Below are 57,671 nucleotides of genomic sequence, written 5' to 3'. Positions count from 1 at the left end.
GAGTGGAGGGACCGTGACTCCACCGGGAACAGCAAAATTTATTTTGCGACGAGTAATCGCAGGAGCACCGCGCGGAAGATCCACTAAATTGTGCCTGCCGTTGTAGGCACAATTTAGTTAGCTAGAGCCGTGCCCGGGGAAAGCATCGGTCCCGGAATGGAAATCAACGGTTCAGTGTTAAGGTGATTTTTAAACAAACATTTTTTAAGAATTTGTTTACAGTCTGAAACTATGAATTTATATTTGTGGTTTTTTATTATTTCGTCTAATTTCCTATATATACTGTACTTTGTAAATAAAACGGCTAATTGCTCTTAAAATACTAATTTCAATATATTCGCTGTTCAAAGATGCTTTATTTTTAAATCGTGTGTTTGATTTTCATTATTAGCAATTATATAATGATGTAGTGAAAGAAATGATTCTCATTTTCATTGAGAATTAGTGAATACGTGTTAGTGTATTCCATCAGAGTTATTAGTTCACTCAAAAATTCAACAGCGTTTGGCTATTGGAATTAAAATAAAATATATAAAGAATAGTGGGAAAATGAAATGAGACTTTGGATGCTCGTTGCAGCAACCATCGTTCTGTCCTTTATATCATTATTTATTGGGGCAATCGACATTAAACCATCTGATTTATTGGATTGGGATTCAGATAAAACACAAATTTTCCTGATGAGTCGAGTGCCACGATTAATGGCGATTATACTTGCTGGGGCAGGGATGGGTATTTCAGGCTTAATTATGCAAAGCTTAAGCCGTAATAAATTCGTATCACCGACAACATCGGGTACGTTGGATGCGGCTAAACTAGGTATTGTAGTATCAATGGTATTTTTCACAAGTGTAGGTTATATGGAGAAAATTCTCTTTAGTTTCACCTTTGCACTTATTGGTATGATGATTTTCATGCGTCTTCTGGAAAGTATTAAATTTAAAGATGTAATTTTCGTGCCTCTAATCGGGATTATGTACGGGAATATCATAGGTGCTATATCCACATTTATTGCCTATGAAGCAGATGTAATGCAAAGTGTGGATACATTCTTTTTAGGTAGTTTTACACTAGTTGTTTCAGGACGTTATGAGTTGCTTTATGTAGCTGTACCTGCGATTATTCTTGCTTACTTATATGCAAATAAGTTTACAGTGGCAGGAATGGGTGAAGATTTTGCGAAAAATCTAGGGTTGAGCTATCGTACTGTATTAAATCTCGGTTTAGTGCTTGTCGCGATTATTTCAACTACAGTCGTATTAACAGTAGGGATTATTCCTTTCTTAGGGTTAATCGTGCCAAACATAGTTTCATTATATATGGGAGACAATTTACGTAAAACGATTCCGCATACAATTTTCCTAGGGGCAGCATTCCTATTGATGTGTGATATCCTGAGTCGTCTTATTGTGTATCCGTTTGAAATTCCGGTAAACACAACGGTTGCGGTAATCGGCAGTGCAATCTTCTTAGTAATGTTGTTTAGGGGGAAAGCATATGCGAAAAAATAGAACGAAGCTTATTGTTTTAGCCGTAATCGCGATTATTAGTATACTGTTATTTTGTCTATATAATATTCAAGGTGGATTTAGTTACGCCTTTCCAAAACGTGTAGAACGTGTATTGGCAATGATTATTACCGGTACTGCCATTGCGTATGCGACGGTAACATTCCAGACAGTTACACATAATCGATTATTAACTCCTTCAATGATGGGTGTTGACTCGATGTATGAAGTCGTCCAGACGGTCATATTCTTCTTTGCGGGGTCCGCCTCTATTTTTGTAGTAAGCCGTTATTTGAATTTTGGATTATCAATTGTTGCGATGGTTATCTTCGCACTTATTTTATACAGATTTCTATTCAGGGCCGATAAGCATCCAATCTTCCTACTGCTGCTAGCAGGGATGATTATAGGGACACTGCTCGGTAGCTTAGTAACATTTTTACAAGTAATTATTGACCCGGTAGAATATGAAAGCTTACAATCTCGTTTATTTGCGAGCTTTATGAATGTTAAAACTGAGCTTTTACTTATTGCTATCGTTATATTAGTGGCTTCGTTTATATACGGTTATCGTTTATTAAGGGATTTAGATGTAATGTCATTAGGACGTGAAAATGCAATAAACTTAGGTGTAAACTACGATAAAATTGTATTGAAGGTACTAATTTTATCTTCCGTTCTTATTGCAACATCTACTGCGCTTGTAGGTCCAATTACGTTTTTAGGATTAATCGTTTCAAACTTAGCGTATCAATTTTTTGCTACGTATAAGCACTCTGTTTTAATTGTGGGTGCGAGCCTAATTAGTATTATTGCACTTGTCGGTGGGCAGTTTTTAGTACTGCATGTGTTCCAATTAAGTACCACGATAAGTGTTATTATAAACTTCATCGGTGGATTGTACTTTATCTATCTAATACTGAAGGAAAGTAGGAAAGCAGGATGATTGAAATTAAAGGGCTTTCTAAAAGCTTTGGAAAGAAACCAGTTGTTGAAAACGTATCATTAACTATCCAGCCAAAAGCAATCACTTCATTTATTGGACCAAACGGTGCCGGTAAGTCAACATTATTATCCATGGTAAGCCGATTGCTTGATTCAGATACAGGGGAAGTATTTTTAGATCAAAGTGATGTTAAAAAAATGAAATCTAATGATTTTGCTAAACGTGTGGCTATTTTACGTCAATCAAATCATCTAAATGTACGATTAACTGTACGTGAACTCGTGGCATTTGGTCGTTATCCTTATTCAAAAGGGCGTTTAACAGCAGAGGACGAAGCACATATTGATCGTGCAATTGAATACATGACATTGGGCGATATGGAACATAAATTTTTAGATGAATTATCCGGTGGTCAAAAGCAACGTGCTTTTATCTCGATGGTAATAGCACAAGATACTGAGTATATTTTATTGGATGAACCATTAAACAACCTGGATATGAAGCACTCGGTTCAAATCATGAAAATTTTACGCAAGCTTGTAGATGAATTAGGCAAAACAGTTGTCATTGTGTTGCATGATATTAACTTTGCTTCGGTGTATTCAGACCGTATTGTCGCTTTAAAAGATGGACGCCTTGTAAAAGATGGTCCAACTCATGACATTATTAATTCAGAAGCACTTCGGGAAGTATATGACATGCATATTCCGGTTCAAGAACAAGATGGTTGTAGAATCTGTGTATACTTTAATTCCCAAAGCTAAAGATAAGTAAATGTATAGGTTATTCTCGCTTATACATTTATTTTATAAATTTAAATGAGAATGAATATTAATTTCATAAAAACAATTGACAACTTTAAACAGTTGATTTAGACTTACACTAGTTAATTGAAAACGATTATCACTCTCGGTTGAGAGAAAAGTAGGAGGAAATTTTAACATGAAAAAGTGGAAATTTTTAACGGCAGCAGCATTAACATTAATGCTAGCAGCATGTGGTTCAGATGAAGAAAAGGCAACTGAAACAAATGAACCTGCTGCAACTGAAAACAGTGAAACATCTGCATCAACAGAAACAGCAGCATTCCCAATGTCAGTTTCTCCATTATCAGCAGGAAGTGAAACAGAGGATGGGAAATCAGTTTCCTTTGAAGATGTAACATTTGAAGAAATGCCAAAAAACATCGTAGTACTTGACTACGGTTTCTTAGATACACTTGATGCATTAGGCGTTGAAGGAATTGTTGGTATCGCTGCAAACGGAGGTAAAGGGAATATCCCGGCGCATCTTAAAGAGAAATACGTAACAGATTCAGTAGCAGACGTTGGTACTTTAAAGCAAATCGACTTTGAGAAAGTAGCAGCTGCTAACCCAGATGCAATTTTCATTTCTGGTCGTCAAGCTCCATTCTATGAAGAGTTAAAAGAAATCACTCCAAACGTAGTATTCATCGGTTCTGATAACTCGAACTACGTTGACGGTGTATTTGAAACTGTAGACTTGGCAGCAAAAATCTTCGGTAAAGAAGAAAAAGCTGAAGAGTTAAAATCAAGCTTACAAGCTAAAGTTGATGAAGTGAAAGAAAAGGCGGCTGGCTATGAAAATGCATTAGTAGCAATGTACAACGACAAAAAAATCTCTGGTTTCGATAACGGTGAAGATTCTCGTTTTGCATATGTATACAATGACTTTGGCTTTAAACCTTCAACTACAGATATTAAAGCATCTTCACACGGTTCAGACTTCTCTTATGAATCAATCCTTTCTGTAGATCCAGAAGTATTATTAATCATTGACCGTACAGCTTCTGATGTAGATACTATTAAAGCTGACATCGAAAATGATATCATCAAAAAGACTCGTGCTTACAAAGAAGGTAAAATCGTTTATCTTGATGGTGTAAACTGGTACTTCTCTTCTAACGGTGTAACAACTGAAGCAGAAAAATTAGATGAAATTTTAAACGAATTAAAATAATATTATAAATAGGGCATGTCTCATTTTGAGGCATGCTTTTTTTAAAAAAAGGAGCGATAGATTATGTTTGTACAAATACGTAAATGGGTTGTAACCGAGGGTAACTCTGAAAAAATTATCGAACGTTTTAGTAGGAAGCCGGATCAAGGTCCATCGAAATTAGAACAACGTGAAGGATTTATTGGTCGCGAACTATTGGTGAAAAATGTCCGCCGCGGTGAAGAAGAAGTGGTTATGATTATCCGTTGGGAATCAGAGGAAGCATGGAAGGCTTGGGAAAAGAGCCCTGAACATATCGCTGGCCATAAAGCGAAAATAAAAGAACATGGTGGTAAACCGCCGAAACCAGAATTCGTCATTTCGATGGAGCATGGAAATTACACTGTTGTAGAATAATGAAGACTTACGAAAATCTACTTTGCTGAAAATAATAGCAAAGTAGATTTTTATTTTTTTACGTAGTACATATAATTTTGGGTAAAAGAATAGAAGTATAAGAAAGAGGGGGATGCTAATGAAAAAAGGCGCATATTTTTTCGCACTCATCACTCTGGCTATTTTCGCCATAATTTCGCTGAATTATAATAGCGCAAGCTTGGAAGTATTGGATGCGAAAATCCAATCCTTATTACGTGGTAATGAGGTTATTATTTTATTTCATTATTTAGGTGAAACGCGTTTTATTGTAATGATTACTATCCTACTTTTGCTCTTTTTATGGATTCGGAAAAAAAGTTACCGCGGAGTGCTATTTGTTTTGTTAACAATTGGAGTGGGGAACGGTATTAATCAACTCTTAAAACATTACTTTGAAAGGCCTCGACCTGATATTGCCGATCAACTAATTACATATAGCTTTCCATCAGGGCACTCTCAAATGGGTTTGTTGTATTTGTTTACTTTAGCTTTCCTATTTTCCAATATGACTAGCAGTAGAAAAAAGGAGATGACTATTTGGGGTATAGCTATTGTACTAGCTTTCTTTATCGGTTTAGCACGTATAGCAGAAGGCCGGCATTATCCTACAGACGTCTTAGCCGGGTGGAGTATAGGCTATAGTTGGTTTATTATTTGTGTATTATGGTATGAGTCGCCTAAACATTGGAGAAAAAAGTGAATTCCTAAATATTAGGGATTCTTTTTTATAACAGAAAGTTGGTTTGTGACATAAGATGTTACCTTAACAAAAAAAGTTGCATAAAGGAAACTTCTCGCATATAATTTGATAAATGAATAAAATCCAAAGGAGAATGTTATGGATGAGAATGTATTATTAGCATTAGGATTAACGTTGTTTGCAGGGCTTGCTACAGGAATAGGTAGCTTAATTGCTTTTTTTACAACGCGTACAAATAAAAAATTCCTATCAGTGGCATTAGGATTTTCAGCAGGTGTCATGATTTATGTTTCGCTAATTGAAATTTTTGTGAAGGCAAAAGATTCATTAGTAAACGTTCATGGGGAAACGACTGGTTATTGGTATACTTTGTTTGGATTTTTCGGGGGGATGCTATTAATAGCATTAATTGATCGCTTTATTCCAAAGGGCAACAATCCTCACGAAGTAAAATCTGTTGAAGATGTACAAAAGGCACAAATAATAGGCAATGAAGAAATAGAAGCTGATCGTCTAATGAAAATGGGGCTCTTTACAGCATTGGCGATTGCAATTCATAACTTCCCGGAAGGTATTGCTACTTTCATGGCCGTTCTACAAGATCCAAATGTAGGGATTGCCATTGCCATCGCTGTAGCTATTCATAATATCCCAGAAGGTATTGCTGTAGCAATTCCTATTTTCTATGCAACAGGGAAGCGTATGAAGGCTTTTAAATGGTCGTTCGCTTCGGGTTTATCCGAACCTTTAGGTGCATTAATCGCTTATTTTGTACTCATGCAGTTTATGACAGATACGTTGTTTGGTATTATTTTTGCGGGTGTCGCTGGTATTATGGTATTCATCTCGATTGACGAACTACTTCCGGCTGCCAAGAAATACGATGAAGCCCATTCGTCTATTTATGGTTTAGTTGCAGGTATGGCCGTTATGGCGATAAGTCTAGTAATGTTAACTTAATTATGACAGTATAAAAGCCAGCATCCTATGTAGATGCTGGCTTTTATATTCGTTTTTAGGAAGCAGCTGTTACATTTTCAGATGCAACAGTAAAAGTTGTATTCGGGTATTCATTTTTTTCTATTTCATCAAGTAACGCTACGGCAAAATCAGCATAGCTAATATAACTGTTAAATTGCGAGTTTACTAAAATTTTCTCGGCACCTTTAATATAGTGACCTGTACGAGGTCCGTCAGAATCGAACATAGCTGAAGGAATAGCAAACGTCCATTGAATTGAAGAGCTTTCTAAATCCTGCAAATTTTGCAATTGTGCTCTTGCCATGTCAACAAGGTCTTCTGGATAATCTTCCAAATCCATAAGGCGCACAGTCTTTTCGCGGTTCACATATAGACAGCCTGAGCTACCAACAACGAACAGTTTTTTTGATGTCCCTTCCAATAAGGAGATTAAATATTCACCTGCAGTTACATGCAAATGTTCTTCCCCTGGTAGTGGGGCAAAGGCATTGATTAAGATATCAAAAGGTTCAATTTGTTCTTTCGTTAAATTGAACAAGTCGCTTTCAATAATTGAATTTTTATTGTCTTGTAATGTTGCCTTATTTTTCACAATAGCTGTTACATCATAATTTCTCATTAAAGCCTCACGTAAAATATGAGTCCCTGCTTTACCAGCAGCACCAATAACTGCAATTTTCATAAACATTACCCCTTTCTAACAGTAGATTTATTAATATACCCATAATTAAAGGAAATTATGCATATTTTGAGAGAAAATGAGATTGAATGTTTTGTGGCAGTATCGTCATCGAACATAGTCGAATGGGAATTCTATAGTAAAAAGGGTTGCAAATTTTAATTAAAATTTGCAACCCTTTGTATATCATTTACTATTTGAGTAAGTAGTGACTTGTATCCCTGCGGAAGCTCCCGTTGTTAAAACAACTTGATGTGTAGGGAATTGTTTTTGCATAGCCTCAATAAATTGTTCCTTTATCGATAGTGGGATAATGGAAATTAATGTTGGTCCCGCTCCACTTAAAGCAGTCCCATAGGCTCCAGCCAATTTTGCTGCTTCATGTATTTCGGTGTAATTTGGTATAAGCTCCGCGCGAAACGGCTCATGAAATAAATCTGCTTCCATGTAACGACCGATACGTACATAATCTTTTGCGATTAAAGAAGCTGCTAACATATTCGCATTTGCACTTGCTCGGACAGCATAGCCCCGCTCTAATTGGCTTGGTAAAACACCTCGTGAATCAGATGTTTTTAACTCAACATTTGGAATAAACACTACAAATGCTGCATCCATTTCCTGAATATGAAGCGTATCGACAACCCCTTGTTCATCCATGGAGGAAATCGTAAGTCCTCCTAAGACGGAAGCCGACGCATTATCAGGGTGACCTTCAATTTGGGAAGAAATATTCAACTTGTCCTGAGTCGTTAAATTTAACTCTCCTAAAATATTCGCTAATTCGATGCCCGCAACTATAGCTGCGGCACTACTGCCAAGTCCTCTTGCTAGAGGAAGCTCGCTCTTCATTTCCACTTTACATGGTCGCAATGAAGCATTGTACTGTTTAGCCACTTGCTGGGCAGTTTTATAAATTAAATGTGTTTCAACTGTTGTATCTGAAGGTACATTGTCTCCAATATGAACAAATTCCCACTCATTTTGTAAAGTTACTTCCATAGTTAAATAAAGTGATAGTCCAAGACCAATCGAGTCAAATCCAGGTCCTAAATTTGCTGTACTGCCTGGGACTTTGATTTGCCAACTGTTGCTCATAAACTAAATACGCCCTCGATATAGCTGCGGATTTCCTGCTCATCATTTTTAAGTGCAACTAAGTCAACAGTTGAAACATTCATTGCTGTATCAGGATCTTTTAAACCATTACCTGTAAATACTGATACTACTTTGCTTCCCGGAATAATCTTACCAGCTTTAACGGATTTGATGACACCTGCTAATGATGCAGCAGAGCCTGGTTCAATGAAAATTCCTTCTTTTTGGGCAATTAACTTATAGGCTGCCAAAATTTCCTCATCTGTAACGGCCTCGATTAAACCACCTGATTCATCACGTGCTGCTTCTGCATATATCCAGCTTGCAGGGTTACCAATTCGAATCGCAGTAGCAACTGTTTCAGGATTTGTAATTGGCTCTCCTTTTACGATGGCAGCCGCACCTTCTGCTTCAAAGCCATACATTTTTGGCAGACCGCTTTGTTTTGCTTCATTATATTCTTTAAAGCCTTTCCAGTATGCTGTAATATTACCGGCATTCCCAACTGGGATGCATAGATAATCCGGTGCTTGACCTAATTGATCAACTATTTCAAATGCTGCTGTTTTTTGCCCTTCAATACGGTAAGGGTTAACGGAATTTACTAACGCGATTGGAGTAGTTTCTCCAATTTTACGCACAATGTTTAATGCATCATCAAAGTTACCATCAATCTCGATAATTTTAGCGCCATACATCGTAGCTTGTGCTAATTTTCCAAGTGCTACTTTACCTTTTGGAATTACAACGATTGATTGGATGCCTGCACGTGCTGCATAGGCTGCAGCCGCAGCTGAAGTATTACCTGTAGAGGCACAAATAACTACTTTTGAACCTTCTTCAATAGCTTTTGCAACGGCAAATACCATGCCACGATCTTTAAAAGAGCCAGTTGGATTGGCACCTTCTATTTTTCCATATAATTCAATCCCTAGTTCCTTCGATAAATTCACTAAAGGAATTAAGGGAGTATTTCCTTCATTTAAAGAGAGAGCAGGTGTATTTTCAGTAATAGGTAGATACTGTTTATATTCTTCAATAAGACCTTTCCACATAGACAATTTAACTCCTTCTGTTCTCGGTAGATGAACATTTGTTTTTGTATACAAGACATTTTAAACCTATGTGCCTCTTATTTCAATAGGAATCGATAAATTGTCGGAACAATTCGTTAAGTAAAAAAAATGTTGTCACTTTTAAGAAAGAAATGTATGATAGGAATGTTGTTAAGTCAAGTGTAAAGACACATGGAGGGTGGAATAGTAAATGTCAGTGGAAGTAAATGAACAAAAGCCTTTATCACGTAATAAATTATTAGGCATTGCTGGTGTCGGTTGGATGTTTGACGCTATGGATGTCGGCATTCTCTCCTTTATCATTGCAGCACTTGCAGTGGATTGGGGTTTAAATAGTAGCCAAATGGGGTGGATTGGTAGTGTAAACTCCATCGGTATGATGGTAGGTGCGTTAGTTTTTGGACTACTCGCAGATAAAGTGGGCCGCAAGCAAATTTTTATGTGGACACTTATATTGTTTTCTGTAGCAAGTGGACTGTCTGCATTTACAACTACCTTGACACTCTTTCTAATATTGCGTTTCTTCGTTGGGATGGGGCTCGGTGGAGAATTACCGGTTGCTTCTACATTAGTATCTGAAAGTGTGAAAGCAGAAGAAAGAGGAAGAGTCGTTGTTCTATTGGAGAGCTTTTGGGCAGCAGGTTGGTTATTGGCAGCAATCATATCTTATTTTGTAATTCCTGCAGATTTTTGGCCAATTGAAGGATGGCGTGTTGCGTTACTCATTACTGCAATACCAGCATTTTATGCGATCTATATACGAATGAAATTACCTGATTCACCGCAGTTTAGGGTAAAAGAGGAGTCTAAAAAGCGATCTGTATTTCAGAACATTGCTGAAGTTTGGGCAAAAAAGTATGCTCGTTCTACCGTTATGCTATGGATACTTTGGTTTACAGTTGTGTTTTCCTATTATGGTATGTTCTTATGGTTGCCGAGTGTAATGGTTGGAAAAGGGTTCGATTTAATATCGAGCTTTAAATATGTACTTATAATGACGTTAGCTCAATTACCGGGTTATTTCACTGCTGCATGGTTTATTGAAAAATTCGGGCGGAAATTTGTTTTGGTTACATATTTATTAGGTACTGCAGCAAGTGCATTTGTTTTTGGAGGCGCGGAAACCATCACGACTTTATTGGTATCCGGAATGTTACTTTCATTCTTTAACTTAGGGGCATGGGGAGCATTATATGCTTACACACCAGAGCAATATCCAGCAATTGTACGTGGTACAGGGGCGGGAATGGCAGCGGCGGTAGGACGTATTGGAGGAATATTTGGTCCGTTATTAGTCGGTACACTTTTAACAAAAGGTTATGATATTAGCTATATATTTACTATTTTCTGTGGTGCTATTGTCATAGGGGTGTTAGCTGTAATTTTCTTAGGAAAAGAAACAAAACAAACAGAATTACAATAAATGTAAAAACAAAGGACCTGTGCAGATTGAATTTGCACAGGTCCTTTTAAACATAATTTATACATTCAATTATACCCAACTAATTTAATTTGAATAGTTAGTTTATAGTAAGTATTTTTACTAAAATACAATAAATTTACAATAATATGTCTATTTTATACATAAAACATACAGTTCTTTAGCATAATAAAGTTTTTTCAGAAAACTCATTGTATTCTATTAATATTCATGATAATGTATTTTTTATTATTAGAAATTACTGCGCGGAATTTACATCGTAATAGTTATTAATCACTATTTTAGTTGCCATAACCATGTCAACTAATTAATAGGTATATAAGATGATTTTAAGAAAGGGAGATGTGGAGTTTGAGTATATGTAATGATATTAAAAAAAGGTATATTCGATTGTCAAAAGGACAACGTAAGGTAGCCCAGTTTGTCATTGATAACCCCAATGTAGTTGCCACACAAATTGCTTCTGAAGTAGGTAGACTTGCAGATGTTAGTGAATCAACGGTTATTCGATTTTGTTATGCAATGGACCTCTCGGGTTTTAGTGACCTTCAAGACAAAGTGAAAGGTTACTTAATGGAAAGAGGGGAAACAGTAGAAGCGAAAAAAGCAATTGCGAAGAATAGAATTAGACAGCAAATTGGCGCTGATATTGTTAAGCAGGATATTGCCGGTATTTCCAAAACTTTTAATGAATTAAAAGAGCGCGATGTCGAAGAAGTTATTCAATTGCTGCATCAATCAAAAAGAATACACTTTTTAGGATTTAGACACTCGGAACCTGCTGCTTTTTGGATGTTCAGTAATCTAAAGATGCTGCGCGATCAAGTATATTTTATTGAACATGAAACGGAAAAAATTGCTCAACAATTAGCATTTATGGATGAGAACTCTTTACTATTTGTTATTTCATTGGATGATGAGTATGAAGATTTGGCAACAACAGTAGAGATTGCTAAGAGAAAAAATGTAAAAATTGTTGCGATTCGGGATAAAAAGCTGACTTCTCACAAGGAGCCTGCAAATCCAGTGCTGATTGTTCCTTCTGCAAAAGAAGGCGGGGCCACATGCACAATTGCTATATATTCTTTATTACATATTTTAGTGGAAACGATGGTAATGCAAAATCCAGAGAAATATTGTAAGGAAAGTAATAGTTCGAAAAAGCAAATTAATTTAACCGCAATTAGCTGAGAAAACGAAAAGACAAAGATTGTCGACAAAAGGTCTCGAGAGACGAACTCTCGAGACCTTTTGTCTTTTTTTATAAATTTTAACTAAATGCTTAGCAAGAACAAGTTGTTCATACTCATTGATTTTGATTACTAGTCATCGTAGAAAACATATCTCATTTTATTAAAGCGATGAATAAGTTAGCTGGAGCGTGCCCGGGAAAAGCATCGGTCCCGGAATGGAAATCAACGGTTCAGTGTTAATGAAATTTTTAAACAAACACTTCTAGCCTTTAAGTTTTTCGGCATCCTTAGTCAATGAGAAATGTTGTTTTTCACTTTCATACCGTTATGTTAAAATGAAGGGCGAACAGTATTTTATATAGGAGGCTCAATTATGAGTAAAACATTAGTTTTTGGACATAAAAACCCTGATACAGATACAATTACTTCGGCAATTGTTTATGCATACTTAAAGCAACAGTTAGGTGTCGATGCAGAGGCGGTCCGTCTTGGAGAATTAAATAACGAAACTAAATTTGCATTGGAAAAGTTCGGATTTGAAGCACCCCGCCTTATCGGAAATGTTAAAGAGGAAGCAAGCCAAGTGATTTTGGTCGATCATAACGAATTTCAACAATCGGCTGATGGTATAGAAGAAGTAAAAATTACAGAAGTAATTGACCATCACCGTATTGCCAATTTCCAAACATCAGATCCGTTATACTTCCGGGCTGAACCTGTAGGATGTACAGCAACAATCTTAAATAAATTATTTAAAGAAAATAATGTAGAAGTACCGGCAAATATTGCAGGCTTAATGCTTTCTGCTATTATCTCAGATACGTTATTATTCAAATCGCCTACATGCACAGAGCAAGATGTTAAAGCGGGTACTGAATTAGCAGCAATTGCGAATGTTGATTCAGCAGAATATGGTTTAGCGATGCTAAAAGCGGGCGCCGACCTTTCTGATAAATCATTGGAAGAGCTATTATCACTTGATGCAAAAGGCTTTGAATTCGGAGAATATAAAGCAACTGTTGCACAAGTAAACGCTGTCGATATTGAAGATGTACTTGGGCGTCAGGAAGAGCTTGAAAACTTATTAAACAAAAATATAGCAGATAATGGTTTAGATTTATTCTTCTTCGTTGTAACGGATATTTTAAATAACGACTCAACAGCGGTAGCAGCCGGACAAGTTGCGGAAAATGCAGCAAAAGCATTTGGAACAGCAATCGTCAATGGCCGCATTAATTTACCTGGTGTTGTATCACGTAAGAAACAAATTGTTCCAGTATTGACTGAAGGCTTAAAATAATAAAAAATCCGGTACTCCATTTTAATTGGAGTGACCGGATTTTTTTATATCTAGAGGATAAACGGCAGGACCTTCTATTACTTGTCCTTCTGCATTATACCGTGACCCGTGACATGGACAATCGTACGTCTGGTCTGCTTCATTCCATCTTGTTTTACAACCTAAATGGGTACAGCGCGGTGCTTTAGGGCGTTTTAAATATCCTCCAACTAACTCCTTGCCGATAACCCCACCTGTCTGAAGCATGAAATAAAGGTTCTTACCAAAACTTGACCGATGTGGAGAGAACAGATTTGCTGCATCATTTGGAACATTTTTTATAAGATCCGTAAGAAGGTTCCCTGCAACAAGTGAAGAAGATAATCCCCACTTATTAAAGCCCGTTGCCACATATAGACTATCATCGTCTGGAGAAAGTTGTCCGATATAAGGGACTTGATCAGCTGTCATAATATCCTGCGCACTCCATGCATATTCGTATGGAGGTAGTTCAAAATCCGTAGTTAATTCATGCTGCAATGCTTCGTAAAAACGATCAGTATCGCCAGTGGACCCTGCTAAATGGGACTGTCCACCGTAAATGAAGTAAGGCTGGTTATCGATAAGTGCACTTCGGATTGTACGACTTTGATCATCAATGCTCAAATATTGCCCATCTAACAGCTGCGAAGATTTTGTAGCTGTTAAATATGAACGTTTTATTTGTAGTTTAATCGAATAAAGTTGTCGAATGGATTCAATTGGGTAATGCGTACATAAAATTAGTTTATTATACTGAACCGTATAGCCATTACTCGTACGAATCTGGTTATTACGTAGTTCAATATTTGTAACACGGGTATTCAAATAAAGTTGTGCCCCGTATTTTCTTGCTAAATGAACAAAAGCATTTGTAAATTGTACGGGATTAATTTGTCCTTCATTCTTTATACCGATGGCCAACTCTACAGGTAGATTAAGTTCAGTTTCATTCGTTGCTTCAAATGGAATGCCAATTTTCTTATAAAGCTCAGCTTCATTTAATAGCTGTTCTTTTCCTTTGGAAGTGGAAGTGTATAAATAGGAAGTAGCCCTTGTAAATCCACTATTATTTTCAGAAATGCCTTTTTCAATTGCAAATTTGTTTGCTTCATAATAGATTTTCCCATCTTCTGGAGTCAATTTCGAATAAATGAGATTATGCTGCACAGTTAACTTACCTGTAGAATAAGCAGTAGTTCCATTTGCAAATTGTGGAAGTGCTTCAATCAGTACAACTTGAAATCCTTCCTTAGCAAGTGAATAAGCGGTATACACGCCGCTAATCCCACCTCCAATAATACAGATATCACATTTAATAGGTTGTTGAATGGACGGAGAGGAAAAACCTGAATCCGTTGGGAGCCATAGCGATTGTTTCAAAATATCACCTTTTTTATTTTTAGCTTAGGATATTTTTTATTTTTTTATTCAACTAACGTGAATATCGAAAATTCTATACGAATGCATAGGATCTGAATAGTTGTACTTTTTAATAGTAGCTCGTTACAATACAAGACAAGGAGAGTGATTAACATGAAAATAGAAGTTTGGTCTGATTATGTTTGTCCATTTTGCTATATCGGCAAAAAACAACTCGAAATCGCATTGGAAGAACTGGGATATGGAGATAGTATTGAAGTTGAGTATAAAAGCTATTTATTGGATCCTACTACACCAGTGGATACGAACAGCTCGGTTTATGAAGAGCTGCAACATAAATATCAAATCTCGTTGGATGAAGTAAAGAAAATGACTGCTAATGTTAAAGATCGGGCAAAAGAAGTTGGATTAGATTACAATTTTGACGAAATGAAAAGTGCCAACACCGTAAAAGCCCATCGTTTGGCAAAATGGGCTGAAACAGAGGGCAAAGGGAAAGATTTCACTGAGCGAGTTTTGAAAGCGTACTTTTTGGAAGGAAAGGCAATTGGTCAAACTGATGTCTTACTAGCGTTAGTAAAAGAAGTGAATTTACCGGTAGAAAAGGCTAAACAAGTTATTGAAAATGATGACTATATGAAAGAGGTAGAGCAAGACATCGCTGTTGCCCAAAATCTAGGTGTACGTGGTGTACCATTCTTTGTTATCGATAATAAGTATGGTATTTCAGGAGCTCAGCCACAAGAAGTATTTGAACAAACTATCGAAAAGGCAGCACAAGAATTGGGTTTACGAAAACATTTAAAAATGCAGGGCAATAATGGTGCAGCATGTACTGATGGTTCCTGCGAAATTTAATTATTCCTACCGTAAGTAACAAGTCTAAGACTCCTTAAATAAATGATGCCATGAATTTTCAGTCGAAAGTATGAGGGCATTTATGTTGATTTTCTTTGGAAGTTATTTTATTATAGTAAAGTACCTCGAATTTGAGATATCTAAAAATAGGATAAAAATTCAGAAAATAAATATACTAATTAGTAGGGAGATATAGATAAATGACAAACGTATTAGTAGTAAAAGCAAATAACCGACCAGATGGTGTATCAACAAAAATGTATGAAACGTTCATGGCTGAAGTAGCTAATGTACAAGGTGTCAACGTAACAACTTTTGATGTATTTGAAGAAAATATGCCGTATTTCGGTCAGGAACTTTTCAATGCATTCGGTAAAGCACAAGCAGGTGAAGAATTATCAGCAATCGAAGCAGGTTCTCTAGCTGCATTCAATAAATCACGTGAAGCATTAACAGCTGCAGATGTAGTTGTATTTGCATTCCCATTATGGAACTTAACAATTCCAGCTGCATTACAATCATTCATCGATTACACTTATGGTGCAGGATATTCATTTAAATACAATGAACAAGGTCAATTAGTAAGTTTAATGACTGACAAAAAATATATCGTATTAAGTGCACGTGGCGGTGTTTACTCTACACCGGAAACTGCTCCACTTGAAATGGCTGCAACTTACATTAATGCAGTTATTGGTGGCGTATACGGTATGGAGAAAATTGATGAAGTAATTATCGAAGGTCATAATTCTAATCCAGCTGGTGCTGAACAAATTATTGCTGAAGGTTTAGAGAAAGTAAAAGCTACAGCTAAAAACTTAGTAAAAGTAACAGCATAATTATTTTATATTGGAAAAGGGGCGCTCATCAATTGACGGGCGCCCCTTTTTCAGTTTTTATTTAATTGTATTTCCACAGATATTTTTACTTGTTCAGAGAGTAAAAGTCCGCCCGATTCTAATGAATCATTGTATGTTAAATTGAAATCGCTTCTATTAATTTCGGTTTGGCATGTATAGCCGTATGTATCGATACCCCATGGATTTTTAACACAACCATTGTATGTGACTTCGAAAGTAACAGGTCGTGTAACATCTTTAATAGTTAAGTCTCCGTGTAATTTGATTTGATGCTGGTCGCTTGTGATTTCTTTACTTATAAATGTGATCTTAGGGTAACGGTCCGCATTAAAGAAATCTGCAGAAATTAAATGATGATCCCTTGAACTGTCCCGTGTATTAATACTCGCTACATCTATCTCAAAACGTATGTATGAATCATTAAGCTCTTCTATTTTACTCGCCTCTATGTGGGCAGCAAAAGAATCGAATGTACCATGTACCTTTGTGATCATCATGTGTTTAATGGAAAAGTTAATTGATGAATGAAAAAAATCTACCGAATAAGTCGTCATAGTTTCACCTCCAATTTATTACAATGTGTTAATTCCATCATAAAATAGAAGATATTTTTTTACAACATGAATTAAGTTCTAAGTAAGCTACTTACTTTTCGTAATCTATAAAAAGTGGTAATATATTATTAAGGAGTTAAATAAAGTTTAATTTAAGCAATAAATTTGAGGTGAAGAAATGAAGGAATCAGCATTATGTCCACGTTTGTCCAAGGCTATGGAGCTTGTAGGGAAACGGTGGACTGCTTTGATTATTTATCAACTACTGGAGGGTCCGCAACGTTTTAACGCGATTGAATCCGCATTGCCGATAAGTGGACGATTATTGTCGGAACGTTTAAAGGAACTTGAAAAAGAGGGCATCGTTGAACGAAAAGTATTTTCGGAAGTACCGATTCGTGTGGAATATAATTTAACAGAAAAGGGCCAATCACTTGAACAGACGGTCAGAGAAATTGAAAATTGGGCGAAAAGTTGGTTATAAATCATGTTGTTTTACTTGTAAAAAGCGCGTCAAAAACAGATACTAAAAAGGTATGTCAGCTTTTGAGGAAAGGAAAATGGCTTTTATGACAATTCAACAATGGGAAAATGATTTATTACAATGGATACCTTCAAATAATATAAAAACAAATGAAACGTTAAAAAAATATACGATGACAAAACTTGGTGGTAAGGCGGATATTCTCGTGCTGCCTGAAACAGAAGAGCAAGCAGCAGCTGTCGTTAAGTATGCATACGAGAATAATGTACCGCTACTCATGCTGGGGAATGGCTCCAATATGGTCGTACGTGATGGCGGTGTCCGTGGAATCGTCCTGCATTTTGCTTTACTAGACGAAATTCGCATCGAAGGTGAAACGGTTTATGCACAAAGTGGTGCATTGATTAAAGAAGTATCAAAACAAGTCGCAGCTCAAAGCTTAACCGGTTTTGAATTTGCATGCGGTATTCCAGGTTCAATCGGAGGAGCAATGGCAATGAATGCCGGTGCTTACGGTGGTGAGGTTAAAGATATCGTCACATCTTGTAAAATAATTACACCGGAAGGAGAACTTCTAGAGCTGAACAACGAGCAGCTTGAACTTTCTTACCGTAAAAGCATTATTGCTAAAAAGGGCTATTTCGTTCTGTCAGCTACGTTCCAATTAGAACAGGGGGATCAAAAGCAAATCGATGATAAAATTGCTGATTTAACATACCAACGCGAATCAAAGCAACCGCTCGAATACCCTTCTGCTGGCAGTGTATTTAAACGTCCCCCAGGTTATTTTGCGGGTAAACTTATTCAAGACAGCGAATTGCAGGGGAAAGGCGTTGGTGGTGCCGAAGTCTCTACGAAGCATGCCGGATTTATCGTAAATAAGAACAATGCAACAGCTAAAGATTATATTGAAACAATTCAAATGGTACAGCGTGCTGTGAAGGAAAAGTTTGATATCGACTTAGAGATGGAAGTAAAAATCGTCGGTGAAGATTAATCTTAGGAGATAAAAAGACTCAACTCGTGCTCATTTGGCACGGGTTATCTTTTTGTGGATAAGGCTCCACCATACTAATCATATTGGCTGAATTTGCAGCTATTATAAATCAGAATATAACACAGAAGGAGCGCAAAAGATGAAATTTATTTCGTGGAATGTCAATGGTATACGTGCATGTGTAAATAAAGGCTTTTTAGATTATTTTCATGAAATGGAAGCTGACTTTTTCTGTCTTCAAGAAACTAAATGCCAGGAAGGACAAATTGACCTTCAACTCAAAGGGTATTATCAGTATTGGCATTCAGCAGTAAAAAAAGGATATGCAGGTACAGCGGTATTTACGAAACATAAACCATTAGCGGTATTTTACGGTATTGAAAATGAAATTGCACCTGATGAGGGGCGCATTATTACATTAGAATACGAGAATTTTTATTTAGTAAATACGTATACACCGAACGCAAAACGGGATTTAACACGTTTAATAGAACGCCTCCTTTGGGAAGACCGTATGGCGGATTATTTAAGGGAACTTGATTCAAAAAAGCCCGTCATTTATTGTGGGGATTTAAATGTTGCACACGGCGAGCTTGATATAAAAAACGTTAAATCCAATATTGGCAATTCCGGATTTACATATGAAGAACGTGGAAAAATGACCGACTTACTTAATAGTGGATTTACAGATACATTCCGCCATTTCCACCCGAATGAAACGGACCATTATACGTGGTGGAGCTATATGGCAAAAGTGCGTGAGCGAAATATTGGATGGCGAATTGATTACTTTATTGTTTCGAACCGTCTCGTTGAACAAATTGAAGAAGCGTCCATACATTCACAAGTTTTAGGTAGCGATCATTGCCCTATCGTATTAAAATTAAAAACAGTGTAAGATAAAGAGAATTATAGAAAACTATTTTTTGTAAGGAACAAATCGCACTTTGCAAAAAACAAGATAAAGAGGTGGATTTAATGGCACAACAGGCTACAAAGGCAAAAGGGCGCAAAATTGTTAACATTGTCATTTGGACAATTGGGATTTTGATTGTTCTTGGCGGTTCAGCAGTTGCTGGGTTGCATTTATACGTATCTAATTCGAAGCCTTTAATTGAAGGTGAGAATATTGTTACGATTTTAGATGAAGATGTGGAAGTTACAAGAGATGGTGTAGGGGTTCCGCATATTGTGGCGAAGTCAGATGCCGACCTTTATCGCGCCCAAGGCTATGTCCAAGCGCAGGATCGATTGTTCCAAATGGATTTAGCTCGTCGTCAGGCAAGCGGTACTTTAGCAGAAGTGGTAGGTGCGTCTGCAGTTAATACCGATAAATTTTTCCGTACATTCAGCTTGCGTCATGCAGCGGAGAATTCATGGGATGGTTATGATGCGGAATCTAAGCAAATTTTAGAATGGTATGCAGAAGGTGTAAATGCCTTTATTGATGAAGTAAAAGGAAGCAGCAAGCTTTCCTATGAATTTAAGCTGCTTGGTTATACACCAGAAGCTTGGACACCAATCGATTCATTGGTAATTGGGAAATATATGGCATATGACCTTGGCGGAAACTGGAATCAACAAGCATTCCGTTCATGGGCATTACAAAATTATACAGAAGAGCAGGCTAAAGAATTATTTGTAGAATACCCGGAAAATGCAAAATCAATTATTGAGGCAAATTTAAATATAGAGACAGATATTACAACTGCCTTTACAACAGATTATTTACCTAATGAATTTAACGGAAGTAACAACTGGGTAATTGGCGGGAAGTTTACGAAATCAGGGAAACCGCTACTTGCGGATGACCCGCATTTAGGTTTAAGTACACCATCTGTATGGTATCAAATGCACTTGCAGTCACCTGAACAAAATGTCAGCGGTGTTATATTCGCCGGGATTCCAGGCATTATTTTAGGGCATAACGAACAGATTGCCTGGGGTGTTACAAATGTAAATCCTGATGTCCAAGATTTATATATCGAAACGCCAAATCCGGAAAATCCATATCAATTTGAATATGACGGTAAATGGGAAGATGCAACAGTTCGAGAAGAACCTATTAAAGTAAAAGATGGTAAAACGATTGACTTCGAAGTGGTGGAAACACGTCATGGTCCAATCATTTCAAACATAATGCTAAAAGAAACAGAAGTTAAAGAGCAGTTTTCAATGCAGTGGACAGCGCTTCAATCCACACAGGAATTAAAAGCAGTATTAGGCTTTAATAAAGCAACAAATTGGGAGGAGTTTGAAGTTGCGTTAGAAGACTTCAAAGCACCCGCACAAAACTTTGTGTTTGCTTCAACAGACGGTACGATTGCCTATAAAGCAAACGGTTTAGTACCGATACGTAAACAAGGTACAGGTGCATTACCAGTACCGGGGAATTCTTCTGAATACGGTTGGGAAAGCTATATTCCATTCGATGAGTTACCGACTGTCATTAATCCTGAAGAAGGTTATATTGCAACAGCTAACAATCAAATAGTAGGTGAAGAATACCCATATCATATTTCCAACCTTTGGGCACAACCATATCGTTATGAACGTATTGTGGAAATGATTGAAACGCCTGTTTATAACGACGAGACAGGGGAATTATTAAAGCTGACGGCTGCGGAAATGAAAGGGATGCAAATGGATAAGAAAAATTTGCATGCCGTAGAGTTTTTACCGAGTCTACTAGAAACGATTAAAGCACAGGATACAGAAGGCAAATATAAAAGGGTTATTACATTGTTAGAAGAGTGGGAGTACTATGATGATAAAGATCAGGGTGCACCGCTTGTGTATCATTTCCTAATTGAAAATATGGAAAATGCCTTATTCAAAGATGCCATGCCGGAAGATGTCTTCAAATTAATGCCAGGGAAATCCCAAATTACCGACCAAATGCTTCGTGATGCATATGCCGGCAATCCAGGTGTTTGGATTACTGAAGAGGGCGGTTTAGATCAATTCGTTTATACTGCGTTTGAAGATGCCGTAACGAAAATCGAAGGTAAATTTGGTACAGCGGTTTCAAAATGGAAGTGGGGAAGTTACAATAAGTTAACTTTCAACCACCCATTGGCAAGTGCGTCTGACTTTTTAGCAGATTACGTTAACCCTGAAAGATTAGCGGTAGGCGGATCGAGTGTAACGGTTCAAGCTGCTTCAGAAGACGGAAACGGAAATGTAAAACATGGTGCATCTTGGCGCTTTGTGGCCGATTTAAATAATTTGTCTACAGCACATCATATTGTCGGTCCAGGTCAAAGTGGACATATGAAGTCAAAATGGTATGACAATCAAATATCGAATTGGGTATACGGTCGTTACCATAAAACTAATATCGATGGCACTATTAACACGAAATACGAGTTAATATTGAAAGCTGAATAAAGAATGAAAAAACCTTCCTTTTAGATAAAGGGAGGTTTTTTACATTCAAACAATCATTTGAATGTAAAAAGTACATAAGCTATAATACATTCAAACAGATATTTGAATGAGGTGTAAAAGTGAAGGATACTTGTGATATAACAAAAGTGAATGAACAGGCAGTGGAAGCTGTAAGAGAGCAAATGCCCCAGCTTTCCAACGTAGCGAAATTTTTAAAGGCACTTGCAGACGAAACACGCTTGAAAATTACATTTGCGCTGACAATTGAAGAACGGTTATGTGTTTGTGATGTAGCAGCAATCATCGGTACGAGTATGGCAACGGCATCCCACCACTTACGTTATTTAAGAGAACATGGTTTGGCAAAATCGACACGTGAAGGAAAATTAGTTTACTATTCGTTAGCAGATGACCATGTGCATCAAATTGTCATGATTGCTTATGAACATTCAAAGGAGTGAATCACATGGGGCAAAAAACAGAACAATATCGCTTGGAAAATTTATCTTGTGCAAACTGTGCTGCAAAATTCGAACGAAATGTAAGGGAAATTGACACAGTTGAAGATGTACTTTTAAATTTCGGTGCAGCGAAGTTAACGGTAACCGGTACAGCGACACTTGATCAACTAGAAGCTGCTGGGGCTTTTGATGGTATTAAAGTTTCCCGGGCGAATGAGCGATTAATGGTTGAAGCGATCCCATTTTATAAACGTAAAGAAAATAAACTTGCAGCATTTGCATTGCTGTTTGTATTAATAGGAGTCATTTGCAGTTTCGTGCTTCATGAAGGGCATATAATCGTAAATAGCCTTTATGCGGTCGCAATTGTTGTAGGTGGATACTCCACTTTCATAACAGGGATAAAGAATTTAATCCATTTGGAATTTGATATGAAAACATTAATAACAATTGCGATAATCGGAGCTGCCATCATAGGTGAATGGCAAGAGGCTGCAATTGTCATTTTTCTATTTGCGGTAAGTGAAGCTTTGGAAGCGTATTCGATGAATAAAGCTCGTCAATCCATTTCCCAGCTAATCGATTTGGCACCTGATACAGCCACTATTAAGCGAGTGCAGGATGGTCACAATGATGAAAAGGTAGTCCCGACTGAGATGATTCAAGTTGGTGATATTTTAATTGTTAGACCGGGACAGAAAATTGCCATGGATGGTGTCGTCATTACTGGTATTTCAACCGTTAATCAAGCAGCCATTACAGGTGAACCACTTCCCGTTGCAAAACAAATGGGGGATCCGGTATTTGCAGGAACATTAAATGAAGCTGGTGCTTTAGAGGTTAAAGTGACAAAGCGGGTAGAGGATACAACAATTGCTAAGATTATTCATTTAGTTGAAGAAGCACAGGCTGAAAAAGCGCCATCACAAAAGTTTGTTGACCGCTTTGCAAAATATTATACGCCAGCAATTATAGTTGTCGCTTTATTAGTAGCGATTGTGCCAAGCATTATAACGGGGGATTGGCTACATTGGGTCTATCAAGGTTTGGCAGTCTTGGTTGTAGGATGTCCTTGTGCGCTTGTGATTTCCACACCAGTTGCAATCGTTACAGCAATTGGTAATGCAGCTCGCAACGGCGTATTAATTAAAGGTGGGGTTTATTTAGAGGAATTAGCCCGCATTAAAGCAGTTGCGTTCGATAAAACGGGAACTTTAACAAAAGGGCAACCGGAAGTAGTGGCAATTGAAATAGAAGGGAATACTGATAATGCGGATATATTACTCGCAAAAATTGCCGCTGTTGAGAAGATGTCACAGCATCCTTTAGCTCGAGCGGTTTTAGCAAAAGCATTTGATAAAAAGATACTTATTCCAAATGCTGTAGATTTTCAGTCAGTAACAGGAAAAGGTGCTTATGCATCAGTGAATGGTGAAGTAATTTATGTAGGAAGTGTAAAATGGATTCAATCGATTGTAACTATTCCTGAGTCCTTATTACAAAGAGTTCAACAGCATGCATCGAGCGGTCATTCGGTAATCGTAGCTGCAAATGAGGAGCGTGTTTTAGGGATACTATCGATAGCTGATCAGCTTCGACCGGAAAGTAAAGAAGTGATTGCAGCGCTTCACGAAAATGACATCCAGCACACTGTAATGTTGACAGGCGATGAATCTTTAACTGCAAAAAAAATTGCAGAGCAGCTCCATATCAATGACGTAAGGGCAAACCTTTTACCGCAGTCCAAGTTACAGGCTATGAAAGACTTGCAACAGCAATATCACTCAGTCGCAATGGTTGGAGATGGGGTAAATGACGCTCCTGCTTTAGCTTCGGCTAACATTGGTATTGCGATGGGGGGAGCAGGAACAGACGCAGCGCTTGAAACAGCTCAAATTGTTTTTATGGCTGATGACCTTACAAAGCTACCGTATACGATGAAGCTGAGTAAAAAAGCAATGAAAATAATTAAACAAAACATTGCTTTTGCACTCGGGTTAAAGCTTATTGCGCTTTTATTGATTATACCGGGATGGTTAACTTTATGGATTGCAATTTTTGCCGATATGGGTGCAACATTGCTAGTCATTTTAAATGCATTGCGATTACTGAAAGTAAAGTAGACTAGACAAACACTATAAATAGGTATCAAACGACGGAGTTCTTGAGTTATTTTAACGAAAGTTATATTATTAAGTGAATATTAATGAAATGAGGCGAAAGGTCGAAATATTAAAATGTCCAATATAAAATTAGTAAATGTTACAGAAGAGATTGTAATGGGACTTGTAAGTTTTTTGCTGCATGGCGTTCAATACCAGACATTTTGTCACTGTAAACAGTGTGAAATGGATGTCGCTGCTATAGCATTGAATTCTTTACCTGCTCGATATGTCGCTTCAGAAGAATCAAGAGATGCAGCATTCAACCAAATGAACACACCAGAAAGCATTGAAGAAATTAACAAGCAAATTATCCGTGCACTTCATCTTGTTAAACAATATCCAAGTCATTCATAATTCCTTGGGGATAATTATTCATATGTATAAATCATGTAGCTGTATGGCAAGCTTTAACATAGATTTGAAATAAAAGGGTATTCAATTAGGGACAAACTAATTTGAATATCCCTTTTTTAACGTTCACTGTTTTCAGTTAACTTTTTGCATGAAATTGTAGTAAACTTAAAGGAGCAATTGAAAGAGAGGGAACAGTTATGCCAACACCTAGCATGGAGGACCACATTGAACAAATTTATTTATTGATCGAAAATAAAGGGTATGCTCGTGTGTCCGATATCGCAGAAGCTTTATCTGTTCTACCTTCCTCCGTTACAAAAATGGTGCAGAAATTAGATAAAGATGGATATTTACTGTATGAGAAATATAGAGGCTTAACATTGACGCCAAAAGGGCAAAAATTAGGAAAGCGACTAGTTCAGCGTCATGAATTGCTGGAACAATTTTTGCGTTTAATTGGGGTAAATGAAGAACATATTTATGAAGATGTTGAAGGTATTGAACATCATTTAAGTTGGAATTCGATTGACCGTATAGCTGATTTAGTACAGCTTTTAGAAGAAGAGCCCGACATGACAAGGAAGCTAGAAGAAATGAAATCAAATCATAATATGTAATGATTGACGAGAAAAAGGAGAATGTATTGAATGAATCAATTAATTAAATCAGGACAAGTAGTGGAATTAACTGTATTAGAGGAACAAGGATCACGATATGTATTAACGAATGGTGATTTAGAAATCCCATTAAATGCATCGGATGTTATAGAAACATTAGCGATTGGGGATTTAGTAAAAGTTTTCCTATATACGGATCGACGTGGGGACCTTCAAGCGACAACAGCCATTCCACATATTACAGAAGCCGATTATGGTTGGGCACGAGTTTTAAAAGTTACAAAAGAAGGTGCCTTTTGTGATATTGGCACATCTCGAGAAGTTTTAGTCCGTGCAGAAGATTTACCAGCTATTTCCGAAGTATGGCCGGAGTCAGGGGACCATTTATATATGACATTGCGTACAGATCGCAATGGTGATTTGTTCGGACGTCTCGTTACTGAAGAAAAGGTAAATGACATGTATGAAGGTGCTGAAGCAGAACTGTTCAATAAAAACATTACAGCTCGCCCATATCGTCTATTACCAGTAGGGTCATTTTTGCTAGGTGTAGAAAAACCATATCGTATTTTCGTTCATGAGTCAGAAATGAAAGCTGAACCTCGCTTAGGACAAGATGTACAGGTACGCATCATTGATGTGAAGGAAGATGGTTCACTAAACGGGTCATTTTTACCTCGAAAACATGAACGTTTAGGAGAAGATGCAGAAAAAATCTTCGCGTATTTAGAAAGTGTCGGTGGTAAAATGCCATTCGGTGACAAGTCAACGCCGGAAGAAATTACGGAAATGTTCAATATGAGTAAAGGTTCATTTAAGCGTGCGCTTGGTACATTAATGAAGGCTCGTAAAATTACACAAAAAGATGGCTGGACGGAAATCGCCAGAGATTAAAATAGAGTAAAGTACATTGAAAAGTAAAAGGTGAATTAAAATTTGCAACCTTTTACTTTTTTTATACGTATTAATAGAGAATGTATATGAAATTAGGACAAGATTAAGTGAAAATGGGAATATACATTTAAAAAGGGGGATTTAATAATGAAACAAAAATGGATTGCATTAGTTGCGACGTTTGCACTATTAATCTCGGTAGTATTACCATTGAGTGTGTCTGCAGCAGCAACAGAGCAAAAAAATCCAATCAATGAAAAGCTAGGGGTACCAATCGTAGTTTATGGATCAAATTTATCCGATAGTGAAAAGGAGATTGTAAAAACTGCATTACGTGTCTCCCAAGAAACAGAAGTTGATGAAATTACTATTTCTGGCCAAGATTTAGCCAAATATATAAAAGACAGTAACCCTAGTTCCCGCATGTTTTCATCTGCTAAAATTACGCGTCAAGATGCAGGGAAAGGACTGACAATTAGCATTGTCACTCCAGCTAATATTACACAAGTGACATCAGAAATGTATGCAAATGCAATGTTAACTGCAGGTATTGAAGACGCGATTGTGGAAATTGCGGCTCCAAAACCGGTAACAGGTCACTCTGCATTAGTGGGCATTTATAAAGCGTATGAAGTAAAAACAGGTGAAACATTGGATATTGAACGTACAGATGTTGCCAATGACGAATTATCAGTTGCCACTTCAATTGCCGAGTCGGCAGGTGTTACAGATGAACAGGTAGCAGAGCTACTAACACAAATCAAAAAAGCGATTGCTGAGAACAAGCCGGCTAATAAAGAGGAAGTTCAACAAATTGTTGAAGAACAATTGGCTAAGCTACAAATTAACTTAAGCGAGAAAGACCGTCAATTATTAGTAGATTTAATGGATCGCATTAGTAATTTAAATATCGATTTTAGTAAACTATCTTCACAGCTTTCAGATTTAACGGCAAAATTTGATGAAACTTTCGGTGGCATTTTAGAAGATGAAGGTTTCTGGCAAGGTGTCAAAAACTTCTTCACTAATCTAATTGATACGATATCAACTTGGTTTAAAAAAGAATAGTAGTATTTAAAAGCACTCATCATTGGGTGCTTTTATTTTTCATGAAAATTCAAACTATGATATATTATTGTGAATAATAAAGGAGGGTGAAAAATGGAATTTACGTACAAAGACAATGGAAATAACAATGGAGCTTTTGAATATGAAGTGAACGGAGAGCGTCTAGCAGAGATTACTTGGGTGCTACGCGATGGAGTCATGGTTATGGATCATACGTATGTATCAAATGAATTGCGCGGTCAAGGTGTAGCTAAAAAACTTTTGGATGAAGCGGCAAACTATGCCCGAGAAAATAACTTTAAGATGAAAGCCCTTTGCTCATATGTCGTATCTTCATTTGATAATAGTGACTCATATGACGATGTAAAAGTATAAAAAATACAAAAACACGAATTCCTATTACGATAGGGAATCGTGTTTTTCTTTATACATATTTAAGTGAAATTAATTTCGATTAAAATCCTACAAAAAGTGAAATTATAAAAGTAATGACTCCAGAGACGCCAAGAAGAGTGAGCATCTCAGTTCCTTTATATGTAATTTCCTTTTTTTGAATCATAGCCAACACCCCTTTTTTCTTTAGTTAATTATTATTATCCGTTTTTTGGATTTTCTAATCCTAAATAGTTAAGGTTTTAAAAGAAATTCACAGGGTATATTAGATTATATGAATGGAAATCAAAATCAAAATCAAATGATACTGGAGGTAATATTATGGCTAAATTAAAAGGTAAAGGCGTTGTAATGGCGGGATTGATAGCTGGAGCAGCTTCTTTCTTAAGTAAGAAGGAAAACCGTGATAAAGCAATGGATTATTTAAATAAAGCAAAAGGTAAAGTAGATGAAAGTGGTGGCGTGCAAGGTTTAATGCAGAAAGCACAAGAAAAAGTAACTGGTAACGATGCTGCTCACTCTCCGGTTACGAAAGATTTAAATACAAATATTGCTAAGTCTGCCTCTGTCGGCAAAGATGCTTATGAAGAAGAAACGCTGGAAGAGGTTGCAATGACAGCGGGAGATGTTGCCGATCATACTTTAGAAGGTAACCAAATGGTAGAAGAAGGTGCTCAAACAACAACGGATTATTACAATGATGAGCAGGATAAACGTTCAAAATAAATCAAAAATAATATTCAACAAAAAAAGGGTTTGTCCGATAAGTCAAAAGACTTTCGGACAAACCCTGTATGTTGTGTATAAATTACGCTTTAGTTACTTCTTTTTTCATTGTTTTGTTTTTAGCAAGGTTTACGTGCCAAGAAAGAGCTTCCTCTAAAATGTGAGGAGTTTGCGCGCCGCCTGTAGCTTCAAAAGCACGGTTGTAGTAATCCCATAATTGCTCTTTGAAATCAGGGTGTGCACAGTTTTCGATGATTAACTTAACACGCTCTTTTGGAGCTAGTCCGCGTAAATCAGCGATACCTTGTTCCGTTACGATTACATCTACATCGTGTTCAGTGTGGTCTACGTGAGAAACCATTGGTACGATTGAAGAAATCGCGCCGCCTTTTGCGTATGATTTCGTTACGAAGATACCAAGACGAGCGTTACGTGCGAAGTCACCAGAACCACCGATACCGTTCATCATTTTAGTACCTGAAACGTGTGTAGAGTTTACGTTACCATAAATATCTAACTCAAGAGCAGTGTTGATTGAGATTAAGCCCAAACGACGGATAAGCTCTGGGTGGTTAGAAATTTCTTGTGGACGTAAGCAAATTTTGTCAGCATACTTTTCTAAGTTGCCGTAAACTTTTTTCTGTAATTCTTCAGTAAGTGTAATAGAAGTTGCAGCAGCAAAGCGTACTTTACCAGCATCAATTAAGTTGAATACTGCATCTTGTAGTACTTCAGAAGCAACTACTAAGTTTTCGAATTCAGAATCAGCAAAACCGTCTAAAACTGCGTTTGCTACAGAACCTACACCAGATTGTAATGGCATTAATTCATTTGTTAAACGACCCGCTTTGATTTCTGAACGGAAGAAGTCTAATAAAATGTTTGCCATATTTTGTGTTTCTTCATCTGGAGGTACGATTAATGAAGGCGCATCTGGCTCTTCAGAAATAACGATTGCTTGGATTTTATCTAAGTCTACACGAATACCAATTTCACCAATACGTTGCTCAGCATTTGTCATTGGAATAGCATCACGCTTACCTTGTTCACCAGGAACGTAAATATCGTGAATACCGATTAATGCTTCTGGATGAGAAATGTTTAATTCGATAATGATGTTCTCAGCATACTCAGCAAAAATTGGAGAGTTACCTACAGAGTTTGATGGGATAATTAGTCCATCTTCTGTAATTGCTACAGCTTCTAAAATTAAGTGTTTAATTGGACCGATAACTCCTTGGCGCACTAACTCAGCATTGTGAGATAGGTGAGCGTCTACATAAGAAATTTGGTCTTTGTTAATCATACCGCGCATTACCGCATCCCCTTGGAAAGGACCGCGTTTGTTAATAACACCAGCAGCAGCTAAATGGTTATCAACTTCAGGACCTAATGAAGCCCCTGTATATACATCAATTTTAATTTTTTCATTTTTAGCGCGCTCAACTAAAGCCATTGGTACTACTTTAGCATCCCCTGCACGTGTGAATCCGGACATCCCTACTACTGTACCGTCTTCAATTAAAGCAGCTGCTTGTTCAGCTGTTACGATTTTATCTGCTAACCCTTTTAAACCTAAACGTTTCTCAACTCGTGGATCCATTTAAAAATCCTCCCCTAAAAAGTTTTTTAATCGTTTGATTAATCAGAAAATAATATTAGAATTTTCTGTTTTTTTTACCAGGTACTAAACTGGCATTTACGTTAATAATATCACCAAATTGTCACATTAACTTCACACATAACATAAAAGCGCTTAAAAAATGATTAATCGAGAACTTTATTGCGTAGAGTAGATAAATTCGGTTTTACTATGATTTTACCGGAACTAAAAATGAGCAGATTTTTACAATTTAGATGAAAAAATGGTTGAAAAGGAGAAAGTAATAAGTGGTAAAAAGATAAAAGCGACCTGTTTATAACAAGTCGCTTAGAAAGTTCCATTTAGAAACCTAAAGAACGGCGGAAGTAGCTCGCATAGCGTTGGCTAACAGGAATGCGTGTGCCGTCTTTCATAATTAATAAGAAAGTAGAATGTGAATCCGGTTGGATTTCTTCAATATAATCGATGTTCACAATATATGAACGGTGGCATCGAATAAATGAATCTGGTGCCAAGAATAATTCCAGGTCACTAAGGTTCAAACGGTGGTAACCTTCACGGTGCATTGTTTTAACAAAAGTTTTACGTAATTGAGTCTCCAAATAGATAACTTGGTTATGTTTGATTGGGTACCAGCAATCATCGATTTTCACTGTAATATAATTTGTTAAAAACGGTGAGGGCTTTTGAGGGAAAATGGCCGTGATGGCACCTTTTGTTTCGCCTTCTTCAATGAGGGGAATACTCATTCCGTAATAAGGAACCCCGAATACATCCGACTCAATGTAAGAGTTAATCTTCTGTCCATACGTTAATGCTTTGTAAGCTGCTGATCCTTCTTTAATAGGGTCACCCGGCTTAATTTTTAAATCTACTTTTTTGCTTGGTTGATAGTAAATATACTCATTCGTATCTGAAATAGCAATGGAAGTATTTTCAGGGAAAAATTCTTTAATGACTTCCATAATTTCTTCTATTTGTTTTGGCTCCACTTTATAACACCTCTTCATAAGCATTTTATACAATTATGAACTATTTTGCTACATATTAAAAGAGATTAAGGTTAAGAAGATTTATTTTATAAATAATTAATTTTTGGATAAAAGTAAAGTGAATTTTGTTAGAAGATTTTATTGGTGGAAAGTATTCCAGTAATAATATAAAAAAGGTTTGATTTTCTAGTAATATAAAATTATTTACGGAGACTATTTCTAAAAAAGGGAAGTATCATAATCATTTTGAACTATAGTATTTGTTAAAATTAGGTTGAAAGGAAAAGTTAGAATATGTTAATATTCACTATAGTTACTAATAAATGCACAAATATATACGAAATATATTATAGTTAATGGAACTCAAACAGCAAAAAAATAATTACTTTACATAATATTTTGTAATTTATTATAGGAAATTTGGCAGATTGGATGGAGCGGTAGGCATCTTTATCTGCAATGTAAGGACAAAATCACAGATTAAAGTTGTCTTTAAAAGTTTAGAAACAGAATGTCTATTCTGAAGAAAGATGGGGTAATTTATGCAACTACATCAGTATTCGATTTCGGAAACAATTTCAAAGCGCTATTTTCAGGAGATTGACAATATTAATCAATATGCAGGTATTGAAGATTTTTTTGTATTGGAATCTCGATTAATTTTTGAGATTTATCATCTAGAGGCAACAAAGGCGAAAAAGACATTACATGAAATAATAGACATCCTATCTGCACGCTTTGGCAAACAAGTGATAAAAGTTGTCCGTTCATATTTTGTTACTTTGTCATCAATTGTGGCACGTAAGCTGTTAGACAACCAGGTTCCATCTAAAAAAGCATTTGCCTTCAACTTAGCATGTGCGGATATGGTTGAAAACAAAATGAAAGACGCCGAGTTTCTGCAATTTGCAGATGATTTAGTAGAATTTTATGTATACTTTATTGCTGATCGTAAACAGCCAACATTCCGTCATCAGACAGTAAACAAAGTGATTATGTACATAAATGATGAGCTTGAAAATGATTTGACAGTTGAAAGCATTGCAGCAAACTTCCATATAAGTACGAGTCATTTATCACGAATATTCCGTGAGCATGTAGGTATAACATTGGTGGAATATTTAAATGTCCGTAGAGTAGAAGAATCTCAATACTATTTACGTCATACGAATAAGAGCATTACATCAATTTCCGAGCAGTTCCACTTTTGTAATCAAAGTTACTTCACAAGAATATTTAAAAAATATACAGGTGTGACACCGAAGCATTTCCGTGATGAGTTGCATCATGAGTTTTTCCGTTTTGAAATGTCAGAAGTCGTTTATGAAAATGTATGATGTTTTAAATCTACAACATTAAATACTAATCAACATAATCAATAATTGCATTTTTATCTAAAAACTTTTAATGAGAAGTTTCAGAAAAAAAAGAAAAATATTCGAAAACTCTGCATGGATTATCGTTTTACATGTAGAGTTTTTCTTTTGCTAATAATGAAGCGATTAATTAAGATTTTCAAAATTGATTCTCATTCAAACTAGTTTTATACTAACTAGAGGTTAAAAGATAGGTTGCCTTAATCGAATAGGGAATTTTGCAATCATAGTTTAAGGGAGATAATGATGAAAAAGTATGAAAAAGCAGTATCGCTTGTATTAGTTGCAGGAGCAAGTTTATCAGCATTGTATTTTATCGTAAAACAAAATATGGAAGCAGCGATTTTATCAATGACGATTATGTTTACATTCACAAATTTTTTCCGTTCAAGGACATTTAAAGAAAAAGGTCATGTAAAAGAAGCAAAATGGATGCGCAATATGTCTGCATTGTTTGCAGTTTTATCGATAGTTGTATTATTAGTCATTGTCAGCGGATAACAATAAAAGAAGAAGGCGAACTTTAATGAACTACAAAGCAAAAAGAAAGAGTCCCATCGCTTTGATTTTTTCCATTTCCATCATTTTATTAATCGCGATTCTGGGCTCCGTTTATTATAAATATAATAGTGCTCAGACACCGGAGCAACCGGTCATCCCAATGGAGGAGGAAACAGCGGAGTCAGATAAATCATCTACTCCTTCTCCAATGGAAGGGAATAATTCCGAAACAAAACTACAGGAGGAAAAACCTCCAACTGTGCCAGGTACGAAAAACGAAAAACCGGTTGAGGAAAATCCAAAAACACCGTCTGCAGATACTAAAGAAGAAGCAATACTAGAAAATGGCTATATTGTAGGACAAAAACCTGCAACAGATCCTACGTTTATAAAAGGTGTTTTAATAGTAAATAAAAAAATACCTCTACCGGCCTCATATAATAAAGGCGAGGATTCCAAAGCACGTGCAGCATTTGAAAAAATGGCTGAAGCTGCCAAGGGAGAAGGGATGGAGCTAGTAGCATTTAGTGGCTTCCGTTCTTATGAGTATCAAAAGTCATTATATGATCGGTATGTGAAAAGAGATGGGAAAGATGCTGCCGATCGATACAGTGCGAGACCAGGTTATTCCGAACACCAAACAGGCTTAGCCTTTGATATTGGCGAGAAAGGTAAAGAGGATCTGTGGTTGACGAATGCTTTCGGTGATACAAAAGCGGGGCAATGGTTAGCTCAAAACTCTCATAAATACGGCTTTATATTACGCTACCCTAAAGGTAAGGAGCAGGTTACCGGTTTCATGCATGAATCATGGCATTTCCGTTATTTAGAAGGAGATTTGGCAACAAAGGTTTATGAAGCAGGAGTTACATTAGAAGAATATTTAGGAATAAATTAAAAAAATGGGATGTGCTGTTCATAAGCGCATCCCATTTTCTATAAAATCGGTGATAATAATCGTGACATCGATTCTCTGAATTTAGTGTAGTTTGAACGGTTTTTATAAAGCTCCAATGTAAGCTCGGAGCAATCCATTATGTCTCTTTCAAATATTTCTGCAAGACGATGGGCCAATAAACGGTCATAGATAAGGGCATTCACTTCAAAGTTTAAACTAAAGCTTCTTACATCGATATTGGCTGTTCCGACAGAAGCAATCTCATCATCAACGACAATCATTTTTGCATGAATAAAGCCTTTTTCATAATGATATACTTTCGCACCTGCTTCAACAAGCGGACCTACATATGAATAAGTGGCCCAGTAGACAAACATGTGGTCCGGCTTATTTGGAATCATAATGCGCACATCAATACCTGTAAGAGTTGCAATACGGATGGCATCAAAAAATGATTCATCTGGAATGAAATACGGGGACTGTATGTACACGTATTTTTTTGCGTTTGCTATTAAATGCAAATAATTATTTTTGATTACTTCCCATTCTGTATCAGGTCCGCTTGATATAATCTGAAGGGCGGCCGTTCCCTTTTGTGGAATAATGGGGAAATAACGCTCTGCATAGATAATATCGTTTTTGGCACTCGCCTGATTCCAGTCCAATATAAATCTTGTCTGTAATGGATGAACAGCACTACCTTCAATACGCAGATGAGTATCTCGCCAGTAACCGAATCGATCAGATAGGCTTAAATATTCGTCCCCTACGTTAAACCCACCTATATAGCCGATTCTGCCATCTATAACAGCGATTTTACGATGATTCCGGAAGTTTAAACGAGGATTGATTAAAGGGAGGATGGATGGGAAAAATACCTCTACTTCTCCTCCTGCTTCAATCAGTTCTTTAAAATGACGTTTGCGAATGCCACGAGAACCCATTTCATCAAATAGAACCCGTACTTTCACACCTTGCTTGGCTTTTTTTATTAATGCATTAATAATTCTTTGCCCTAAATTATCCAGTTTAAAAATATAATATTGAATGTGGATATGATTTTTTGCGTGGTTTATATCACTAATAAGTGCTTCAAACTTGTCACTACCATCATCGAAAATTTTCACATCATTATCCTGTGTTAAAACGGCATTATTTGTTTTTAAATTCATATAAATAAGATGGCTATAATTTTTTATATTCTCAGTACGCAACTCCAGTTCATTATTCTCAATTGCTTCGATTTGATAATTAATGAGCTGTTCAATTCCAATATCTTTCCTTCCATCCCACCGGAATAAGTGCTTTTTCCTCAACTGCCTTCCCAATAATAAATAGAGGAAAAATCCAACAAACGGGAGGAAAAAAAGTACGAGTAACCATGCCCAAGTGGATGAAGGCTTTTTACGCTCTAAAAAGATAACTGTTATTGCAAAAAGAATATTTAAAACCATTATAATAGGGAATAAAAAATAGCCTTGAATAAGAGAGCTCAAAAAGTTCACCTACCTTCCTTCTTTTCTCCATTATAGCGTACGGAGGCTAAACAAAAAAAAGAAACACTCGACAATTCTCTAAAAGCGAGTGTATCTTAATTTTCTTAATACTCTTCCACATGGAAGTATATATCCGAGAAATCACATTGCGCTAACTTTTCCGAATTAATAAAGAAGCTAATAATACCACTATCTCCCCACATTATATTTTGTTCATCGTTAGAAACAATCTGTAGCAATAATGTGTCATAATGCTGCAAATACATAGAACCCTTTCGGAAATCCTGATGAATAAAATACGGGTAGCCTCCAATTTTATGTTCCGCTGCTAAATAACTTTCCAGATAAACATCTTGGAATGACCGCTCATCTAATGTAATAGACGTATTCATCATTTCAGGTTTGAAATAATTATGTAGCCGATAGTCCATGGCTGATACAGGTTCAAATTGTTTAGTAGGGAGAAGCTTCATTTCCTGCTGAATTGGAAAATTATTTAAATCTACTTCTTCTAAATAGGTAAAGTCATGAATAAATTGATTATAGTGTGCAATATGAGGGATATATTGAACTTTAAAATGACAATATTCCGAATGTGACTTTACTTTCTCATAACATTGTTGAGCAATATAAAATTGTAAAATACCTTCTTTAGGAAATGGATGGCCTAGCTGTATTTCCGAGAAATTCAGCTGTGCTAAAAACAGCATATATCGATTTTGTCTATCTTTAGGATGCTCCATTTCATGGGTTAAGAACGGCAAACCAGCAAATTTACTTTCGTGCAGAAACGCCGGCTCCATTACAGGCTTTAATATAGCCACCTGTTCAGCAGAATGACTTAAGCTCGTATGAAAATTAATTAACTCTTTAGGGATAAATATATTTTTATCTAAATGTGCCATTTGATGTTCCTCCTTTTGAAGTAATTTAAATTGAAATAGTCAATATTACTTCAAAACTGTTCGTGATAATAACACTATTTCCACTTGTAAAATTTGCTAAACATGCCTAAAATTTAAATGCGAATTGTTTTTAATATGTAAATAAAATATTTGTTAAACATAAATAAATTGGTTGGAAACAAGTAAAAATCCCACAAAATATTTTTTTAAAGGGTTTATTTATTAGGGGAAAAGGTTAAGTTTAACTATATTTAACTTTTGTAATGAAACTGAAAAGTATAAATAAGCTTTTACATGATATTATATAGAAGTAGAAGGTCTGACCTTTAAAAATTGAAACTTTTAAAACCAAAAATCGTTATATATATTAGAAAAGGAAAGTTTGAGGTGTAATCAAATGGCGAAAGAGATTGATTTAAAGCGTATTGTTACAAACTTATCAAAATTAGGTGTTACGGCGACAGTTACGAAATCTCGTCTTGAGCTTTTAAAAGTTTTAACACCACCAACGCAAACTCCACAAACACAAAATTAAAGAAATTCAGGTAGGATGCGAGTTATCTTCATCCTACCTGAATTTCTAAGTAGTAGAGGACCCTTTATAATAAAATGGGTCCTTTCATTTTATTCGTCGTCGGGATCATTCGTAGTAAACATATACGTACGGTAATGAAACTTCATACTGTATACGAGTCCGATTGCAAGAGCATTCCCCATCATCGAACTTCCTCCGTAACTAATGAAAGGTAAAGGAATCCCTGTGATAGGTAATAGTTGTATCGTCATCCCGATATTTTCAAAAACATGGAACGTAATCATGGCAATAATTCCTGCACATACATAAGTACAAAATGGATCTTTAAGTAACAGTGTCGTTTTTGTTAAATGGTAAATTAACAAAAAGTATAAGCAAATAACAGCGCTCGCCCCAACAAAGCCCCATTCTTCACCAATTACTGCGAAAATAAAGTCTGTATGGTTTTCTGCAACATATACTTCACGTGCCATAAACCCTTTCCCGAAAATCTCACCTGAACCTATCGCATTAAGTGAGGTAATTAAGTGATATCCGTCTGAAGATGCATATGAGTACGGGTCAATCCAAGAATAAATACGGGCAAATTGATATGGCTGGAATCCAAATGTTTTTTCAAGGAAATCCTGCATGTACAGTGCCATCCATAATAAAGATCCGCCGATAACAGCGGCTCCGCCGAATAAAGGTACAATTATTTTCCATGTAACACCGGCAACAATAACAAGTGCCGCGGTAATCGCAAAAAATACTAATCCCGAACCTAAGTCAGGTTGCAGCATAATTAAGAAAAGAGGCACAATAAGTGTTAATCCAATTTTACCGAGTAACATGAAATCCGATTTGATCGTTTTAATTTGGTATCTTTCATTATGCTTACTTATTAAATAAGCAGTAGCTAAAATGAAAAATGTTTTCATGAACTCAGCAGGTTGAATGCTCCCGATAGGTGTATTAAACCAACTTTGTGCACCGTTACGATAAATTGTTATATTTGTTGAGGGCGGAATGGCTACAACTGCAATTAACAAGAGTAGTCCAAAACCATAAAGCGGCCATGCCAGTTTTTTGTATTGATCCGGGTCAAAGTACATGACAACTGCGACTATAAAGGCAAAAATTGCATAGTTTAGTATTTGTCGAGGAACAAAGTTTGTCACGTATTGCCCGGAAGTTTGCGCAGAAGCGATAGCCAGTAAGCTTACACCAAAAAATATAAATAGTATGATAGTAAGCGGCCAGTCGAAGCGCTTATTAAAATTATAATTGTTTGTATCCATTCATTTCACCTTAAGTTATTAAATTTAACCCATCTAGGGGTTAGAAGATACCAACAAATTGAAGGCATTTAATATGAGAACGGTTAATTAATTTACCCATTCAAGAAAGTATCGAGCTTAAAATAGAGTAATATTTTAAGCTTTATTAACTTTATCATATTCTTAAAAAAATTACTTTAGTAAGTCCAATTTAAAAGTTCGACGAAACATATGAGAAAATGTTTCAAATTTGAATAAGAAGTCATATAATAATCATATTATTCATGTTAAAGGGGCGTGCAAGTAGTGGCAAAGAAATTGAAGTCTGCTGAAGATTTTATGCATCATTTATATGTCCATATGAACGATGTGGAAAATTTTGTTATTTATAGCGGGCTTACGCTGAGGGAATTTATGGCTTCAGTAGAACCGGTAAAGAATGTTTTGCTATTAAGGCATGCCTACGACAATGGCTCTTTTAACATGCATACGCAATTTGATTTTGTTACTAATGAAGATATGCGGGATTTTTTGAAAAGAGAAAGCGACTTAAAACAGGATATATGCTGGGTAGACTTCGCGGCAGAAAAAAATGTTAATACATTGACGCCGCTGGAACAGGCAGAGCTTCTCTATTTAAGTCATAAGCGTGAACCATTAGCATCACCTTTTTTCAGCAAGCTGCAAAATCGGTACGCTTATTATTCATCTGTGGCAGACAAAATGACAAAAGTATATTATCGTTTCATTGGCGATTCTGAAATACTCATATCGAATTTATTTAATCAAATGATAAGAGAAAAAGAAGGAGGAGGAAGTTTTTGGAGAAGAAAAAACAAAAATAATTCCCCTACAATTGATCCTTCTACATTAAGATTATATAGACCATTTGCAAAAGAGGGTGCATTGCTTTCGTTATATAAATTAGATAAGCCAAATGCCCATTATGCAATCGAAGTTCGAGTGTTAAGTGACTATGATTATCCCGATGAAGTTTGGGATGATTTAGATGAAATATTAAAACAAGGCTATGATGAATTAATACAAATTAGTTAACACTCACAGCGAACCAGGCAGTGAGTGTTTTTTATCCGATTTCAGCGTACAGGAGATTCGTGATAAAATAACGTTAGTAAAAACTGGAGGTCAAAAGAATGAAAAAAAGAATCGGTTTATTATATGGTGGTAAGTCTGCCGAGCATGAAGTATCACTATCTACTGCAAAGGCTGTAACGCAGGCGGTAGATTTTAATGAGTTTGACGTCTTTCCAATTTTTATTACATTAAAAGGTGAATGGCGTGTTGGACCTCAATTATCAGAACCCGCTCAATCAATTGAACAATTACAATTTACAACGACTTCAGAGCAATCTGAAAATAATATAACGCAATTCATAAATGCTCATATGGAAAATCCATTCGATGTAGTTTTCCCATTATTGCATGGAACAAACGGCGAGGATGGAACTGTACAGGGCTTTTTGGAAGTTTTGAATATTCCTTATGTAGGAAATAGTGTCCTTGGTTCTGCAGCCGGTATGGATAAAGTAGTAATGAAACAGTTATTTGAAATGGCGAATTTACCCCAAGTACCATATGAATCTTTTATCCGTAGTGAATGGGAGCGTGAAAAAACAGCATGGATTAATAAATGCGAAAAAGCATTAGGTTACCCTATGTTTGTAAAACCGGCTAACCTTGGATCTAGTGTTGGAATTAGTAAAGCAACCAATGCGGAAGAGTTGGAAAAAGCAGTACAATTCGCATTGCAGTATGACCGCAAAATTGTCATCGAACAAGGTATTAAAGCACGTGAGATTGAGCTTGCCGTTTTAGGGAATGATACTCCAAACGTTTCTGTAGCGGGTGAAATTAAGCCAATGACAGATTTTTACGATTATGATTCAAAATATAAAGACGGCTCTACAGCCTTGATTATTCCAGCCGATCTGCAAGCAAATGTCTATTCAGACTTAGTTGATATGGCGAAAAGAGCGTTTAAAGCAATTGATGGAGCAGGGTTAGTCCGAGCGGATTTCTTCGTAACGGATAATAATGAAATCTTCATTAACGAAGTAAATACAATGCCAGGTTTCACACCGGTTAGTATGTACCCGTTGCTATGGCAGCATACAGATCTAACATATCCTCAACTAGTTAAGGAACTTATTAACTTAGCATTAGAGCGCCATACTGAAAAACAACAGCTTCAATACAATAGAGATTGAGTGGGATAAAAAGTGAAAAAAAAATTACAGCAACTCGCAACATGGCTAACGATAGAAAATCAAGCATTTCCTGATACGGTTGTCACAGGTATTTCCATTGATACACGCACAATCTCTAAAGGTGATTTGTTTATTCCTTTTCGCGGTGAAGCAGTAAATGGGCATCGCTTTGTGGAACAGGCATTTGAAAAAGGTGCAGCAGCTTCATTGTGGATGAAAGATGAACCTAACCCACCGGAGAATCTACCGTTAATATTTGTAGATGATCCGGAACAGGCACTGCAAAAAATGGCGGAATGTTATCGTAATGAGCATAAGGCAACATTTATCGGTATTACTGGTTCAAATGGGAAAACTTCCTCCAAGGACATTTTGGCAGGAACTCTTTCTCCATATTTTAAAGTGCAAAAGACGATTGGTAATTTTAATAACCAATTAGGTTTGCCGATTACAATTTTACAGCTTGATGAAGATACAGAAATATCCGTTTTGGAAATGGGTATGAGCGGCTTCGGAGAGATTGAGTTTTTAACTAAACTAGCACGCCCGCATTATGTAATTATTACAAATATCGGCGAAGCCCATATGCAAGATTTAGGGTCGCGAGAAGGTATCGCAAAAGCGAAGTTTGAAATAGTAAAAGGTTTAAATGAGGAAGGTTTGCTTTTCTTTGATGGAGATGAACCATTATTGCAAAGCCTTGTTGCCAGAACGCCAAATTTAAAAACGCAGTCGTTCGGTTTTACACGGAGCCAAGACTTAGTAGCTTCTAATATTGTAGCGACAGCACAAGGCAGTAGCTTTCATGTAGAAGGAGCCATTAATGGAGACTTCTTTATATCTGTTTTAGGGGAGCATCAGGTAAAAAATACATTAAATGCGATGCTTGTAAGTAGAGCTTTAGGGTTAACAGATGACCAAATTCGCGAGGCATTAAAGCAAGTTGTGTTGACGGATATGCGTATGCAGCTTATTTCAGTGGGTGAGCTATTATTTATTAATGATGCATATAATGCTGCGCCAACATCGATGCACGCTGCTATTCAATTTATCGAGCAAACGACAATTCGTAAGGAAAAATGGCTTGTCCTCGGTGATATGCTGGAGTTAGGGAATGATGAACAGTCGATGCATGAAGAAGTGGCTGCATATATAGATAATCAGAAAATCAGCTATGTTTGTCTATATGGTCCGCGCATGAAATGGCTATATGAAAAGCTGCAAACTAAATTTGATGCAGCTCACTTAGTATATTCTGAGCAAGACTATGATCCGATTATAAATAAAATTAAATTAAATGCTACGAGTGAATCCATAATTTTAGTAAAAGGTTCACGAGGGATGCAGTTAGAAAAAATTATTCAATCAAACGAGTTGGCATAGCTAACTCGTTTTTTTACTAAAAAGTGCGGAAGCTTTTTTCTTCGGCAAGAGTCGCTTATTATATTTAATAAGAACATCAATAAAAGTAGGTGAATTGATGATAACAGGCGTACTTTTTTTACATGGATTTTCTGGTGGACCGTATGAAGTGCAACCTTTTGTGCATTATATACAACAACGTACAGATTGGGTTATAAGTGTTCCTACATTTTCAGGTCACGGGGATGCAGAACATTTATCGATGAAAGGCTATAAGGCTGAGCATTGGATGATGGAAGCGGAAATTGCTTATCGTCAGCTAAAAAAGCAAGTAGACGAAGTAATTGTTGTTGGTTTTTCAATGGGCGGAGTTATTGGTATGTATTTATCAATCCGCTATACAGTAAAGAAATTAGTATTATTGAGTGCTGCGGTAAAGTATATAGATCCACCCCAGCTAGTGAAAGATGTTCGGGCAATTGCTCAAGATATGGTTCATAAAAAGCTGGAAGAAAATGAAGTGTTTGCGCGCTATAAAGATAAACTCAAAAATGTCCCACTATCGGCGACGGTTGAATTTATGAAAGTCGTCAAAAAGACGGAACCTTATATTAAAAATATTCAATGCCCAACCTTTATCGTTCAAGGAAGGCTTGACGGCATCGTACCGAATACGACGGCACAGATTTTATACAACCAAATTCATTCACAGCAAAAGCAAATGTATATTTCAGATTGTGGAAAACATCATATTTGTTATAGTGATGATTGTGACGAATGGTTCGATGCAGTGTTCAAATTTATAATGTGAATAAATGTCAGACTATTCGATACGAGCATTATCATTGCATACCGTTACAACCCATGTTAGACTATTAAGAGCAATGGATACATTTTGTGCGAAGACTCTTCAGACTTTTTGATGAAGAGTACTTTTTTTTGATAAACGGTTTTATTCTATTTTTTTAAAAAAGCAAGAACAAATAACAACGGTAGAATTGAACCGCTCGGCAATGACCGGGCTTTCCTTTTCATATAAGAGACTCTGCATGTGAAGCAGAGAGAATTTTTTAAGTAACGGAAACGTTCCACATACAATGGCTCGAAATTTGCCGCCATTTCATCTGAAAATGTAACCATTTGTCAACTTATATAGTAAAAAGGAGATTGAAGAGTTTGACAAATTTTTCAGAATTAAACATTAGTGAATCGACATTACGCTCTATTAAGCGTATGGGGTTTGAAGAAGCAACACCAATCCAAGAAGGAACAGTTACGTTTGCAATGGCTGGTCGTGACGTATTAGGCCAAGCACAAACAGGTACTGGTAAAACAGCTGCATTTGGTATTCCATTAATCGAGAAAATCGATCCAAAGAACCCAAATGTTCAAGCTTTGGTAATTGCTCCAACTCGTGAATTAGCAATCCAAGTTTCAGAAGAACTTTATAAATTAGGGTATGACAAACGTGTAAAATTATTATCAGTTTACGGTGGTCAAGAAATTAGCCGTCAAATCCGTGCATTGAAAAATAACCCTCAAATTATCGTAGGGACACCTGGTCGTATTCAAGACCATATTAATCGTCGTACATTACGATTAGATGAAGTTCAAACGTTAGTTTTAGACGAAGCAGACGAAATGTTAAACATGGGCTTCATCGATGATATTAATGCGATTTTAGAAAACGTACCATCTACTCGCCAAACATTACTATTCTCAGCGACAATGCCTCCAGCAATCCGTAAAATTGCAGAGACATTTATGAAAGATCCTGAAATCGTAAAAATTAAAGCGAAAGAATTAACAATGGAAAACATTGAACAATTTTTCGTAAAAGCAACAGAGCGTGAAAAATTCGATGCATTATCTCGTTTATTAGACTCTCAAAAACCAGAATTAGCAATCATCTTCGGTCGTACAAAACGCCGTGTTGATGAGTTAAGCCAAGCTTTAGGTTTACGTGGCTTCTTAGCAGAAGGTATCCATGGTGACTTATCTCAAGCGAAACGTATTTCTGTTTTACGTCAGTTTAAAGAAGGTAAAATCGATATTTTAATCGCAACAGACGTAGCCGCTCGTGGTTTAGATATTTCAGGTGTAACTCATGTTTACAACTTTGATATTCCACAAGATCCGGAATCATACGTTCACCGTATCGGCCGTACAGGTCGTGCAGGTAAATCTGGTGTTGCAGTAACATTCGTAACACCTCGTGAAATGGGTTACTTACGTATTGTAGAAGAAACTACGAAAAAACGTATGACACCTTTACGTCCACCATCATCAGAAGAAGCATTAGTAGGCTTACAAGAAGATGCAATGCAATCATTGGTGGAATTAGTTCAAAATAACGATTTAGGTAACTATCGTGAGTTAGCGGCTCAGTTATTAGAAAGTAACGAAGCAATTGACTTAGTAGCGGCAGCACTTAAATCAATTACAAAAGAGCCGGATGCTACACCGATCTCTTTATCTGAAGAGCGTCCATTACCAATGCGTCGTGAACGTTCAGGCGGCGGCGGTGGCAACCGTGGTCGTGGTGGTAATGATCGTAACCGTGGTGGTGGTAACCGCAGTGGTGGTGGAGACCGTCGTGGTGGAGATCGCCGTAGTAGTGGTGGCGGAAGCCGTAGTGGTGGCGGAAGTCGTGAAGGAGGTCGCCGTGAAGGTGGCGCTCGTCGCGAAGGATCTCGTGATCGCCGTCCTCGTCCACGTCGCGAAGACTAATAACATTCAAACACATCAACGAGTTACGTTGATGTGTTTTTTTTACATAAAAGAGTAGTTGAAATATAAACTTTTTATAAATTATTTAACAAAAATTCCATTTATATATACTATATAATGTAATGGGGAATTTTTAACGCCATTTTTTTATGGGAGAAGAATGAAACAATTAAGAGATTGAATCGTATAACATACTAGAAAGAAAGAGGTGTAGAGCTTGTGAGAGAACAACCGAAATACCAATTACCGAAAAAAGCACAAACTGTTTGGCGATTATATGGACTAATTCAAACTATTATTATTGCTCTTCTCGTCGGTGGAGTTATATTTCTAGTGGTGACATTTGATTGGCCACAATGGATTATGTGGATTGCTATTGCATTTGTAGTCTTGTCCATTATTTTTTCCATCGCGGTCTTTCCGAGTGTACGTTGGCGAATTTGGCGCTATGAAGTGCGAGAGCAGGAAATCGAGATTCAAAGTGGGTTATTTGTCGTAAAACGGACATTAATACCAATGGTGCGTGTTCAGCATGTAGATACGGAACAAGGCCCGATTTTAAAAAAATATACGTTAGCCAATATTTCCATTTCTTCAGCTGCAACTGTACATACGATACCGATGTTAAAAGTAGAGGAAGCTGACTTACTACGGACAAAAATTTCTGAACTTGCAAGGGTGGCGGAAGATGATGTCTAACGAAAAATATAAACTTCATCCCGTTACAGCTATTATTAATGTGGTAAAAGCATTGAAAGACCTATTGATTCCGATTGTTATTATCATAGTTGCAAATGGCTTTAATTTTAATTTGGATTATCGCAGTGAAACATTTTTCAGTGAAATGATTCCACTTTTTATTTTAGTGATTGTCGTCTTCGGGACGATGGTGAGCGGTCTTATTAAATGGTGGACGTTTGTATACTGGTATGAAGATAGCGAACTGCGGGTTGAATACGGATTATTCGTAAAGAAAAAGCGTTACATTCCATTCGATCGAATTCAAAATTTAAATTATAAAGAAGGAATTTTCCATCGCCTCTTTAAGCTCGTTCAAGTGCAGGTAGAAACGGCGGGCAGCAAAAGTGGTAAGCCTGAAGCTGAGTTAACCGCTGTTACGAGAGCAGCGGCAGATGATGTGGAAATCCAAATGAAAAAAGCGAAGCAAAAAACACCGATTGAAAGTGAATTAATGGAAGTGGTAGAGGAGGAAGAAGCACCTTCAACTATTTTGCACAAAATGAAGGTTCCTGAACTGTTATTATTGGCATCTACTTCAAGTGGAATCGGTGTAGTATTGGCAGGGGTTTTTGCTGTCTTCTCACAATTTGCAGAATTTATTCCGTTTGATGCGATATATGATGAAGTGGCATTTTTAATGGAATACAGCTTCATCGCGGCAATGATACTGATCGCTCTTGCTCTCATGGTAGCGTGGATAATATCCGTTGGCATTACATTTTTGAATTATTATAACTTCACGGTGAGTAAACAGCAGAACCGTTTAATCATTACGCGAGGGTTAATTGAAAAAAAACGTGTAACCATTCCGTTAAATCGTGTACAGGCAATTAAACTTGTGGAAAATCCATTCCAGCAAATGCTGGGTTTAGCATCGATTGCAGTGGAAAGTGCTGGTGGAGGATTCAGTGGGGAAGCAGATAAGAAAATTATATTATTTCCGTTAATTGCAAAAAAGGAAGCGTTAAAACCATTGGCTGAGCTATTTCCTGAATATGATTTTCACCTTTCGGAAGCAATTCAGCCTCCTAAAAAAGCATTACCTTTTTTCTATCGGATAGATTTTATTTGGCTTGTACCATTGATAGCCGCTATTTCTTATTTTTTCTATCCATTCGGATTACTGTCCTTACTATTGGTTTTACCAATACTTTTGTTAGGAAGATGGCAATTTAAAACGACGGGCTATACAATTGAAGGTCAGCAAATTACAATTGTATCTCGTATGATTAGCCGTGTTACCTTTTTTGCTTTAAAAAAACGTGTACAGGTAACACAGGGGAGTCAAACCTATTTCCAAAAACGCCGTAAAATTGGTTCTGCGAAAATTATCGTTATGTCTGGGATGGCAGGGGCTTCGGCGACGGTTCGTCATATAGACCAAAAAGAAGTTGAAAAGATATTAACTTGGTACGAATATTAAAAAGAATAGGATGTGTGCAAAGGCGGTTCCTTTTTCACACATCCTATTTTTTATTTTACTCGTTTTATAGAGTTGTTGCGCCAACGAACCATGTTTTTTGGATTAAAATAAACAAATCCTAAAATAAAGCCGGTAACGAGTCCGCCTAAATGAGCCGCGATATTAATATTAGGTGTTACGAAAGTCATTATTATACTAATGACGATTAATGGTAGCATGATTTGTTTTAATTGAGGGAATAAATGTCTCGTGTAATAAATGAGTGCCCCAAACGCACCGAATATACCATAAATCGCACCACTAGCCCCTACACTAGCGTAATCTGGGGCCTGTGTTACAAATGTAGCAGCACCACCGAAAATTCCTGCTAAAAAGTAAATCGTTAAAAAACGAACTTTACCAGCTATTTTCTCCAGCTCCGGACCAAATAAAAATAGTGAGAACATATTAAAAAGAACATGCATAAATCCAGCGTGTAAAAACATCGACGTAATAATACGCCACCACTCACCAGTGGCAATTAGACCATTAACACTAGCGCCTGCATAAAGTATTTCCCTTCCTAATGAAGGAATTAATGTCAAGGTGTATACGATTAAATTAATCGCAATGATTGACGAGACAATTGGATATAACGTAATGTATTGTTTGAAATTTTCTCTGCGAATAAACATTTTCCACCTCAATTATGTCGATATAAAATAATACAAATTATTATTCATTATACATTGGACTAATGTTCAAATGAAAGGGAGAGCTACTAATTGATTAAAGGTATTGGTTTAGATTTAGTAGAATTGGATCGAATTGAAAAGATGTTAGGGCGTTCTGCAAAATTTGCACAACGTATTTTAACGGAACGCGAATTAATTATTTTCGAGGAATTATCACCAGCTCGGAAAGTGGAGTTTTTGGCTGGGCGCTTCGCTGCAAAAGAGGCATATTCAAAAGCTATCGGTACAGGTATTGGTAAAGGGTGTGAACTCCACCAAATGGAAATTTTAAAGGATGGGCTAGGAAAACCAGTCCTCTATTTTGATGGTGAACTGGTAAATGGCTTTATTTCTATTACACATACACGAACAACGGCAGCTGCTCAAGTAATCTTAATGCAATAATACATACATGCCCTCATTCACTCATATAGTAATTTATCGAAAAAGTTAATCGAAAGGATGAAACTTTGAAACTCCGACTGCTAGTTGTTGTCGTTTGTTGTCTATTTTTGGCGGCGTGTGGGAAAGCAACGAAAGATGAAGTGATTGAAGATGTAAACAAGAAATGGAATGAGGCAAAGGGTTATGAATTAAGTGCTTCAATGGAAGTACGTACTGGGGCTGAGCCGAGAATTTATGATGTGAAAGTATGGCATACGAAACCGGATTTTTATCGAGTAGCAGTTAACCCTCAAGGAGAAACGGAACAGCAGTTAATTGTTCGTAATGAAGAAGGGGTATTTGTTGTAACTCCGGCTCTTAGAAAAACGCATAAATTCCAGAGTGAGTGGCCGAAACAAAATAGTCAAGCCTATATTATTGGAACGCTTGCAGATGATTTAATGGCGGATTCAAAAGCTGTTATGACAGAAGATGATTCAACTTATACATTTGAGCTGGCTACACGGAATGTAGATCAAACAGCTTTACCTATCCAGCAAATTATGGTTGATAAGAAAACAATGCTTCCGACAAAGGTTAGTGTGTTAGACGAGTCTTTACAAGAGCAGGTTGTTATTACATTTGGAGAAATTAAGTTAGGTGTACAACATACCGCAAAGGATTATGAAGTAGAAAAGTTCACTGAAAAAGAAGAGAAAAAGGCAGCATCAGCTGATGTTGTAAATACAGATTTCAGTGTATACTATCCAACAATTGACTGGGCACATACTAAGTTGACAGAAGAGTATGAGGTTAAAGAAGATGGCAATTCCCGTGTTATTTTAACGTTTGAAGGTGAAAAACCGTTTACATTAATGCAGCAACCAATTCAATATGACAACATGGTGTTGCCTGTATTCTCACCTGGGGATCCAGCTGATTTAGGCTACACGATTGGCGCAATTACAGATCATTCTATTCAGTGGGATAAGGATGGCATGACATTCTTTATCGCATCTACAAAATTATCTAAAGAGGAATTATTGGAAGTGGCAGCTAGTGTGCAGCAAAGTAGTATGAAATAAATTGCCATGACAGATGATTTATTGCGAACCTAGCTATATGTCTTCTAAAAAAGATGCATCTTGCACATACTTGTGCAAGATGTTATTTTTTTGTATTAATTTTAGCTTTATTCGAAGTGAAATGTATGCCATAATTTTCTTAACATTTACGGGGTGTTTATACTTTTAAAAAGAGGGTAAAGTCAAAATGGAAAAACCAATAAATTACCGACCTACAAAAGCAATTATTGATTTACAAGCAATCGAACATAATCTCATTTCATTACGCCAATATATTGGCAAAGACATTCAAATTATTGCGGTAGTAAAAGCGAATGCATATGGGCATGGAGATGTAGAAGTGGCAAGAACAGCTATTCAGGCAGGAGCAACGATGCTAGCTGTAGCAACACCTGATGAAGCTGTACACATGAGGGGAAATTTTAAGGATATTGATATTTTAGTGTTGGGTGCTACACCACCTAATTTTGCTCCTTATGCTTCCCAGGAAAATATTATCCTTACCGTATTTTCAACAAGCTGGATCGAAACGGTAAAACAATATATACCTTTGGCAAATCAATTAAAGCTTCACATTAAAGTTGATTCAGGTATGGGGCGTATTGGAGTCTCTACGAAAGAAGATTTACTGGAATTGTACGAAGCAATTGTTATGTCCAATGATTTTATTTTGGATGGTATTTTTACACACTTTGCAACAGCAGATGAAGAAGATTCATTGTACTTTGACAACCAAGTAACCCTATTTAAGGACTTTTTGAGTGTATTGCCAAAAAGACCAAGACTAGTCCATGTGGCAAATACTGCTACCACTTTAGTTAAAGAGCCGTCTTTACAGTATGATGCGGTTCGCTTCGGTATTTCGATGTACGGATTATTACCTTCGTCTTTTGTTGGTTCTAAAATGCCGTTTCCAATTAAACCTGCATTTTCACTACATACTGAACTCATACATATAAAAAAAATGCATGCAGGGCAATCGGTTGGCTATGGTGCAACTTATACGTTAGAGGAAGATTGCTACATTGGTACCATTCCGATTGGATATGCGGATGGCATGCTTCGTAAGCTCGAAGGTCAAGAAGTGCTTGTTGGAGGAAAAAAGGCGAAAATTGTCGGCAGAATTTGTATGGATCAAAGTATGATTTTACTGCCAACAGCATATAATGTAGGAGAAGAAGTTGTATTGATTGGTCGCCAACAGCATGAACAAATCACAATGGATGATTGGGCAACTAAACTCCAAACGATTAATTATGAAATACCATGCGTGATTACAGCTAGAGTTCCTAGGGTATACAAATAAATTTCGATGTAATTTTACTGTAAAAAATTCCAAAAAATCGAAACAAATATGTTCACATTTATCCCCCTAATAGCGAGAATTGTCAGTTTTTTTATTTTCCTGTCTTTTCATTGTAGGTAATCAATGATAGAATTAATGGGAAATGGGATGTTCGGTGGAGGTGCTTGTTTTGTACGCGAAGGAATTGGTAGAAGTAGAAGAAGTGGTAATTGACATACCAAATGAGCTAGTTACTCAATTTGAAAGAACGTTTGGACGCAATACTGAGAGTGGTTATATGATGGCGTATTTGGCGACTCAAAAATATACAAAGCATATGCAACCAAATCAAATACGGGAAGCTTTAATAAAGGGCTATGTGGAAATGTCGCAAATTAATCTGACAATTTGCAGTGAGTGCTTGCATGCAGAGTATGAAGCGGAACATATGGTGGAGCGTCTCGTAAGCGGGGGATGACAAGTTGATTGTAAAACGTGGAGACGTTTTTTTTGCTGACCTATCACCAGTGGTAGGTTCAGAACAAGGCGGGACTAGACCCGTGCTTATTATACAAAATGATATTGGAAATCGTTTCAGTCCAACTGTCATAATAGCTGCAATAACTGCGCAAATTCAAAAAGCAAAATTACCTACACATGTAGAAATCGATGCGAAAAAGTATGGTTTTGAACGCGATTCGGTAATTTTGCTTGAGCAATTGCGTACAATTGATAAGTCACGATTAACAGATCGGATTACTCAGCTTGACACAAAACTAATGCAGGAAGTCGATATCGCGCTCAATATTAGTTTAGGACTCGTAAAATTTTAATACATAAAAAAAGCATCGAAACTTATGGTTTCGATGCTTTTTATTATCTTCACAATAATATTATTTTATAAATAGTAAGCTGTAATCATGTAAAAATATAACAAATAGTTTACAATAAATACATCGAGTATTTATATAGATATACTTCTAATTAAAAATAATTTTGAAATCAAATTTAAGTTATAAACATACCGTATGCTATAATAAAAAAGATTAATAATTCCGAAAATTGATAATGTGTATTAACTCCGTATAATGAAAATGTAGGAAATTGGAGGCACTATGATGAAGACGAAATCTACCGTAGAGATTATAACAGAATGGGATATTGTAGCTGCACGCCAACTTGGACGAAACGAAGCGAAAGCTATTGGCTTTGGCGCGGTAGATCAGGCTCGAATTACGACTGCAATTAGTGAACTTGCCAGAAATATATATTTATATGCTAGGGCAGGGGAAGTGACAATCGAGCGTATTAGCGAGGGTGTGAAAGTTGGTATTCGTATTACAGCGGCAGATAAAGGACCCGGAATAAATAATATAAAAAAAGTAATGGAAGATGGTTATTCCACTTCCGGGGGGCTAGGTGCAGGGCTGCCAGGTGTTAAAAGATTAATGGATACGATGGATATCCAATCCTCTGTTGAAAAAGGAACGACTATAATTATTGAAAAATGGGTTTAGTAGGATGTGATAAAATTTGAAAGAGCTGCAAATGCAATATCAAAAAATATTATCGGACTTTTTATCAAATCAAACGGAAAGGAATTTATATATTGGCCAAAACTTTATTCGCCAGTTAATCCAGAAGAAAGTAGCTCCGGAAGAAGTAATAAATATTCATAAACATGCGATGGAGCAACTCTATCCTGACTTACCCGAATATATTTCGCATAGCTATGATTTTTTAATTGAGATTATGGTCCATTTTGGTTTAACCTTAAAAGAGCATCAAAGTTTGTTAGAACAGCAGGAAGAACTGCGTATGGAGATGAATGTTGCTACAAAAATTCAAAATATGATATTGAGCACGGAAATTCCCCAATTTAAAGATATTGATATCGGAATGGTATCAATACCGATACGGAAGATGAATGGTGATTATGTTCATTTTTTGGGAGATAAATCGAATGTGAGTGTAGCGGTAACGGATGTTGTAGGGAAGGGTGTTCCGGCAGCGCTTTGTATGTCGATGGTAAAGTACGGTCTTGATACACTTGAATGCTCTAATAATGCACCGTCTCATATTTTGGGAGTGTTAAATCGAATTATTGAAAAAAGTGTAGATGATAGTATGTTTGTCTCAATGTTTTATGGTACTTACAATGTCGAAAATGGTAAATTTACATACGGTTCAGCTGGTCATGAGCCCTCTTTATATTATAATTCCAGTAAAAGAACTTTTTTCGATTTAGAATCAAAAGGATTACTTTTGGGTGTTATGCCCGAAGTTAAATATCCACAATACGAAGTACAGCTCGAGGAAGGCGATTTCATCGTAATGATGACAGATGGCGTAACAGATTTCCGGAAACAGGGGGAACTGGATCCACGGGATGTAATTAAAAACATAGCATTGAGTTATCGTCACTTTACGGCTCAGGAAATGTGTGAAAAAATGTATGCATACTTAAAGAGTCTGCCGGAGTTTGATTTAGAGGATGATTTTACAGTCGTCATTTTTAAAAAATAAATAATTTTATGTTTAGTTACCTAGGGATTTGGGTAATGTAATTAAGTTTATAGATGGAGGTGTCTAATAATGAATGTGAATGTTCAATTTAGAGAAGATGGTAATGTTTTGCGAGGCTATATCGAGGGTGAAATCGATACTTATACAGCTCCGGTATTGCGTGAAGAATTGGAAACGGTGCAAATTGTTGAAGGCCGTGTAATTGAGTTGGACTTATCAAAAGTAAATTATATGGATAGTACAGGTTTAGGGATTTTTGTTGCGTTTTATAAAAAGGTGACAAGGGACAATGCATCACTTAAATTAGTGGGCTTATCAAATCGTTTAGTTAGATTGTTTGAAATTACAGGATTAAGTGAACTGATGAGTATTGAGACAGACGAGGAATTGGAGTTGAAATAATGAAGGCATTTGACTATATTGAAATTCGAGTACCTGCCAAGTCGCAATATGTAAGTGTAATCCGTCTGACTATTTCAGGATTAGCGATGCGAGTTGGATTTACTTATGATGAAATTGAAGATTTAAAAATAGCTACAAGTGAAGCGGTAACAAATGTTGTCCACCATGCATATAAAGCCAACGAAGATGGTGAAGTTGTAATTGGATGTGCATTATTCGAAAATAAAATTGAAATAATGGTAGCTGATTATGGTGTAAGTTTTAATTTTGAAGAAGTAAAATCAAAGATTGGTCCATATCACGAAGATGAAAACGTAGCCCTTTTACGTGAAGGGGGATTAGGAATTTTTTTAATGGAAACTTTAATGGATGAAGTGAAATTAACTAACGAAGGTGGCGTCACTGTTTTCATGACGAAGTATGTCTCGAGAGAGCAGGTGAAAGGAAATGTCGAAAGAATCACTACCTAAAAATTCATCAAAAGAAGAAGTACTAAATTGGATTGCCGAATATCAAGACAATGGCAGTGAAGAAGCACAGACAAACCTTGTGCTCCATTATCAACAATTGGTAGAGTCGATTGCTCGCAAATACTCCCATGGTAAATCTTATTATGATGATATTGTACAAGTCGGTATGCTTGGCTTGTTAGGTGCAATCCGACGTTTTGACCCTTCTTTTGGCCGGAGTTTTGAGGCGTTTGCAGTTCCAACGATTGTGGGGGAAATAAAGCGCTTTTTACGTGATAAAACATGGGACGTGCATGTTCCTAGACGAATAAAAGAATTAGGACCTAGAATTAAAGCGGCAGTAGAAGCATTGACTACTTCGCTACAACGTTCTCCTTCAATTACTGAGATTGCTGATTATTTAGAGGTTCAGGATGAAGAAGTATTAGAGGCAATGGAGATGGGACGAAGCTATCAAGCGTTATCAATGGATCACTCGATTGAATCTGATTCGGATGGAAGTACAGTAACATTATTTGATGTTGTCGGAAGAGAAGATGTCGGATATGAAGCGACAAACCGCCGAATGCTTGTAGCGGATGCGATGAATGTATTAAATGAGCGTGAGCGACAAATTATCCAGTTAACCTATTTAGAACAATTAAGTCAAAAGGAAGCTGGAGAAAGACTCGGTATTTCACAAATGCATGTTTCAAGAATTCAGCGAAAAGCTGTGAAAAAATTACAGGATGCCATTGCAGCAAGTGGTGGCGTATCTTTATAAAAAAGTTTGAGTCTACTAGATAAGTAGGCTCTTTTTTTACGGGAATTTGATCGATAATCGGGAAAATACTTATCCATAAGTGATACACTAAAGGCAGTTTAAAATTTAAAGGAGTGGCATAATGGAGCAACAAAAAATGTTACAGATAATCGCCAAAGATGCGAATGTAGAACCAAAACAAGCGCAAGCAGTTATTGGGTTATTAGAAGAGGGCAATACCGTACCTTTTATTGCACGCTACCGAAAAGAAGTTACAGGTTCCTTGGATGAAGTTCAAATTAAGGCAGTAGAAGACCGCTACCATTACATACAACAACTCGAAACACGTAAAGAAGAAGTAGTTCGCTTGATTGATGAGCAAGGGAAGTTAACCGAGGAGTTACAAGCATCAATTAATGCAGCAACAGTTTTACAACGAGTGGAAGATTTATACCGTCCGTATAAGCAAAAACGCCGTACCAAAGCGACAATTGCAAAAGAGCGTGGCTTAGAACCGTTGGCAGAACAAATATTAAAATTTAGTAAGCAATCTTTAGAACAGCTTGCGAATCCGTTTTTAAACGAAGAACAAGGTGTAATAACGATCGATGACGCATTGACAGGTGCGCGTGACATATTAGCGGAGCGATTTGCAGATGATGCTACAGTTCGCGGAAAACTACGTACTCTTTCTTGGCGAGAAGGAAAGCTCGTGACTATGTTGAAAAATGCGGATAAGGATGAGAAGCAAGTATTTGAAATGTATTATGAATATGAGGAACCTGTCCACCGAATGGCCCCGCACCGTACATTGGCGGTGAATCGTGGGGAGAAAGAAGAAGTATTAAGAGTTTCAATTGAAGTACCTGTAGATAAAGCCACTGCTCAAATGGAAAATTACTTTATTCCTAGAAACTTTATAGGCCCGTCTGTGAATGAAGTTAAATCAGCGATTACTGATAGCTATAAACGTTTAATTAAACCATCCATTGAGAACGAATTGCGGGCGGAACTTACTTCAAAAGCTGAGGCACAAGCAATTCACATTTTTTCGGAAAACTTGAGAAATCTATTATTGCAGCCTCCAATGCGCGGAAAAGTTGTACTAGGTGTAGACCCTGCTTACCGCACAGGTTGTAAACTAGCGGTAGTTGATGAGACAGGGAAAATGATTGAAGTTGGGGTTATTTATCCGCATACAACATCAGATCCATCAAAAGCAAAAGAGGCTGTTAAAGCATTACTGAAAAAATATCCAATTAGTATTATTGCGATAGGGAACGGTACAGCATCTCGTGAAACAGAGCAATTTATTGCGGAGTTATTGAAAGAAACTGATGGGGATATTGCCTATGTTATTGTAAATGAAGCAGGGGCATCGGTGTATTCAGCATCGGAAGTGGCACGTGCGGAATTCCCGAATCTACAAGTTGAGCAACGTAGTGCCGTATCAATTGCACGCCGTTTACAGGATCCACTATCCGAGTTGGTGAAAATTGATCCGAAAGCTGTCGGTGTAGGTCAGTACCAGCATGATGTATCTCAAAAACAGCTGGCTGAATCATTGACGTTCATTGTAGAAACTGCAGTAAACCAAGTGGGGGTTGATGTGAATACGGCATCTGCATCACTTTTACAATATGTATCAGGGCTATCCAAAACAGTGGCTGAAAATATTGTAGCTATGCGAAGTGAAAATGGATCCTTCTCTTCACGGACACAGCTTAAAAAGATACCGCGTTTAGGTGCCAAAACCTATGAACAAGCAATTGGCTTTTTACGTATTTCAGAAGCAAAAAACCCATTAGATGCAACCGGTATTCACCCAGAGAGCTATAAACTGGCTGAAGCAATTTTGGAGGCAGCGGGCGTAACAAAAAAAGATGTAGGTACGCAAAAGGCAGAAGAGGCTATTAGTAAATTAAGTTTATCAACATTAAGTGAAACACTAAATGTCGGGGAAGTAACCTTGAAGGATATTATTGATACTTTAATAAAGCCAACGCGTGACCCTCGAGATGCATTTCCACAGCCTTTACTAAAAACAGATGTATTGCAGATGGATGATTTACAAGTAGGAATGGAATTGCAAGGAACTGTTCGAAATGTTGTGGATTTCGGGGCGTTTGTTGATATTGGTGTAAAACAAGATGGTCTAGTTCACATATCTAAATTGCAAAAGGGACGTGTAAAGCATCCGTTAGATGTCGTATCATTAGGTGATATTGTGACGGTATGGGTAGAAAAGGTAGAAGCAAGTAAAGGGCGTATTTCATTAACGATGCTCTCACCGGAAAATCAACTAAACGTGTAAAGAAAATAAATATGAATTATAATAAAAAGCGCATAAATTAATATGTGCTTTTTATTATGTGTGGGGAGGTAGCGTATGACAGATGAACAACTTCAAGAACTTGTAGAACAGTTATCTAATGAATATTTTAACCGACCTTTTGTTCATAAAGCGTATTTTAATAGTCGTTTAAAAACAACGGGTGGACGGTATTTGTTAAGTAGTCACAATATAGAACTCAATAAAAAGCTTTATGATCATTTCGGGTTACAAGAGCTCAAGGGGATTATTTTACATGAACTTTGCCATTATCATTTACATATTTTAGGGATGGGCTATAAGCATCGAGATGCGGATTTCCGCAATTTATTGAAAAAGGTTGGAGCGCCAAGATTTTGTTCTACAATAGAGCAGCCAACTAAGCAGCTAAAGAAAAAGGTAGTTCATATGTATAGTTGTGTAAGTTGTGGGCAGATTTATAGAAGGAAAAAAAAGATGGATGTAAAAAGGTATTCTTGTAGCATATGCCAAGGGAAAATTAAATTTTTGCGAAGTGAAATTTAATTTAATAAAATGTTTAAATAGTAGAGAATAAAGGAAAAGATAAATTATGTGCTTTTCAGGTGAATATGTTTTTTTATATATAATAAGGAAGTAAATTATTTTTTTGAAAAAATTATTAAAAAGTGTTGACGAACCTTATTTCGATATCTATAATAATAAAAGTCGACAAGATGATGTCGCTAAGAAATGATTATTCCGAAGTAGCTCAGTTGGTAGAGCATCCGGCTGTTAACCGGCAGGTCGCAGGTTCGAGTCCTGCCTTCGGAGCCATTATAGGCCCGTTGGTCAAGTGGTTAAGACACCGCCCTTTCACGGCGGTAACACGGGTTCGAATCCCGTACGGGTCACCACTTTTAATTTCATATTATAGTTTACTTATGGTCCCGTGGTGTAGCGGTTAACATGCCTGCCTGTCACGCAGGAGATCGCCGGTTCGATCCCGGTCGGGACCGCCATTTATTGGGGTATAGCCAAGCGGTAAGGCAACGGATTTTGATTCCGTCATGCCCTGGTTCGAATCCAGGTTCCCCAGCCATTTTGGAGCCATTAGCTCAGTTGGTAGAGCATCTGACTTTTAATCAGAGGGTCGAAGGTTCGAGTCCTTCATGGCTCACCAG

At 36.8% G+C, this 57,671-nt stretch carries 58 protein-coding genes and 5 tRNA genes; 52 read left to right on the top strand and 11 right to left on the bottom strand.

Annotated features, from left to right (window positions below; translation table 11 throughout):
• Positions 1-554: 554 nt before the first annotated feature.
• The 7 genes from H9635_RS16425 to zupT all read left to right on the top strand — a co-directional run bounded on the left by H9635_RS16425 (position 555) and on the right by zupT (position 6,511).
• A complete protein-coding gene (locus tag H9635_RS16425) occupies positions 555-1,511 on the top strand; it encodes an ABC transporter permease (RefSeq protein ID WP_191701391.1) in 957 nt (318 codons plus the stop codon).
• Entirely contained in the window at positions 1,498-2,454 is a 957-nt protein-coding gene (locus tag H9635_RS16420) for an iron chelate uptake ABC transporter family permease subunit (protein ID WP_191701390.1), read from the top strand. The genes H9635_RS16425 and H9635_RS16420 overlap by 14 nt, the downstream gene beginning before the upstream one ends.
• On the top strand, positions 2,451-3,218 hold the full coding sequence (locus H9635_RS16415; protein ID WP_191701389.1) for an iron ABC transporter ATP-binding protein: 768 nt from the start codon (positions 2,451-2,453) through the stop codon (positions 3,216-3,218). Before H9635_RS16420 ends, H9635_RS16415 begins: the two co-directional genes overlap by 4 nt.
• A 178-nt stretch (positions 3,219-3,396) precedes the next feature.
• Positions 3,397-4,434, top strand: a complete 1,038-nt coding sequence (locus H9635_RS16410; RefSeq protein WP_191701388.1) for a siderophore ABC transporter substrate-binding protein — start codon at positions 3,397-3,399, stop codon at positions 4,432-4,434.
• 63 nt (positions 4,435-4,497) lie between these two features.
• Entirely contained in the window at positions 4,498-4,830 is a 333-nt protein-coding gene (locus tag H9635_RS16405; RefSeq protein WP_191701387.1) for an antibiotic biosynthesis monooxygenase family protein, read from the top strand.
• Positions 4,831-4,948: 118 nt separating this feature from the next.
• A complete protein-coding gene (locus tag H9635_RS16400) occupies positions 4,949-5,551 on the top strand; it encodes a phosphatase PAP2 family protein (RefSeq protein WP_191701386.1) in 603 nt (200 codons plus the stop codon).
• A gap of 138 nt (positions 5,552-5,689) precedes the next feature.
• Positions 5,690-6,511 carry a zinc transporter ZupT gene (zupT, locus tag H9635_RS16395; protein WP_191701385.1) on the top strand — a complete coding sequence of 274 codons (822 nt, stop codon included), beginning with the start codon at positions 5,690-5,692 and terminating at the stop codon, positions 6,509-6,511.
• Positions 6,512-6,566: 55 nt separating this feature from the next.
• Here the strand turns inward: zupT and H9635_RS16390 are convergent, their stop codons facing one another.
• From H9635_RS16390 to thrC, 3 genes are all read right to left on the bottom strand, one after another.
• Positions 6,567-7,214 (bottom strand): NAD(P)-dependent oxidoreductase, encoded by a 648-nt coding sequence (locus tag H9635_RS16390; protein WP_191701384.1) that lies wholly within the window; start codon positions 7,212-7,214, stop codon positions 6,567-6,569.
• 183 nt (positions 7,215-7,397) lie between these two features.
• Entirely contained in the window at positions 7,398-8,309 is a 912-nt protein-coding gene (gene thrB / locus H9635_RS16385; protein ID WP_191701383.1) for a homoserine kinase, read from the bottom strand.
• The gene (gene thrC / locus H9635_RS16380; protein WP_191701382.1) at positions 8,306-9,364 is read right to left on the bottom strand and encodes a threonine synthase; all 1,059 of its coding nucleotides are present in this window, start codon (positions 9,362-9,364) and stop codon (positions 8,306-8,308) included. The genes thrB and thrC overlap by 4 nt, the downstream gene beginning before the upstream one ends.
• A 211-nt stretch (positions 9,365-9,575) precedes the next feature.
• Here thrC and H9635_RS16375 point away from each other — a divergent pair, with 211 nt between their 5' ends.
• From H9635_RS16375 to H9635_RS16365, 3 genes are all read left to right on the top strand, one after another.
• Entirely contained in the window at positions 9,576-10,808 is a 1,233-nt protein-coding gene (locus H9635_RS16375; protein ID WP_191701381.1) for an MFS transporter, read from the top strand.
• A 369-nt stretch (positions 10,809-11,177) separates the two neighbouring features.
• Positions 11,178-12,017, top strand: a complete 840-nt coding sequence (locus tag H9635_RS16370; protein ID WP_191701380.1) for a MurR/RpiR family transcriptional regulator — start codon at positions 11,178-11,180, stop codon at positions 12,015-12,017.
• Between the two features lie 375 nt (positions 12,018-12,392).
• Positions 12,393-13,319, top strand: a complete 927-nt coding sequence (locus tag H9635_RS16365) for a manganese-dependent inorganic pyrophosphatase (protein ID WP_191701379.1) — start codon at positions 12,393-12,395, stop codon at positions 13,317-13,319.
• 21 nt (positions 13,320-13,340) lie between these two features.
• Here the strand turns inward: H9635_RS16365 and H9635_RS16360 are convergent, their stop codons facing one another.
• On the bottom strand, positions 13,341-14,720 hold the full coding sequence (locus H9635_RS16360; protein ID WP_191701378.1) for an FAD-dependent oxidoreductase: 1,380 nt from the start codon (positions 14,718-14,720) through the stop codon (positions 13,341-13,343).
• A gap of 153 nt (positions 14,721-14,873) precedes the next feature.
• On the opposite strand from H9635_RS16360, the gene H9635_RS16355 reads away from it, so the two are divergent.
• Both H9635_RS16355 and H9635_RS16350 read left to right on the top strand, forming a co-directional pair.
• Positions 14,874-15,578, top strand: coding sequence for a DsbA family oxidoreductase (locus H9635_RS16355; RefSeq protein ID WP_191701377.1), 705 nt, complete (start codon positions 14,874-14,876; stop codon positions 15,576-15,578).
• Between the two features lie 200 nt (positions 15,579-15,778).
• Positions 15,779-16,417, top strand: coding sequence for an FMN-dependent NADH-azoreductase (locus H9635_RS16350; protein ID WP_191701376.1), 639 nt, complete (start codon positions 15,779-15,781; stop codon positions 16,415-16,417).
• 50 nt (positions 16,418-16,467) lie between these two features.
• Here the strand turns inward: H9635_RS16350 and H9635_RS16345 are convergent, their stop codons facing one another.
• On the bottom strand, positions 16,468-16,992 hold the full coding sequence (locus H9635_RS16345; RefSeq protein WP_191701375.1) for a YceI family protein: 525 nt from the start codon (positions 16,990-16,992) through the stop codon (positions 16,468-16,470).
• 178 nt (positions 16,993-17,170) lie between these two features.
• Here H9635_RS16345 and H9635_RS16340 point away from each other — a divergent pair, with 178 nt between their 5' ends.
• The 12 genes from H9635_RS16340 (at position 17,171) to H9635_RS16285 (ending at position 28,541) form a co-directional block, all read left to right on the top strand.
• Positions 17,171-17,476: a winged helix-turn-helix transcriptional regulator gene (locus H9635_RS16340; protein ID WP_191701374.1), complete on the top strand. Its 306-nt coding sequence runs from the start codon at positions 17,171-17,173 to the stop codon at positions 17,474-17,476.
• Positions 17,477-17,561: 85 nt separating this feature from the next.
• Positions 17,562-18,473 (top strand): UDP-N-acetylmuramate dehydrogenase, encoded by a 912-nt coding sequence (gene murB, locus H9635_RS16335; RefSeq protein ID WP_191701373.1) that lies wholly within the window; start codon positions 17,562-17,564, stop codon positions 18,471-18,473.
• A gap of 139 nt (positions 18,474-18,612) precedes the next feature.
• Positions 18,613-19,371: an exodeoxyribonuclease III gene (locus H9635_RS16330; protein ID WP_191701372.1), complete on the top strand. Its 759-nt coding sequence runs from the start codon at positions 18,613-18,615 to the stop codon at positions 19,369-19,371.
• An 80-nt stretch (positions 19,372-19,451) separates the two neighbouring features.
• On the top strand, positions 19,452-21,863 hold the full coding sequence (locus tag H9635_RS16325; RefSeq protein ID WP_191701371.1) for a penicillin acylase family protein: 2,412 nt from the start codon (positions 19,452-19,454) through the stop codon (positions 21,861-21,863).
• 119 nt (positions 21,864-21,982) lie between these two features.
• Positions 21,983-22,324, top strand: a complete 342-nt coding sequence (locus H9635_RS16320; protein WP_318245224.1) for an ArsR/SmtB family transcription factor — start codon at positions 21,983-21,985, stop codon at positions 22,322-22,324.
• Positions 22,325-22,329: 5 nt separating this feature from the next.
• Positions 22,330-24,447 (top strand): heavy metal translocating P-type ATPase, encoded by a 2,118-nt coding sequence (locus H9635_RS16315; protein WP_191701370.1) that lies wholly within the window; start codon positions 22,330-22,332, stop codon positions 24,445-24,447.
• Between the two features lie 114 nt (positions 24,448-24,561).
• Positions 24,562-24,843 (top strand): late competence development ComFB family protein, encoded by a 282-nt coding sequence (locus H9635_RS16310; protein WP_191701369.1) that lies wholly within the window; start codon positions 24,562-24,564, stop codon positions 24,841-24,843.
• A 197-nt stretch (positions 24,844-25,040) separates the two neighbouring features.
• Entirely contained in the window at positions 25,041-25,460 is a 420-nt protein-coding gene (gene mntR, locus H9635_RS16305; RefSeq protein WP_191701368.1) for a transcriptional regulator MntR, read from the top strand.
• A 30-nt stretch (positions 25,461-25,490) separates the two neighbouring features.
• Positions 25,491-26,354, top strand: a complete 864-nt coding sequence (locus tag H9635_RS16300; protein ID WP_191701367.1) for a CvfB family protein — start codon at positions 25,491-25,493, stop codon at positions 26,352-26,354.
• 147 nt (positions 26,355-26,501) lie between these two features.
• The gene (locus H9635_RS16295) at positions 26,502-27,422 is read left to right on the top strand and encodes a DUF1002 domain-containing protein (RefSeq protein ID WP_191701366.1); all 921 of its coding nucleotides are present in this window, start codon (positions 26,502-26,504) and stop codon (positions 27,420-27,422) included.
• Positions 27,423-27,515: 93 nt separating this feature from the next.
• Positions 27,516-27,797, top strand: a complete 282-nt coding sequence (locus H9635_RS16290; protein WP_191701365.1) for a GNAT family N-acetyltransferase — start codon at positions 27,516-27,518, stop codon at positions 27,795-27,797.
• 339 nt (positions 27,798-28,136) lie between these two features.
• Positions 28,137-28,541 carry a 3-oxoacyl-ACP reductase gene (locus H9635_RS16285; protein WP_191701364.1) on the top strand — a complete coding sequence of 135 codons (405 nt, stop codon included), beginning with the start codon at positions 28,137-28,139 and terminating at the stop codon, positions 28,539-28,541.
• Positions 28,542-28,623: 82 nt separating this feature from the next.
• Here the strand turns inward: H9635_RS16285 and H9635_RS16280 are convergent, their stop codons facing one another.
• Together H9635_RS16280 and H9635_RS16275 are read right to left on the bottom strand one after the other, a co-directional pair.
• Positions 28,624-30,144: a succinate CoA transferase gene (locus tag H9635_RS16280; RefSeq protein WP_191701363.1), complete on the bottom strand. Its 1,521-nt coding sequence runs from the start codon at positions 30,142-30,144 to the stop codon at positions 28,624-28,626.
• Positions 30,145-30,485: 341 nt separating this feature from the next.
• The gene (locus H9635_RS16275) at positions 30,486-31,136 is read right to left on the bottom strand and encodes a LytTR family DNA-binding domain-containing protein (protein WP_191701362.1); all 651 of its coding nucleotides are present in this window, start codon (positions 31,134-31,136) and stop codon (positions 30,486-30,488) included.
• 542 nt (positions 31,137-31,678) lie between these two features.
• Between H9635_RS16275 and H9635_RS16270 the strand changes: the two genes are divergently transcribed.
• The 3 genes from H9635_RS16270 to H9635_RS16260 all read left to right on the top strand — a co-directional run bounded on the left by H9635_RS16270 (position 31,679) and on the right by H9635_RS16260 (position 33,911).
• The gene (locus tag H9635_RS16270; RefSeq protein WP_191701361.1) at positions 31,679-32,473 is read left to right on the top strand and encodes a helix-turn-helix transcriptional regulator; all 795 of its coding nucleotides are present in this window, start codon (positions 31,679-31,681) and stop codon (positions 32,471-32,473) included.
• A 285-nt stretch (positions 32,474-32,758) separates the two neighbouring features.
• Positions 32,759-33,013: a hypothetical protein gene (locus tag H9635_RS16265; RefSeq protein ID WP_191701360.1), complete on the top strand. Its 255-nt coding sequence runs from the start codon at positions 32,759-32,761 to the stop codon at positions 33,011-33,013.
• Positions 33,014-33,038: 25 nt separating this feature from the next.
• Positions 33,039-33,911, top strand: a complete 873-nt coding sequence (locus tag H9635_RS16260) for a M15 family metallopeptidase (RefSeq protein ID WP_191701359.1) — start codon at positions 33,039-33,041, stop codon at positions 33,909-33,911.
• A gap of 38 nt (positions 33,912-33,949) precedes the next feature.
• Here H9635_RS16260 and cls read toward each other — a convergent pair whose 3' ends face one another.
• Positions 33,950-35,416: a cardiolipin synthase gene (gene cls / locus H9635_RS16255; RefSeq protein ID WP_404828886.1), complete on the bottom strand. Its 1,467-nt coding sequence runs from the start codon at positions 35,414-35,416 to the stop codon at positions 33,950-33,952.
• Positions 35,417-35,511: 95 nt separating this feature from the next.
• The gene (locus H9635_RS16250) at positions 35,512-36,312 is read right to left on the bottom strand and encodes a YwqG family protein (protein ID WP_191701358.1); all 801 of its coding nucleotides are present in this window, start codon (positions 36,310-36,312) and stop codon (positions 35,512-35,514) included.
• A gap of 397 nt (positions 36,313-36,709) precedes the next feature.
• Between H9635_RS16250 and H9635_RS16245 the strand changes: the two genes are divergently transcribed.
• Positions 36,710-36,847: an Lmo0850 family protein gene (locus H9635_RS16245; protein ID WP_176141992.1), complete on the top strand. Its 138-nt coding sequence runs from the start codon at positions 36,710-36,712 to the stop codon at positions 36,845-36,847.
• An 89-nt stretch (positions 36,848-36,936) separates the two neighbouring features.
• Here the strand turns inward: H9635_RS16245 and H9635_RS16240 are convergent, their stop codons facing one another.
• Positions 36,937-38,127, bottom strand: a complete 1,191-nt coding sequence (locus H9635_RS16240; protein ID WP_191701357.1) for an FtsW/RodA/SpoVE family cell cycle protein — start codon at positions 38,125-38,127, stop codon at positions 36,937-36,939.
• Positions 38,128-38,412: 285 nt separating this feature from the next.
• Between H9635_RS16240 and H9635_RS16235 the strand changes: the two genes are divergently transcribed.
• The 7 genes from H9635_RS16235 (at position 38,413) to H9635_RS16205 (ending at position 46,590) form a co-directional block, all read left to right on the top strand.
• Complete coding sequence (locus H9635_RS16235; protein ID WP_191701356.1) at positions 38,413-39,162, top strand: hypothetical protein; 750 nt, start codon at positions 38,413-38,415, stop codon at positions 39,160-39,162.
• Between the two features lie 98 nt (positions 39,163-39,260).
• On the top strand, positions 39,261-40,334 hold the full coding sequence (locus H9635_RS16230) for a D-alanine--D-alanine ligase (RefSeq protein WP_191701355.1): 1,074 nt from the start codon (positions 39,261-39,263) through the stop codon (positions 40,332-40,334).
• A gap of 12 nt (positions 40,335-40,346) precedes the next feature.
• A complete protein-coding gene (locus H9635_RS16225) occupies positions 40,347-41,717 on the top strand; it encodes a UDP-N-acetylmuramoyl-tripeptide--D-alanyl-D-alanine ligase (protein ID WP_191701354.1) in 1,371 nt (456 codons plus the stop codon).
• Between the two features lie 97 nt (positions 41,718-41,814).
• The gene (locus H9635_RS16220; RefSeq protein WP_191701353.1) at positions 41,815-42,507 is read left to right on the top strand and encodes an alpha/beta hydrolase; all 693 of its coding nucleotides are present in this window, start codon (positions 41,815-41,817) and stop codon (positions 42,505-42,507) included.
• Between the two features lie 365 nt (positions 42,508-42,872).
• A complete protein-coding gene (locus H9635_RS16215) occupies positions 42,873-44,426 on the top strand; it encodes a DEAD/DEAH box helicase (RefSeq protein WP_191701352.1) in 1,554 nt (517 codons plus the stop codon).
• A 219-nt stretch (positions 44,427-44,645) separates the two neighbouring features.
• Entirely contained in the window at positions 44,646-45,125 is a 480-nt protein-coding gene (locus tag H9635_RS16210; RefSeq protein WP_191701351.1) for a PH domain-containing protein, read from the top strand.
• A complete protein-coding gene (locus tag H9635_RS16205) occupies positions 45,118-46,590 on the top strand; it encodes a PH domain-containing protein (RefSeq protein WP_191701350.1) in 1,473 nt (490 codons plus the stop codon). Before H9635_RS16210 ends, H9635_RS16205 begins: the two co-directional genes overlap by 8 nt.
• Before the next feature lie 50 nt (positions 46,591-46,640).
• Here H9635_RS16205 and H9635_RS16200 read toward each other — a convergent pair whose 3' ends face one another.
• Entirely contained in the window at positions 46,641-47,264 is a 624-nt protein-coding gene (locus H9635_RS16200) for a rhomboid family intramembrane serine protease (protein WP_191701349.1), read from the bottom strand.
• Between the two features lie 90 nt (positions 47,265-47,354).
• Here H9635_RS16200 and acpS point away from each other — a divergent pair, with 90 nt between their 5' ends.
• From acpS to H9635_RS16115, 17 genes are all read left to right on the top strand, one after another.
• Positions 47,355-47,708 carry a holo-ACP synthase gene (gene acpS, locus H9635_RS16195; RefSeq protein WP_191701348.1) on the top strand — a complete coding sequence of 118 codons (354 nt, stop codon included), beginning with the start codon at positions 47,355-47,357 and terminating at the stop codon, positions 47,706-47,708.
• Positions 47,709-47,773: 65 nt separating this feature from the next.
• Positions 47,774-48,772, top strand: a complete 999-nt coding sequence (locus H9635_RS16190; protein ID WP_191701347.1) for a LolA family protein — start codon at positions 47,774-47,776, stop codon at positions 48,770-48,772.
• A gap of 187 nt (positions 48,773-48,959) precedes the next feature.
• Entirely contained in the window at positions 48,960-50,078 is a 1,119-nt protein-coding gene (gene alr, locus H9635_RS16185) for an alanine racemase (RefSeq protein WP_191701346.1), read from the top strand.
• A 169-nt stretch (positions 50,079-50,247) separates the two neighbouring features.
• Entirely contained in the window at positions 50,248-50,535 is a 288-nt protein-coding gene (locus tag H9635_RS16180; protein ID WP_191701345.1) for a transcriptional regulator, read from the top strand.
• Positions 50,536-50,539: 4 nt separating this feature from the next.
• Complete coding sequence (locus H9635_RS16175; protein ID WP_191701344.1) at positions 50,540-50,890, top strand: type II toxin-antitoxin system PemK/MazF family toxin; 351 nt, start codon at positions 50,540-50,542, stop codon at positions 50,888-50,890.
• 285 nt (positions 50,891-51,175) lie between these two features.
• A complete protein-coding gene (locus H9635_RS16170) occupies positions 51,176-51,574 on the top strand; it encodes an anti-sigma regulatory factor (protein ID WP_191701343.1) in 399 nt (132 codons plus the stop codon).
• 16 nt (positions 51,575-51,590) lie between these two features.
• Complete coding sequence (locus tag H9635_RS16165) at positions 51,591-52,583, top strand: PP2C family protein-serine/threonine phosphatase (RefSeq protein WP_191701342.1); 993 nt, start codon at positions 51,591-51,593, stop codon at positions 52,581-52,583.
• A gap of 69 nt (positions 52,584-52,652) precedes the next feature.
• A complete protein-coding gene (locus H9635_RS16160) occupies positions 52,653-52,985 on the top strand; it encodes an STAS domain-containing protein (RefSeq protein WP_191701341.1) in 333 nt (110 codons plus the stop codon).
• Positions 52,985-53,455 (top strand): anti-sigma B factor RsbW, encoded by a 471-nt coding sequence (rsbW, locus tag H9635_RS16155; RefSeq protein WP_191701340.1) that lies wholly within the window; start codon positions 52,985-52,987, stop codon positions 53,453-53,455. Before H9635_RS16160 ends, rsbW begins: the two co-directional genes overlap by 1 nt.
• A complete protein-coding gene (gene sigB / locus H9635_RS16150; protein WP_191701339.1) occupies positions 53,433-54,218 on the top strand; it encodes an RNA polymerase sigma factor SigB in 786 nt (261 codons plus the stop codon). The genes rsbW and sigB overlap by 23 nt, the downstream gene beginning before the upstream one ends.
• Before the next feature lie 121 nt (positions 54,219-54,339).
• Positions 54,340-56,511 (top strand): Tex family protein, encoded by a 2,172-nt coding sequence (locus tag H9635_RS16145; RefSeq protein ID WP_191701338.1) that lies wholly within the window; start codon positions 54,340-54,342, stop codon positions 56,509-56,511.
• A gap of 75 nt (positions 56,512-56,586) precedes the next feature.
• Entirely contained in the window at positions 56,587-57,054 is a 468-nt protein-coding gene (locus H9635_RS16140) for a SprT family protein (RefSeq protein WP_191701337.1), read from the top strand.
• A gap of 194 nt (positions 57,055-57,248) precedes the next feature.
• Positions 57,249-57,324: transfer RNA gene (locus tag H9635_RS16135), tRNA-Asn, on the top strand.
• A 5-nt stretch (positions 57,325-57,329) separates the two neighbouring features.
• A tRNA-Glu gene (locus H9635_RS16130) sits at positions 57,330-57,404 on the top strand.
• A gap of 29 nt (positions 57,405-57,433) precedes the next feature.
• Positions 57,434-57,509, top strand: a tRNA-Asp gene (locus tag H9635_RS16125).
• Positions 57,510-57,514: 5 nt separating this feature from the next.
• Positions 57,515-57,589 (top strand) — tRNA-Gln (locus H9635_RS16120).
• Positions 57,590-57,594: 5 nt separating this feature from the next.
• Positions 57,595-57,670 (top strand) — tRNA-Lys (locus H9635_RS16115).
• Position 57,671: the final 1 nt, after the last annotated feature.

The sequence above is a fragment of the Solibacillus faecavium genome (assembly GCF_014836905.1).
GTDB classification, from domain to species: Bacteria; Bacillota; Bacilli; order Bacillales_A; family Planococcaceae; genus Solibacillus; species Solibacillus faecavium.
Note: the sequence above shows the minus strand (reverse complement) of the source record. Positions and strands in the feature narration are given on the sequence as shown.

Excerpts from the sequence above, each read along its gene's own strand:
- H9635_RS16425 (WP_191701391.1), top strand. The coding sequence starts at position 555 with ATGAGACTTTGGATGCTCGTTGCAGCAACCATCGTTCTGTCCTTTATA.
- H9635_RS16420 (WP_191701390.1), top strand. The coding sequence starts at position 1,498 with ATGCGAAAAAATAGAACGAAGCTTATTGTTTTAGCCGTAATCGCGATT.
- H9635_RS16415 (WP_191701389.1), top strand. The coding sequence starts at position 2,451 with ATGATTGAAATTAAAGGGCTTTCTAAAAGCTTTGGAAAGAAACCAGTT.
- H9635_RS16410 (WP_191701388.1), top strand. The coding sequence starts at position 3,397 with ATGAAAAAGTGGAAATTTTTAACGGCAGCAGCATTAACATTAATGCTA.
- H9635_RS16405 (WP_191701387.1), top strand. The coding sequence starts at position 4,498 with ATGTTTGTACAAATACGTAAATGGGTTGTAACCGAGGGTAACTCTGAA.
- H9635_RS16400 (WP_191701386.1), top strand. The coding sequence starts at position 4,949 with ATGAAAAAAGGCGCATATTTTTTCGCACTCATCACTCTGGCTATTTTC.
- zupT (WP_191701385.1), top strand. The coding sequence starts at position 5,690 with ATGGATGAGAATGTATTATTAGCATTAGGATTAACGTTGTTTGCAGGG.
- H9635_RS16390 (WP_191701384.1), bottom strand. The coding sequence starts at position 7,214 with ATGAAAATTGCAGTTATTGGTGCTGCTGGTAAAGCAGGGACTCATATT.
- thrB (WP_191701383.1), bottom strand. The coding sequence starts at position 8,309 with ATGAGCAACAGTTGGCAAATCAAAGTCCCAGGCAGTACAGCAAATTTA.
- thrC (WP_191701382.1), bottom strand. The coding sequence starts at position 9,364 with ATGTGGAAAGGTCTTATTGAAGAATATAAACAGTATCTACCTATTACT.
- H9635_RS16375 (WP_191701381.1), top strand. The coding sequence starts at position 9,576 with ATGTCAGTGGAAGTAAATGAACAAAAGCCTTTATCACGTAATAAATTA.
- H9635_RS16365 (WP_191701379.1), top strand. The coding sequence starts at position 12,393 with ATGAGTAAAACATTAGTTTTTGGACATAAAAACCCTGATACAGATACA.
- H9635_RS16355 (WP_191701377.1), top strand. The coding sequence starts at position 14,874 with ATGAAAATAGAAGTTTGGTCTGATTATGTTTGTCCATTTTGCTATATC.
- H9635_RS16350 (WP_191701376.1), top strand. The coding sequence starts at position 15,779 with ATGACAAACGTATTAGTAGTAAAAGCAAATAACCGACCAGATGGTGTA.
- H9635_RS16345 (WP_191701375.1), bottom strand. The coding sequence starts at position 16,992 with ATGACGACTTATTCGGTAGATTTTTTTCATTCATCAATTAACTTTTCC.
- H9635_RS16340 (WP_191701374.1), top strand. The coding sequence starts at position 17,171 with ATGAAGGAATCAGCATTATGTCCACGTTTGTCCAAGGCTATGGAGCTT.
- murB (WP_191701373.1), top strand. The coding sequence starts at position 17,562 with ATGACAATTCAACAATGGGAAAATGATTTATTACAATGGATACCTTCA.
- H9635_RS16330 (WP_191701372.1), top strand. The coding sequence starts at position 18,613 with ATGAAATTTATTTCGTGGAATGTCAATGGTATACGTGCATGTGTAAAT.
- H9635_RS16325 (WP_191701371.1), top strand. The coding sequence starts at position 19,452 with ATGGCACAACAGGCTACAAAGGCAAAAGGGCGCAAAATTGTTAACATT.
- H9635_RS16315 (WP_191701370.1), top strand. The coding sequence starts at position 22,330 with ATGGGGCAAAAAACAGAACAATATCGCTTGGAAAATTTATCTTGTGCA.
- H9635_RS16310 (WP_191701369.1), top strand. The coding sequence starts at position 24,562 with ATGTCCAATATAAAATTAGTAAATGTTACAGAAGAGATTGTAATGGGA.
- mntR (WP_191701368.1), top strand. The coding sequence starts at position 25,041 with ATGCCAACACCTAGCATGGAGGACCACATTGAACAAATTTATTTATTG.
- H9635_RS16300 (WP_191701367.1), top strand. The coding sequence starts at position 25,491 with ATGAATCAATTAATTAAATCAGGACAAGTAGTGGAATTAACTGTATTA.
- H9635_RS16295 (WP_191701366.1), top strand. The coding sequence starts at position 26,502 with ATGAAACAAAAATGGATTGCATTAGTTGCGACGTTTGCACTATTAATC.
- H9635_RS16290 (WP_191701365.1), top strand. The coding sequence starts at position 27,516 with ATGGAATTTACGTACAAAGACAATGGAAATAACAATGGAGCTTTTGAA.
- H9635_RS16285 (WP_191701364.1), top strand. The coding sequence starts at position 28,137 with ATGGCTAAATTAAAAGGTAAAGGCGTTGTAATGGCGGGATTGATAGCT.
- H9635_RS16280 (WP_191701363.1), bottom strand. The coding sequence starts at position 30,144 with ATGGATCCACGAGTTGAGAAACGTTTAGGTTTAAAAGGGTTAGCAGAT.
- H9635_RS16270 (WP_191701361.1), top strand. The coding sequence starts at position 31,679 with ATGCAACTACATCAGTATTCGATTTCGGAAACAATTTCAAAGCGCTAT.
- H9635_RS16265 (WP_191701360.1), top strand. The coding sequence starts at position 32,759 with ATGAAAAAGTATGAAAAAGCAGTATCGCTTGTATTAGTTGCAGGAGCA.
- H9635_RS16260 (WP_191701359.1), top strand. The coding sequence starts at position 33,039 with ATGAACTACAAAGCAAAAAGAAAGAGTCCCATCGCTTTGATTTTTTCC.
- H9635_RS16250 (WP_191701358.1), bottom strand. The coding sequence starts at position 36,312 with ATGGCACATTTAGATAAAAATATATTTATCCCTAAAGAGTTAATTAAT.
- H9635_RS16245 (WP_176141992.1), top strand. The coding sequence starts at position 36,710 with ATGGCGAAAGAGATTGATTTAAAGCGTATTGTTACAAACTTATCAAAA.
- H9635_RS16240 (WP_191701357.1), bottom strand. The coding sequence starts at position 38,127 with ATGGATACAAACAATTATAATTTTAATAAGCGCTTCGACTGGCCGCTT.
- H9635_RS16230 (WP_191701355.1), top strand. The coding sequence starts at position 39,261 with ATGAAAAAAAGAATCGGTTTATTATATGGTGGTAAGTCTGCCGAGCAT.
- H9635_RS16220 (WP_191701353.1), top strand. The coding sequence starts at position 41,815 with ATGATAACAGGCGTACTTTTTTTACATGGATTTTCTGGTGGACCGTAT.
- H9635_RS16205 (WP_191701350.1), top strand. The coding sequence starts at position 45,118 with ATGTCTAACGAAAAATATAAACTTCATCCCGTTACAGCTATTATTAAT.
- H9635_RS16200 (WP_191701349.1), bottom strand. The coding sequence starts at position 47,264 with ATGTTTATTCGCAGAGAAAATTTCAAACAATACATTACGTTATATCCA.
- alr (WP_191701346.1), top strand. The coding sequence starts at position 48,960 with ATGGAAAAACCAATAAATTACCGACCTACAAAAGCAATTATTGATTTA.
- H9635_RS16170 (WP_191701343.1), top strand. The coding sequence starts at position 51,176 with ATGAAGACGAAATCTACCGTAGAGATTATAACAGAATGGGATATTGTA.
- H9635_RS16160 (WP_191701341.1), top strand. The coding sequence starts at position 52,653 with ATGAATGTGAATGTTCAATTTAGAGAAGATGGTAATGTTTTGCGAGGC.
- rsbW (WP_191701340.1), top strand. The coding sequence starts at position 52,985 with ATGAAGGCATTTGACTATATTGAAATTCGAGTACCTGCCAAGTCGCAA.
- sigB (WP_191701339.1), top strand. The coding sequence starts at position 53,433 with ATGTCGAAAGAATCACTACCTAAAAATTCATCAAAAGAAGAAGTACTA.
- H9635_RS16145 (WP_191701338.1), top strand. The coding sequence starts at position 54,340 with ATGGAGCAACAAAAAATGTTACAGATAATCGCCAAAGATGCGAATGTA.
- H9635_RS16140 (WP_191701337.1), top strand. The coding sequence starts at position 56,587 with ATGACAGATGAACAACTTCAAGAACTTGTAGAACAGTTATCTAATGAA.